Here is a 56,691-nt window from a genome sequence, read left to right on the forward strand (position 1 = left end):
CCCTTCAGGCTCCACCTTCGGGTGGAGCTTTTTTACCCCTCCTGGTTTGTTTTTAATCAACGCTTTCGTGTTTTTATTTATGACAATCTGTCATCTTCAGCTATTTTTTTCAGTGTCACATAAAGAAAATATTTCTGAAAACACACTGTCATCTTGGTGGTTAACACAATGATAAATAAAGAATGTTTCGTTGCTTTTTAAGTGAAACTTTCGTTGTCATAAAACTGTCATAATTCGTACATTTATCTGTCACCTGTTTGTCCTATTTTGCTCATCGTAGCCACTAAACAACGATTTACGAAAATCTTGCAGGAGACATTATGAAAGTTATGCGTACCACTGTCGCAACTGTTGTCGCCGCGACCTTATCTCTGAGTGCTTTCTCTGTATTCGCAGAAGCAAGCCTGACTGGCGCTGGTGCAACCTTCCCTGCGCCGGTGTATGCCAAATGGGCGGATACCTACCAGAAAGAAACCGGTAACAAGGTTAACTACCAGGGTATCGGCTCCTCCGGTGGCGTGAAACAAATTACCGCTAACACCGTTGATTTCGGTGCATCAGATGCTCCACTGACTGATGAAAAACTGGCTCAGGAAGGCCTGTTCCAGTTCCCAACCGTTATCGGTGGTGTGGTTCTGGCGGTCAACCTGCCAGGTGTGAAATCTGGTGAGCTGGTGCTGGACGGTAAAACCCTGGGTGACATCTACCTGGGTAAAATCAAAAAATGGGATGACGAAGCAATTGCTAAACTCAACCCAGGCCTGAAACTGCCTTCTCAGAACATCGCTGTGGTTCGCCGTGCGGATGGTTCTGGTACCTCTTTCGTGTTCACCAGCTATCTGGCAAAAGTGAACGAAGAGTGGAAATCTAAAGTCGGTTCTGGCTCTACCGTTAACTGGCCAACCGGTCTGGGCGGTAAAGGTAACGACGGTATCGCCGCGTTCGTACAACGTCTGCCTGGTTCTATCGGTTACGTAGAGTATGCGTACGCGAAACAGAACAACCTGTCTTACACCAAACTGCTGTCTGCAGATGGTAAGCCAGTGAGTCCAACTGAAGAGAACTTTGCTAACGCCGCCAAAGGCGCTGACTGGAGCAAATCCTTCGCACAGGATCTGACTAACCAGAAAGGCGAAGGTGCATGGCCAATCACCTCTACCACGTTCATTCTGGTTCACAAAGAGCAGAAGAAACCTGAGCAGGGTACTGAAGTGCTGAAATTCTTCGACTGGGCATACAAAAACGGCAATAAACAGGCTAACGACCTGGATTACGCTAGCCTGCCGGACAGCGTGGTTGAGCAGATTCGTGCTGCATGGAAAACCAACGTGAAAGACAGTAGCGGTAAAGCGCTGTACTAACAGGATATTTTTGACGAAGATGGCGGGTGGCGCTAACGCTAACCCGCCCTACGGTTCAAGCTGTAGGCCCGGTTAGCGTTAGCGCCACCGGGCATATTCGTAAGACGTTTTTAACAGAAGAGTGATTTATGGCTGCAACCAAGCCTGCATTTAACCCTCCGGGTAAAAAAGGTGACATGATTTTCAGCGCGCTGGTCAGACTGGCTGCGCTGATTGTGCTATTGCTGCTGGGCGGCATTATCGTGTCTCTGATTTTCTCCTCCTGGCCGAGCATCCAGAAATTCGGTTTCTCCTTCCTGTGGAGTAAAGAGTGGGATGCGCCGAACGATATCTACGGTGCGCTGGTCCCCATTTACGGCACGCTGGTGACCTCATTCATTGCCCTGCTGATTGCCGTTCCGGTGAGCTTCGGTATTGCCCTGTTCCTGACAGAGCTGGCACCTGGCTGGTTGCGACGTCCACTGGGTATCGCCATTGAACTGTTGGCTGCTATTCCCAGTATCGTTTACGGCATGTGGGGGCTGTTTATCTTTGCTCCGCTGTTCGCAACGTACTTCCAGGAGCCGGTAGGTAATATCCTCTCTGCAATTCCGTTTGTGGGCGCGCTGTTCTCAGGCCCGGCATTCGGCATCGGTATTCTGGCTGCAGGTGTGATCCTGGCCATCATGATTATTCCGTACATTGCGGCTGTTATGCGCGATGTCTTCGAACAAACCCCGGTGATGATGAAAGAGTCGGCCTACGGTATCGGCTGCACCACCTGGGAAGTTATCTGGCGCATCGTCCTGCCGTTCACCAAAAATGGGGTGATAGGCGGCGTGATGCTGGGTCTGGGTCGTGCTCTGGGTGAAACGATGGCAGTCACCTTTATTATCGGTAACACCTACCAGCTCGACAGCGCCTCGCTCTACATGCCAGGTAACAGTATTACGTCTGCACTGGCGAACGAATTTGCCGAAGCGGAATCCGGGCTGCACGTTGCTGCGCTGATGGAACTGGGCCTGATCCTGTTTGTTATCACCTTCATTGTCCTGGCGATTTCCAAGCTGATGATTATGCGCCTGGCTAAAAATGAGGGGGCACGCTAATGGCGACTCTCGAAATGCAAAGCACCGCTGAACTGGCGGAATCCCGCCGCAAGATGCAGGCCAAGCGCCGCATCAAGAACCGTATTGCACTGACGCTCTCTATGGCGACGATGGCATTCGGTCTGTTCTGGCTGGTCTGGATCCTCTTCTCTACCGTTGTTCGCGGTATTGATGGCATGTCGCTGGCAATGTTTACCGAAATGACCCCGCCGCCAAATACTGCAGGTGGTGGTCTGGCGAACGCCCTGGCGGGTAGCGGCCTGTTGATCCTGTGGGCAACGATCTTCGGTACCCCACTGGGCATCATGGCGGGTATCTACCTGGCAGAATATGGCCGTAAATCCTGGCTGGCGGAAGTTATTCGCTTCATCAACGACATTCTGCTTTCTGCCCCGTCTATCGTGGTCGGTCTGTTCGTCTACACCATCGTTGTGGCACAGATGGAGCACTTCTCCGGTTGGGCTGGTGTGATTGCACTGGCGCTGTTACAGGTACCGATTGTCATCCGCACCACCGAGAACATGCTGAAGCTGGTGCCAGACAGTCTGCGTGAAGCGGCTTACGCACTGGGAACACCGAAATGGAAAATGATCTCCGCCATTACGCTGAAAGCGTCAATCTCCGGGATCATGACCGGTGTTCTGCTGGCAGTTGCGCGTATCGCGGGTGAAACGGCACCTCTGCTGTTCACGTCGCTCTCCAACCAGTTCTGGAGCACGGATATGATGCAGCCAATCGCCAACCTGCCGGTGACAATCTTTAAATTTGCGATGAGCCCATTCGCGGAGTGGCAGCAACTGGCCTGGGCCGGGGTGCTGATCATTACCCTTTGTGTACTGTTGCTGAATATTCTGGCGCGCGTCATTTTCGCGAAGAAGAAACACGGTTAATTTTTTACGGCGCGGCACCTCGCGGCGTCGAATGAGGAAATGAGTCAATGAGTATGGTTGATACTGCCCCGGGTAAGATTCAGGTTCGTGATTTGAACTTCTACTACGGCAAATTCCATGCCCTGAAGAATATCAACCTGGATATCGCGAAGAACCAGGTCACGGCATTCATCGGTCCGTCTGGCTGTGGTAAATCCACCCTGCTGCGTACCTTTAACAAGATGTATTCGCTCTATCCGGAGCAGCGTGCCGAAGGCGAAATCATCCTGGACGGTGACAACATTCTGACCAATACCCAGGATATCGCCCTGCTGCGTGCGAAAGTGGGTATGGTGTTCCAGAAACCCACGCCGTTCCCGATGTCGATTTATGACAACATCGCGTTTGGTGTGCGTCTGTTTGAAAAGCTGTCTCGTACCGATATGGACGAGCGCGTGCAGTGGGCTTTGACCAAGGCCGCATTATGGAACGAAACCAAAGATAAGTTACACCAGAGCGGTTACTCTCTCTCCGGTGGTCAGCAACAGCGTCTGTGCATTGCGCGTGGTATCGCTATTCGCCCGGAAGTGTTGCTGCTTGATGAGCCGTGTTCAGCACTGGATCCGATCTCAACCGGGCGTATCGAAGAGCTGATCACCGAGCTGAAGCAGGATTACACCGTGGTGATTGTGACCCACAACATGCAGCAGGCGGCACGTTGTTCAGACCACACGGCGTTTATGTACCTGGGCGAGTTGATTGAGTTCAGTAACACGGACGATCTGTTCACCAAGCCCGCGAAAAAGCAAACAGAAGACTACATCACCGGTCGCTACGGTTGATTCAGGAGTGCGCTATGGACAATCTCAATCTTAACAAACACATTTCCGGCCAGTTTAACGCCGAGCTGGAAAGCATCCGCACTCAGGTGATGACCATGGGCGGCATGGTGGAGCAGCAGCTTTCTGATGCGATCACCGCGATGCACAATCAGGATAGCGAGCTGGCGAAGCGCGTTATCGAAGGCGACAAAAACGTCAACATGATGGAAGTGGCCATCGACGAGGCTTGCGTGCGCATTATTGCCAAGCGCCAGCCAACGGCGAGCGACCTGCGTCTGGTGATGGCGATCATCAAAACTATCGCCGAGCTGGAACGCATTGGTGACGTTGCGGATAAAATCTGCCGTACCGCACTGGAGAAATTCTCGCAGCAGCACCAGCCGCTGTTGGTTAGCCTGGAGTCGCTGGGTCGCCACACCGTGCAGATGCTGCACGACGTGCTGGATGCCTTTGCGCGTATGGATCTGGACGAAGCGGTGCGTATTTACCGTGAAGACAAGAAAGTTGACCAGGAGTATGAAGGCATCGTGCGTCAGCTGATGACCTACATGATGGAAGATTCACGTACGATCCCAAGCGTACTGACCGCCCTGTTCTGTGCGCGCTCAATTGAGCGTATCGGCGACCGCTGCCAGAACATTTGCGAATACATCTTCTACTTCGTGAAAGGTCAGGACTTCCGTCATGTGGGCGGCGACGAGCTGGATAAGCTGCTGGCAGATAAAGATCAGAAGGCGTGAGGTTTGTGGCGGGTGGCGCTAACGCTTACCCGCCCTACGTATGCCATGCAGGCCGGATGGGTGTTAGCACCATCCGGCTTTGTTTTTTCAGCGTGTGATATTCCACCCGCGTGCCTTCCACAGTTCTGGCAGCTGTGCCAGATCGGTAAACGTCGTCACTTTTGGATGATCGATCGGTTTGTTGTGCGGATCGGCACAGAAGTAAAACACCTCCATTCCCGCATCAATCCCCGACTGCGCACCCGCCATAGAGTCGTCCACCAGAATACAGTTTTCTACGTTGACGCTCATCGCCTTCGCCGCATGGAACATCAGTGCCGGGTCTGGCTTCCAGCGCTGAATATCGTAACCACTGAACAGTTTTTCCGGGAAGTGGTGCAACATATCCAGTTTACCCAGCGAGTGCTGCATTTTGCTGACCGGGCCATTAGAGACCACGCAGATTGGCACCGTCATCGCATCCAGTAACCTGTTTGCACCAGTAATGACGTCAAGTTCAGCGTCGAACAGACGTGCGACTTCGGCACGGTATACCGGCTCCAGATCCGCTTTCACCAAATCCACATCGTGTTCTTCGTTAATGATGTCGATGATCTCGTAGAGCTTCACGCCCTTAAAGCGCCTGAACACCTCTTTGAGCTCGAGCGTGATGCCAAATTCCTGGAACATGGTGACATACGCGCGGGAACAAATGACTTCACTGTCGACCAGCGTACCGTCGCAGTCGAAAAATACCGCTTCAATTCCGGACATGCCTTTCCCTTTTAACAAGTTTAACGTTTACGTACTGCAGTTTTACGAGACGCAATCGTTGCCGTATAAGCAAAACCAATGAAAAAAAGTATCCCGCAACTGCCCTTATTGTCGCATTTTGGTATAGGATAGCGACGAATTTTCCCTCCTTGTTCGGAAATTGATGATGAGTCAACAACACACTACCCAGACATCTGGTCAGGGGCTGCTTGAGCGCGTGTTTAAACTGCGCGAGCATGGCACAACGGCACGCACCGAAGTGATCGCCGGTTTCACCACCTTCCTGACGATGGTCTATATCGTTTTTGTTAACCCACAAATTCTGGGCGTTGCTGGCATGGATACCAGCGCCGTCTTCGTGACCACCTGTCTGATCGCTGCGCTGGGCAGCATTCTGATGGGGGTATTTGCCAACCTGCCTGTTGCTCTGGCTCCGGCGATGGGTCTGAATGCGTTCTTCGCGTTCGTGGTCGTTCAGGCTATGGGTCTGCCGTGGCAAGTGGGGATGGGGGCTATCTTCTGGGGTGCTATGGGTCTGCTGCTGCTGACCATTTTCCGCGTGCGTTACTGGATGATTGCCAATATTCCGGTGAGCCTGCGTGTAGGTATTACCAGCGGTATCGGCCTGTTCATCGGTATGATGGGGCTGAAAAATGCGGGTGTTATCGTGGCTAACCCGGATACGCTGGTCAGCATTGGTCACCTGACATCCCATAACGTGCTGCTGGGTGTGCTGGGCTTCTTTATCATCGCGATTCTGGCCTCCCGTAACATTCATGCGGCGGTACTGGTTTCCATCGTGATCACCACGCTGCTGGGCTGGATGCTGGGCGACGTTCACTACAACGGTATCGTCTCCGCTCCGCCGAGTGTTTCTACGGTTATTGGTCACGTTGACCTGGCCGGTTCTTTGAACCTGGGTCTGGCGGGCGTGATTTTCTCCTTCATGCTGGTGAACCTGTTTGACTCCTCCGGTACGCTGATTGGCGTGACTGACAAAGCGGGTCTGGCCGATGAAAAAGGCAAATTCCCGCGCATGAAGCAGGCGCTGTTTGTCGACAGTATCTCCTCCGTTGTTGGTTCCTTTATCGGTACCTCTTCCGTTACCGCGTATATTGAATCCTCTTCTGGTGTGTCTGTTGGCGGTCGTACCGGTCTGACGGCGGTTGTGGTCGGTATTCTGTTCCTGCTGGTGATTTTCCTTTCCCCGCTGGCCGGGATGGTTCCACCGTATGCGGCAGCCGGTGCGCTGATTTACGTGGGCGTACTGATGACCTCAAGCCTGGCTCGCGTGAAGTGGGAAGACTTGACCGAAGCGGTTCCTGCCTTTATTACCGCGGTGATGATGCCGTTCAGCTTCTCTATCACTGAAGGTATCGCGCTGGGCTTCATCTCTTATTGCGTGATGAAGATCGGTACCGGTCGTTTCCGCGACCTCAGCCCATGCGTGATCATTGTGGCGCTGCTGTTTGTGCTGAAGATTGTGTTCATCGACGCGAAATAAACAGCAAGCCCTTTTCTTCGAAAAGGGCTTTAGTGTTTGCACCCTCTCCCGTGGGAGAGGGCTGAGGTGAGGGCATCAGCCCGCACCTCTTTTACGCCTTCACCCGCTTAATATAATCCCCAAACGCGGTCAGTTGGCCAGAAAGATGGTCACGCGTGCTCTGATCCACCACATCACCCGTCTGCGGGTCGACCTTGTTTTGAATCACTCCACCCATAAATTCCGGCTTGTTCATTACCATTGCATCCAGGAATACCAGGATCTGGCGCAGGTGATACTGACAGCGAGCACCGCCAATGGCACCCATTGAACTGGTCTGGATCAACACCGGTTTACCCGAGAGCGGCTGCTCCGGCAAACGTGATAGCCAGTCGATGGCATTCTTCAGACCGCCTGGAACCGAGTAGTTATACTCCGGCGTCACAATAACCACGCCATCAGCCTGACGAATTTGCGCTGCCAGGGCTTCCACGCTCTGCGGGAAGCCTTCTTCCTGCTGTACATCCGCATCATAAAGCGGAATATCGCCAATGGACGGCAGGGCGTTAATCTCCATTCCTGCTGGTGCCAGCTGTGGCAACGTGCGGGCAACCATCCCGTTAAATGAACCTTTGCGCAGGCTTCCCAGTAACGTAACAACTTTCAACGTATCAGACATGATTACTCCTGTTTCATCATGATGACCCTGAATGGATCAGCTAAGGGTAAATGCTTTTTCTGCCGGTAAACTGGTTAATCTCATCAGGCGTGCAGCGGGCTCGTTGGCGCGTTCGGGCACATCCGGAAGGCTACGCCATCCGCGCGTGCTGTCAAATTCCCAAATTTTCAGCCGCTCAATAGCAGGGGTGACGGCAATAGACCAGATTAAGACATCCTCTGCGTCGCTGAGCGCTTCTACCAGTGCGGTTTTGGTGGCTCGCAGGCGTCCGGAGCCGGGAAGTAACTGCACCAGGCTGGCATCGTCTGATGCGCAGCCGCAGAGCTTACGAATGCTCTGGCGCAAGGTGATGAGCTGAGCCCTGGCCTCGATGGGATCGTTTTGGTTACGTACCCACAGCTGCTCATTGCTGGAAAGTGGGTAATCGTCGTGCGGGTTCGCGCTGTGAAAGCCTCGGGTGGCGCGCTGAAGTTCCATATCCAGCCCGCAGTCACCCTCGGTGGTGAGCGCTATACCAATAATGTTGCCCGTGTAAGCAATGGAAAAACGGGGCAGCTCCGGGTCGGCAAAGACCGGACGACCTTCCGGTTGGGTGATGATGTCTGGCAGTTCACTGGTGCCGTACAGCATAAACAGCAGTTCAGCGAGAAGTGCCCGGGAAGCTAAAAAACGCGTCCGGCGGTGCTCAGGAAGTGTGCGTGCCTCGCTGTGGCACGCTGAAGAAATTCTGGCTGATACGAGATGCCCTTCTGTCAGTATCCCTCTTGCAAAGTGCGTAGCCATTTTTCGCTCCTTGATAATGGTTGTAGTCAGGTTAAACGATTACATCATTATCGCTTAACTTAGCTTCTGTTTTAATCAGTAAATGGGAGTAAGAGAAGCCTGAGGACCGAACTTTACATTTTCTTAGGCAAAAATTGGATCGCTAGCGCAGTGGCGCACCATACAGCGCTTTGATTGTTTCCCGCAGCCAGAGGATTTTTGGATTATGGCTGTTCCGTTTATGCCAGATCAGCGTGAAGGGCACGGTAAGCTTTTCAGCCTGCGTTTCATCGATAGGTATGGGAAGGGTGATCAGCTTGCGCTGGTGGAGCTGATTATAGTGGTGGCAGTAGTGCGGCGCGGTGGCAATGTAGTTGTGGCCGGGTTGCGCTGCCATAAACATCGACTGCTCAAAGCCGGGTAAGCTCATGGCGATATTGCGTTCTCGCCCCATCTCTTTCAGCACCTCATCAAGCGCCCAGGTGTCGCTGCGTTCCCAGAAGATGCTGATATGCGGGTAGCGCAGGAACGTCTCCAGGTTCCACTCTTCCTGCAGTGCAGGGTGATCTTCGCGCAGATAAACACACGGACGGTCACTAAACAGGATCTCGTAGTCGATAAACCACGGTAACAGCTTCAGCAGCTCGCGAGATCGCGGGTGCGTTTCGCGGCCTGTGAAGCCAAGATCCACTTCCCCGCGGGTAATGGCATCCAGCGAGTCGTAATCCCAGTTGCGCATCTTCACCGTGGCCTGCGGATAGCGCTGATTTACCTGCTCCAGCAAGGCATTGAAGCGGATCAGCATCAGCGGGGTTTCCGCTGCCAGCACAAACTTCAGGCCGCCGGGGGAGTCATGGTGGAATTTGTCGAGGATCTGATTACCAATCTGCATCCAGTCGGCCAGATCCTGCTCCAGGCTCACCGTCAGCGGTGTCGGTAACAACCCCAGCGGCGTTTTCACAAACAGCGGGTCTTCAAACCAGTCGCGCAGCTTCGCCAGTGATTTACTCACCGCAGACGGTGTGACGTTCATCCGTTTCGCTGCTTTGGTGACGCTGCGCTCCTGCAGCAAAAGCTGCAGGCATAGCAATAAGTTAAGATCGAGACTGCTGATGGGTTTCTTCATAATGCGCCACAGGCTGGATGACGATAAGCAAGGTGATGCAGAGCATGCTACAGCCAATCAGTATCCCGATCAGCATATTCAGCGCATTAAGGCCGATAACCGCCGCCAGCCAAATCCACAGTGATGAACCACAGACCTGTGCGATACCCAGCACTGAGCTTGCCACGCCTGCTCGCAGCGAAAATGGACCCAGTGCCTGGCTCATCGCGACACCAAAACCGACGGAGAATCCGGCGCAAATCAGGGTGATACCCGCAAGCATAATCGCGTGCGAGCTGGTGGTCGCCAGAATCACACCTGCAGCCAGGAACAACGCCTGTGAGGTCAGCATCAGCGTGCGCTGGCTGAAGACATTCAGTGCAAACGGCGTGGAGAATGACACGGCCATACTGACCATTGCGGTTAACGCCATCACTGTTGAATATTCCCCGCGATCAAAACCCATCGTTTCCATCAGTAACACCGGGGAAACGTTTACATAGGTCAGGATCACCGCCACGCTTAGCGTGGTGACCAACAACCGGCTAATGAAAAAGCGGTTGAGGAGTTTCTCCGCCGGGTGAATCGTTGCGGTATGTCCCGTATTTTGCGCGCCAGGGTGCGTTTCTTTCAGCACCGCGATCGACAAAATAAAGACCAGTGCCCCCATTGCCGACATTGTCCAGAAAAGGCTCTGCCACGGGAATTTCAGCATGATGAGATATCCCACGACAGGTGCCAGTACCGGGATAATACAGGTGATGCCGTTTAGCATGGAGAGCACTTTGGCGCGGCGCTGAGCGCTTAAGGTGTCGCGCAAAATCGCGAAGGCCACAACGTAACAACCGCCAGCGCCAATTCCCTGGACAAAGCGCCCCGCCAGGAACAACGTGCTGTCCTGTGCCAGTGAGCAGAGTACGGAAGCCAGCGCAAAAATCACCGCGCCTGTGATGGCAACAGGTTGACGACCTGCCTTGTCCGCAATTTTTCCGGCAAACACCATCGACGACGCCATACCTGCGAGGTAGGCCGAAAACGCAATATGCAGCTGCGCTTCGCTGGCACCGAGGTCGCGGGCGATATGTGGTAACCCCACCAGATACATATCAATGCCTGATGGATAAAGCAGAACCAGTGCAAAACTACAAAACAGAAAACGAGCCATAAACCCCCCATAGAGACAGGCAAGCAGAATAGGGGGATAAAGGGGAAGATGCGAGTTGCCATTTGGACAATGGTGATTTCCTGAGAGGAAATCACCATGTGTTAGCGGAAATTACTTACCAATACAGAAGCTCGAGAAGATCCTTCCCAGCAAATCATCCGACGTAAACTCCCCGGTGATCTCACTCAGATTTTGCTGCGCCAGGCGCAGCTCTTCCGCCAGCAGTTCACCCGCCCATGCGCCAATCAACTGTGCTTTACCCTGAACAAGGTGGTTTGCTGCCTCTTCCAGCGCCTGCAGATGACGACGACGCGCCAGGAAGCCGCCTTCCATGCTGGTGTCAAAGCCCATGCTCTGCTTGAGGTGGTTACGCAGGTCATCCACACCTTCGCCAGTACGTGCCGACAGGCGGATCAGTGAGTGACCATTCACATCGCTGATGCCCAGCGTTTCGCCAGTGACGTCGGCTTTGTTACGCACCACGGTGATTGGCAGTTTGGCTGGCAGACGGGCGATAAAGTCTGGCCAGATGTCCGCCGGGTCAACCGCGCTGGTGGTTGTGCCATCCACCATAAACAACACGCGGTCGGCCTGCTCAATTTCCTGCCAGGCGCGCTCGATACCAATGCGCTCTACTTCATCGCTGGCATCGCGCAGGCCCGCAGTATCAATAATGTGCAGCGGCATCCCGTCGATGTGAATATGCTCGCGCAGTACGTCACGGGTGGTGCCGGCAATGTCAGTGACGATCGCCGCTTCACGGCCTGCCAGCGCGTTCAGGAGGCTCGATTTTCCGGCGTTAGGACGACCGGCAATCACCACCTTCATCCCTTCACGCAGCAGGCTGCCCTGACGCGCTTCGGCACGGACCGCATCGAGATCGGCCATCACGCTGTTGAGCTGGGCTTCAATTTTGCCGTCAGAGAGGAAGTCGATCTCCTCATCCGGGAAGTCGATGGCCGCTTCGACGTAGATCCGCAGGTGAGTAAGTGCTTCCACAAGATGATTCACGCGGGCAGAAAATGCCCCCTGCAGCGAGTTCAGCGCGGAGCGGGCCGCTTGTTCAGAGCTGGCGTCGATCAGGTCGGCAATTGCCTCGGCCTGTGCCAGGTCGAGTTTGTCGTTCAGGAAAGCACGCTCGGAGAACTCACCCGGCTTCGCAATGCGCAGCCCAGGCAGGGTCAGAATGCGTTTTAACAGCAGGTCGAGGATCACCGGGCCGCCGTGACCCTGCAGCTCCAGCACATCTTCGCCGGTAAAGGAGTTCGGGCCAGGGAACCACAGCGCAATGCCCTGATCCAGCGAGGTGCCGTCGGTATCTTTAAATGGCAGATAATCAGCGTAACGCGGCTTTGGCAGTTTACCCAGCACCGCTTCAGCCACCTCGCGCGCCTTCAGGCCGGAGATACGCAGAATGCCAACACCACCGCGTCCCGGTGGGGTTGCCTGGGCGACGATAGTGTCGTTATGGCTCATGGTTTGTCTCTACAGTGTTGCAATAAAAAAAGGCGGTCAATCGACCGCCCTTATTTTAGCGTTAACTTACCTGATCAGGATTTTTTCTTTTCGCGGCTATGCAGGCCACGTTTTTCCAGACCACGGTAAATCAGCTGCTGCTGGATGATGGTCACCAGGTTGCTGACGATATAGTACAGCACCAGACCTGACGGGAACCACAGGAAGAACACGGTGAAGATGACCGGCATAAAGGTCATGATCTTCTGCTGCATCGGGTCGGTCACGGTAGTCGGAGACATCTTCTGGATGAAGAACATCGTCACGCCCATCAGGATCGGCAGGATGTAGTACGGGTCCTGTGCAGACAGGTCATGGATCCACAGTGCGAACGGCGCGTGGCGCAGCTCAACGGAACCCATCAGCATGTAGTACAGCGCAAGGAAGATTGGCATCTGGATAATCAGAGGGAAGCAACCACCCAGTGGGTTCACTTTCTCTGCTTTATACAGGGCCATCATTTCCTGGCTCTGACGCTGTTTGTCATCGCCCAGACGCTCACGCATTGCCGCAATCTTCGGCTGCAGCATACGCATCTTCGCCATGGAGGTGTACTGCGCTTTAGTCAGCGGGTACATGATGCCACGAACGATGAAGGTGATAACGATGATGGAGAAGCCCCAGTTGCCCAGGAAGCTGTGGATGAACTTCAGCAGCTTAAACAGCGGCTGAGAGATGAACCACAACCAGCCGTAATCCACGGTCAGATCCAGATGCGGCGCAACGGCAGCCATTTTGTCCTGGATTTCCGGGCCAACCCACAGGGTGCTGGTCAGCTTACCGGTTTGACCCGGCTGAACCAGAACCGGCTGCGATTTGTAGCCGATGGCTGCAATACCGTTACCGAGATTCGCGGTGTAGAAGTTGTTGGTACCGTCGTTGTTTGGCACCCACGCTGTGGCGAAATACTGTTGCAGCATTGCCACCCAACCGTCTTTAGCGCTGACGTTCAGGTTTTCGTTATCGGCAATGGTGTCGAATTTGTATTTCTCGTACTTCGCGTCAGGCGTGGAGTACGCCGCGCCACGGAAGGTATGCAGCGCAAAGTTGCTGCTTCCGGTGTCACGGTGAGTCGGCAGATTGATGGATTGCTTCAGCTGGCCAAAGGTCGACAGTTCCAGCGGTTTTGCACCGGTGTTCTGTACGTTGTAGCCCACGCTCACCGCATACTCACCGCGTTTCAGGGTGAAGGTTTTGGTGAAGGTGTTGCCTGCCGCATCGGTGTAGGTCAGCGGGATAGCGATTTCGTTCTGACCATCAGCCAGCACGAACGCGTCTTTCTCGACGTTATACAGCGGACGCGCACCGTTAGCCGGGTTATCCGGGCCATCACGACCGGTCAGGCCGCTCTGAGCCTGGTAGATAAACTCAGGCGTGGTTTCCAGTAACTGGAACGGTTCGGTAGACTTCAGCTCTTTCGGGTAGGTCAACAGCAGCGCCTGCTCAACATCACCACCACGGGTGTTGATAGTCAGCTCAAGCACATCGGTCTTAACCGTAATCTGTTTCCCCTGGCCACTGGCCGGTACGCCCTGGTCGGCGGCGCTACCCGCTGCGGTGGTCGTGGTCTGCGTGGTCTGCTGCTGGGGTTGAGGATTTTTATCCTGCTCCCATGCCTGCCAGATCATGAAAGACACGAACAACAAAGCGATGATAAGAAGATTGCGTTGCGAATCCATCGTTAGTGTTCTCTGGTATCAAAGGGTCCTGGGGGGACGGGGTCGTCTCCACCTGGGTGTAAAGGGTGGCATTTTAATACGCGTTTCACTGTCAACCAACTGCCTTTTATCACTCCAAACCTGCGCAATGCCTCAATTCCGTAGCTTGAGCATGTTGGGGTGAAACGGCAGTGCGGCCCGAGTAGCGGACTAATCAGGCGTTGATAGACCCGAATGAGGGCTATCAGGACCCGCGAGCCAGGCGACAGTGACGGAGCCATAATTTCTCCAACGCTTCCGTGAGAGCACGGTTATCGAGGTCGGCAACCCCCTTTTTAGCCACCACCACGAAATCCATAGAAGGCAGTTCGTGCTGACGTAAACGGAAGCTTTCACGCGTCAGACGTTTAATCCGGTTGCGTTCATGCGCACGCTTAACGTTTTTCTTGGCGACAGTAAGACCGATGCGGGGATGCCCCAGCGAATTCAGGCGGCCGAGGATGGTGATTTGCGGCGTGCCAGCCCGTTGTGGCTGCTGGAAGACGAAAGTGAAATGAGTGGGAGTTAACAAACGTAACTCCCTGGGAAATGCTAGCTTAACCACTCAGGGGTTAGCTTTATTACTTGGAAACGGTCAGACGAGCGCGGCCTTTAGCACGACGACGTGCCAGAACCTGACGACCATTTTTAGTAGCCATACGAGCACGGAAGCCGTGAGAACGGTTGCGCTTCAGTACAGACGGTTGAAAAGTGCGTTTCATGGCGATTTCTACCTAAACTTGAATAAATTCACTGACTTTTGCGTATACCCGAACGAGTTTCGAACGACTAACGCCTCAGCGTGGGTGATTAAAGAGGCCGGATTGTAATAATTGTACACTCCGGAGTCAATTCTCTTTCCTTATTTCCCGCGTATTTCCGCACGTTTTCGCGTGGAAAATGAGCAACGGACGACGCAGGAAGATGAGCATCACGCGCCGGGTCGAGGATTATACGGCCTCCCCAACAAAGCGCAAGGATCGTCCTGGATCTTCGTTAGATCATTTAAGTAAAAAATTGTCTGTGCTCATTAATTTTTCCAATATGCGGGCTAAATCGTGGGGCACTCTCGTCAGGATCGATTACACTTACCCGGTTTCGGATCTTCCTGTGGATAAATCGGGAAGAATCTGTGAGAAACAGAAGATCTCTGACTCAGTTTAGGCTATGATCCGCGGTCCCGATCGGGATCCCAGGATCCGGGTCAGGATAAAATTGCAGATAGCAATTCGCACATCCCCCTTTTGCACAGGGTCATGTCGATGTGCGCCAACAATCATGAATATTCAATAGTTTTCTTTTATTGTTCGAGTGGAGTCCGCCGTGTCACTTTCGCTTTGGCAGCAGTGTCTTGCCCGATTGCAGGATGAGTTACCAGCCACAGAATTCAGTATGTGGATCCGCCCATTGCAGGCGGAACTGAGCGATAACACGCTGGCTTTGTATGCGCCAAACCGTTTTGTGCTCGATTGGGTAAGGGATAAATACCTAAATAATATCAACGGATTGTTAAATGATTTCTGCGGATCAGATGTTCCGCAACTGCGCTTTGAGGTGGGAACAAAGCCGGTTACGCAAACCGTTCGTGAAACGGTAAATGTGACCGCTCCTGCCCAGGCTGCACCCGCTCCGGCTCCTCGCGTTGCACCGGCTGCCCGTCCGGGCTGGGACAACGTTCCTGCACCCGCAGAGCCAACCTACCGCTCTAACGTTAACGTTAAACACACGTTCGATAACTTCGTTGAAGGTAAATCGAACCAGCTGGCGCGCGCGGCGGCTCGCCAGGTTGCAGATAACCCCGGTGGTGCTTACAACCCGCTGTTCCTTTATGGCGGCACGGGTCTGGGTAAAACGCACCTTCTGCATGCGGTGGGTAACGGCATTATGGCGCGTAAGCCTAATGCGAAAGTGGTGTATATGCACTCCGAGCGCTTCGTTCAGGACATGGTAAAAGCCCTGCAAAACAATGCGATCGAAGAGTTTAAACGCTATTATCGTTCTGTTGACGCACTGCTGATCGATGACATCCAGTTCTTTGCGAATAAAGAGCGTTCGCAGGAAGAGTTTTTCCACACCTTTAATGCGCTGCTGGAAGGCAATCAGCAGATCATTTTGACCTCGGATCGTTATCCAAAAGAGATCAACGGTGTTGAAGATCGCCTGAAATCCCGTTTTGGCTGGGGCCTGACCGTGGCGATCGAGCCACCGGAGCTGGAAACCCGCGTGGCGATCCTGATGAAAAAAGCCGATGAGAACGACATTCGCCTGCCGGGTGAAGTGGCGTTCTTCATTGCCAAGCGTCTGCGCTCCAACGTGCGTGAGCTGGAAGGGGCACTGAACCGCGTTATCGCCAATGCCAACTTCACCGGTCGTGCGATCACCATCGATTTTGTGCGTGAAGCGCTGCGTGATTTACTGGCATTGCAGGAAAAACTGGTCACCATCGACAATATTCAAAAGACGGTGGCCGAGTACTACAAAATCAAAGTGGCAGATTTGCTGTCTAAACGTCGTTCCCGCTCGGTGGCGCGCCCGCGTCAGATGGCGATGGCGCTGGCAAAGGAGTTAACCAACCACAGTTTGCCGGAGATCGGCGATGCGTTTGGTGGCCGTGACCATACGACCGTGCTGCACGCTTGTCGTAAGATTGAGCAGTTACGCGAAGAAAGCCACGACATAAAAGAAGATTTTTCCAATTTAATCAGAACATTATCATCGTGACGCTATGAAATTTACCGTTGAACGTGAACATTTATTAAAACCGCTGCAACAGGTGAGTGGCCCATTAGGTGGCCGCCCAACGCTGCCTATTCTCGGAAACCTGCTGCTTCAGGTCGCGGACGGTACGCTGTCGCTGACCGGCACAGACCTGGAAATGGAAATGATCGCGCGCGTTACGCTGTCTCAGCCGCATAATGCGGGCGCGACCACTGTTCCGGCACGTAAATTCTTTGATATCTGCCGTGGGTTGCCGGAAGGCGCTGAAATCGCCGTGCAGCTGGAGGGCGACCGCATGCTGGTGCGCTCTGGTCGCAGCCGTTTCTCCCTCTCCACGCTGCCTGCAGCAGACTTCCCGAACCTGGATGACTGGCAGAGTGAAGTTGAATTCACCCTGCCGCAGGCGACGATGAAGCGTCTGATTGAAGCCACGCAGTTCTCAATGGCGCACCAGGACGTTCGTTACTACTTAAACGGCATGCTGTTTGAAACTGAAGGTGAAGAGCTGCGTACCGTGGCAACAGACGGCCACCGTCTGGCGGTCTGTTCTATGCCAATTGGCGACTCACTGCCAAACCATTCGGTGATCGTACCGCGTAAAGGTGTGATTGAGCTGATGCGTATGCTCGACGGCGGAGACACTCCGCTGCGCGTGCAGATTGGCAGCAACAACATCCGCGCACACGTGGGTGATTTTGTCTTCACATCGAAGCTGGTTGACGGTCGCTTCCCGGATTATCGCCGCGTATTGCCGAAGAACCCGGACAAAACGCTGGAAGCGGGCTGCGATAGCCTCAAGCAGGCTTTTGCCCGTGCAGCGATCCTCTCCAATGAGAAATTCCGCGGCGTGCGTCTGTATGTGAGCGAAAACCAGATCAAAATCACCGCCAACAACCCGGAGCAGGAAGAGGCAGAAGAGATTCTGGACGTCACCTACGCCGGGGCTGAGATGGAAATTGGCTTTAACGTCAGCTACGTGCTGGACGTGCTGAATGCACTGAAATGCGAAAATGTGCGCATTCTGCTGACCGACTCCGTATCGAGCGTACAGATTGAAGATGCAGCCAGCCAAAGCGCGGCGTATGTTGTCATGCCAATGAGACTGTAGTGAAAAATATCGGGCTATCTTACTTGCCATTTTCAACCTGGGCTGTGCTCGCCCCTGTCACGTACTTCGTGTACGCTCCAGGGTCTGTGCGCAGTCCGCGTTGAAACTGGCTGCGCCGATTACGCCCTGGCCCGAAGAAACCCAGATATGTCACTGACGCGCCTTTTAATTAAAGATTTCCGCAACATTGAAAGCGCGGATCTCGCTTTATCCCCTGGCTTTAACTTCCTGGTTGGCGCGAACGGCAGCGGCAAAACCAGCGTACTGGAAGCCATCTATACGCTCGGCCACGGCCGGGCTTTTCGTAGTTTGCAGATTGGTCGCGTGATTCGCCACGAGCAGGAATCCTTTGTTCTGCACGGACGTTTGCAGGGAGAAGAGCGGGAAACCGCCATCGGCCTGACCAAAGACAAGCTGGGTGACAGCAAGGTGCGCATCGACGGTACCGACGGCCACAAAGTGGCGGAGCTGGCGCTGTTAATGCCCATGCAACTGATTACGCCGGAGGGGTTTACTTTACTCAACGGCGGCCCCAAATACAGAAGAGCGTTCCTTGACTGGGGATGCTTTCACAACGAAGCCGGTTTCTTTAACGCCTGGAGCAACCTGAAGCGTCTGCTTAAGCAGCGTAACGCCGCGTTGCGCCAGGTGACGCGTTACGCCCAGCTGCGTCCGTGGGATATGGAATTAATCCCGCTTGCGGAACAAATCAGCCGCTGGCGTGCCGAATACAGCGCAGGTATCGCCGAAGATATGGCCGACACCTGCAAACAGTTTTTACCTGAATTTTCTCTCACCTTCTCCTTCCAGCGCGGCTGGGAGAAAGAGACGGATTACGCAGAAGTGTTAGAGAGAAACTTCGAGCGCGACCGCATGTTGACCTACACCGCGCATGGCCCGCACAAGGCAGATTTTCGCATTCGTGCTGACGGCGCACCGGTCGAAGATACCTTGTCGCGCGGGCAGCTCAAGCTCCTGATGTGCGCGCTGCGCCTGGCGCAGGGGGAGTTTTTAACCCGCGAAAGCGGGCGACGCTGCCTGTATCTGATAGATGATTTTGCCTCGGAACTTGACGACGCGCGGCGTGGGCTGCTTGCCAGTCGCTTAAAAGCCACGCAGTCGCAGGTTTTCGTCAGCGCCATTAGCGCTGAACACGTTATAGACATGTCGGACGAAAATTCGAAGATGTTTACCGTGGAAAAGGGTAAAATAACGGATTAACCCAAGATTAAATGAGCGAGAAACGTTGATGTCGAATTCTTATGACTCCTCCAGTATCAAAGTCCTGAAAGGGCTGGATGCGGTGCGTAAGCGCCCGGGTATGTATATCGGCGATACGGATGACGGCACCGGTCTGCACCACATGGTATTCGAGGTGGTAGATAACGCTATCGACGAAGCGCTCGCGGGTCACTGTAAAGACATCGTGGTCACGATCCATGCGGACAACTCTGTCTCTGTCACCGATGATGGCCGTGGTATCCCAACCGGTATTCACCCGGAAGAGGGCGTGTCTGCGGCGGAAGTGATCATGACCGTTCTGCACGCAGGCGGTAAGTTCGACGATAACTCCTATAAAGTTTCTGGTGGTCTGCACGGCGTAGGCGTGTCCGTGGTTAACGCCCTGTCGCAGAAGCTGGAGCTGGTTATCCAGCGTGAAGGGAAAACTCACCGTCAGCTTTATACACACGGTGTGCCGCAGGCACCGCTGGCTGTGACTGGCGACACCGACAAAACCGGTACGATGGTGCGTTTCTGGCCGAGCCTCGAAACCTTCACCAACGTCACTGAATTTGAGTACGACATCCTGGCGAAACGCCTGCGTGAACTGTCGTTCCTGAACTCCGGCGTCTCCATTCGTCTGCGCGACAAACGCGACAACAAAGAAGACCACTTCCATTACGAAGGTGGTATCAAGGCGTTCGTTGAGTATCTGAACAAGAACAAAACGCCAATTCACCCGAATATTTTCTACTTCTCCACCGAAAAAGACGGTATCGGCGTGGAAGTGGCACTGCAGTGGAACGATGGTTTCCAGGAAAACATCTACTGCTTCACCAACAACATTCCACAGCGTGATGGCGGTACTCACCTGGCGGGCTTCCGCGCAGCGATGACCCGTACCCTGAACGCCTACATGGACAAAGAAGGCTACAGCAAGAAAGCGAAAGTCAGCGCCACCGGTGACGATGCCCGTGAAGGCCTGATTGCGGTTGTCTCTGTGAAGGTGCCGGATCCGAAGTTCTCCTCTCAGACCAAAGACAAGCTGGTTTCTTCTGAGGTGAAATCGGCGGTTGAACAGCAGATGAACGAACTGCTGAGCGAATACCTGCTGGAAAACCCGTCTGACGCGAAAATCGTTGTTGGCAAAATTATTGACGCGGCACGTGCCCGTGAAGCGGCGCGTAAAGCCCGTGAAATGACTCGCCGTAAAGGTGCGCTGGACTTAGCAGGTCTGCCAGGAAAACTGGCTGACTGCCAGGAACGCGACCCGGCGCTGTCTGAACTGTACCTTGTGGAAGGGGACTCCGCGGGCGGTTCTGCGAAGCAGGGCCGTAACCGTAAGAACCAGGCTATCCTGCCGCTGAAGGGTAAAATCCTCAACGTAGAGAAAGCCCGTTTCGACAAGATGCTCTCTTCTCAGGAAGTGGCGACGCTGATCACCGCGCTGGGCTGCGGCATTGGCCGTGACGAATACAACCCGGACAAACTGCGTTATCACAGCATCATCATCATGACCGATGCGGACGTCGACGGCTCGCACATCCGTACGTTGCTGTTGACCTTCTTCTACCGTCAGATGCCAGAAATCGTTGAACGTGGTCACGTCTACATTGCACAGCCGCCGCTGTACAAAGTGAAGAAAGGCAAACAGGAACAGTACATTAAAGATGACGACGCGATGGATCAGTACCAAATCGCGATCGCCCTTGATGGTGCAACCCTGCATGCGAACTCTCACGCGCCTGCACTGGCCGGGGAGCCGCTGGAACGTCTGGTTTCCGAGTTCAACGCCACGCAGAAAATGATTGGTCGTATGGAGCGTCGCTATCCGAAAGCGCTGCTCAAAGAGCTGGTCTATCAGCCAACCCTGACCGAAGCCGATCTGAGCAGTGAGCAGACCGTGTCCCGCTGGGTGAACACGCTGGTGAGCGAGCTTAACGAGAAAGAGCAGCACGGTAGCCAGTGGAAATGTGATATTCAGCAGAATGCCGATCAGCAGTTTGAGCCGGTTATCCGCGTGCGTACCCACGGCGTCGATACTGACTATCCGCTGGAGCACGAGTTTGTGACCGGCCCGGAATACCACCGCATCTGCACTCTCGGTGAGAAGCTGCGTGGTCTGATCGAAGATGATGCCTTCATCGAACGTGGTGAACGTCGTCAGCCGGTTGCCAGCTTCGAGCAGGCGCTGGAATGGCTGGTGAAAGAGTCTCGTCGCGGTCTGGCGATTCAGCGTTATAAAGGTCTGGGTGAAATGAACCCGGATCAGCTGTGGGAAACGACTATGGATCCGGAAAGCCGCCGCATGCTGCGTGTTACCGTGAAAGACGCTATTGCTGCGGATCAGCTGTTCACCACCCTGATGGGTGATGCCGTTGAACCACGCCGTGCCTTTATCGAAGAGAATGCGCTGAAAGCGGCGAATATCGACATTTAAGCCGTTTTTTCCCTCACCTTAACGACACTTTTCGCCCTCGCCCCTTTGGGGAGAGGGCAGGGTGAGGGGAAATAATTCAGTGCAAAAGAGGAATCCCCTCCTCAAATCCCATCCCCCTTTATCCCCGACTCTTTTACTGTTTTTTGAGCGGAATCGCGTTAGCATGAACCCAGACTTATTCAATCCGGGGATCTCATGGCCATCAAACTCATTGCAATCGATATGGACGGCACGCTGTTGCTACCGAACCACACCATCTCTCCTGCCGTTAAAAACGCAATTGCCGCTGCACGCGCAAAAGGTGTCAATGTGGTGCTGACAACTGGTCGTCCGTATGCGGGCGTGCACAGTTATCTGAAAGAGCTGCACATGAATAAGCCGGGTGATTACTGCATTACCTACAACGGTGCGCTGGTGCAGAAGGCGGCTGATGGCAGCACAGTGGCGCAAACCGCGCTGAGTTATGACGATTACCTGTTCCTGGAAAAACTGTCCCGCGAAGTGGGTTCTCACTTCCATGCGCTCGACCGCAATACCCTTTATACCGCTAACCGCGATATCAGCTACTACACCGTGCATGAGTCTTTTGTCGCGACCATTCCGCTGGTGTTCTGCGAAGCCGAAAAAATGGACCCGGATACGCAGTTCCTGAAGGTGATGATGATTGACGAGCCTGAGATCCTGGATAAAGCCATTGCCCGAATTCCGGCAGACGTGAAAGAGAAGTACACCGTGCTGAAAAGTGCGCCGTACTTCCTCGAAATCCTCGATAAACGCGTCAATAAAGGCACGGGTGTGAAATCGCTGGCCGATGCGTTGGGTATCAAACCCGATGAGATCATGGCGCTGGGCGATCAGGAAAACGATATTGCGATGATCGAATATGCAGGCATGGGCGTAGCGATGGATAACGCCATCTCGTCGGTGAAAGAAGCGGCCAATTTTGTCACCAAATCCAACCTGGAAGACGGCGTTGCTTACGCGATTGAGAAGTTTGTGCTGAACTAATACCTCGCTTGCTATACCCTGATGCGATAACCGCGTATCAGGGTATCCTCATGAAACAAATCACCTTCGCTTCCCGCCATCACCAGCTCACCAATACCAATACCTGGACACCTGACAGCCTCTGGCTTGCCTATGACGTCCGTCCATCCGGGGCGTCGTTCACCGGTGAAACGATTGAGCGAGTCAATGTCAGTACGGGCGAGGTTGAGGTGATCTACCGTGCTACTCACGGTGCGCATGTTGGCGTGGTGACCGTTCATCCCGAGGAAGACAAATGCGTCTTTATCCACGGCCCGGAAAACCCCGATGCTGAATGGCAGTACGATTTTCACCATCGTCAGGGGGTGATTGCACAACACGGCCAGGCCACGAATCTGGACGCAATGGATATCACCGCACCTTACACTGCGGGGGCGCTGCGCGGCGGCAGCCATGTTCACGTCTTTAGCCCGAACGGGCGGTTCGTTAGCTTCACGTATAACGACCATGTGCTGCATGAGCGCGATCCAAAACGTGATTTACGCAACGTTGGTGTGGCGGCTCCATACGGTCCGGTAACGCCGCAGGGGGGGCATCCTCGTGAATATGCAGGCACTTTCTGGAGCGTGCTGGTGAGCCGTACAACGCCGGTTCCACAGCCGGGCAGCGATGAAATCAACCGTGCTTACGAAGAGGGGTGGGTGGGTAACACCCGGCTGGCGTTTATTGGTGATACTTTGTCGACGCAGGGTGAAAAAGTGCCTGAGCTGTTTATTGTTGGGTTGCCGACAGATGAGCAGGGCTGGAAATGTGCAGGTGATGCGCCGTTACAGGGAACGCCGGAGACGATGCCTGCACCGCCAGCGGGCGTCATGCAACGTCGCTTAACCTTTACCCATCAGAACCGCTATCCGGGGCTGGTGAACGTACCGCGCCACTGGGTGCGCAGTAATCCACAAGGAACACAGCTGGCGTTTCTGATGCGCGATGATAACGGCATTGTGCAGTTGTGGCTCATCTCACCTGAAGGGGGTGAGCCGCGTCAGTTGACCCGTCACGATAGCGGTATTCAGTCGGCGTTTAACTGGCACCCATCCGGGAACATGCTGGGATTTGTGCTGGAAAACCGAATTGCCTGCTGTGATGCCGAAACCGGAGAGGTGACGTTTTTGACGTCCGATCACGGCAACCCACCGTCTGCCGACGCGGTGGTGTTTTCTCCGGATGGGCGCTTTATTGCCTGGATGGAAGAAACAGACGGTTTCCGCCAGCTGTGGCTAACGGAAACCGCGCAGAATTAGCGTGGAGGCATCTCAGCTGGTGGGATAACGGAGTTAGTGGCCAGATTATCTTTCTCGCTTTTCTCTACGCGCGAGCGCACGGAGTTATCCGTGCGGAACATGTCCCACGGCAGAAGCAGAGTATCTGCTACTGCTGTGAATGGCATATCCAGGATGACCAGAGATTTGGTTCCCCAGTTTGTATCGTCATCGGAAATCATTGCCGTACTGGCACGGGTCCCCGGATATGTTCCTTCTTTACCGCCGGTGTGAGACATCACGCTCGAACACCCGCAAAGTAAAACCACCCCGCTGAACATCGTCAGCTTTATCAGAACATTTTTCATCATCACTCAGTCATCGTTAATGGCACTGCATAGACCTGCAACTCAGGGTTATAGCGAGCCTTATCCAAAATGGATAGCGCGAAAACCCCGCACTGTGGCAGCCATCGCAATTTAACCCTTTGTGCTGTTGTCCCAGTCTATGCGACAACCGGCAAAGTGCAAAAAAATCTCGCACAGATACGCTTGAAATACCCGGATCCAGACCCATTTTAATAAGGTAACCCGATAACGAACACGCCTGATGGGTGTTCGGGGGCGCAATGGCCTGTCCATGATGGAAGGCTACAATTTCTCGCTGATTTCAGGAGTTTTAATTTATGCGTAATTTCGATCTTTCCCCGTTATACCGTTCTGCAATTGGTTTTGACCGCCTGTTTAACCATTTAGAAAATAACCAAAGCCAGAGCAACGGCTACCCTCCATACAATGTTGAGCTGGTTGACGAAAATCACTACCGCATCGCGATTGCTGTCGCCGGTTTTGCAGAAGGCGAACTGGAGATCACCGCGCAGGACAACCTGCTGGTGGTGAAAGGTTCCCATACGGCTGAGCAGAAAGAACGTACCTACCTTTACCAGGGCATTGCCGAGCGCAACTTTGAACGCAAGTTCCAGTTAGCTGAGAACATTCATGTTAAAGGCGCAAACCTGGTTAACGGCCTGCTGTTTATCGAGCTGGAACGCGTGATCCCGGAAGAGAAAAAACCGCGCCGTATCGAAATTAACTGATTACGCGGGTCGCCGTCGCGGCTCACCCAGAATTGCTTGCCGAACCGGGAGCATATGCGAATCCATGAGGATTTGCAGGAACAACTGCGCACAAAAATAACCTGCGCTTACTCGCTTCTTAGAAGGAGAATTACCATGCGTCATAATGACTTATCCCCTCTTCTGCGTCAGTGGATTGGCTTTGATAAGCTGGCTAACGCCCTGCAAAGCACCACCGAGCAACAGACATTTCCGCCGTACAACATTGAAAAAAGCGATGACAACCACTACCGCATCACGCTGGCGCTGGCCGGGTTCCGTCAGGAAGAGCTGGACATTCAGCTCGACGGTACGCGTCTGACCGTGAAAGGGATGCCGGAAAAACAAGAAACCGAGCCAAAATGGCTGCATCAGGGGCTGGTTATTCAGCCGTTTAGCCTGAGCTTTACCCTCGCAGATAATATGGAAGTCTCCGGCGCGACGTTTACCAACGGGCTGCTGCATATCGACCTGACCCGCAACGTACCGGACGCCATCGCTCCGCAGCGTATCGCCATTAGCGAGCGCCAGGCATTGAACAGCTAAACGTGTGCGGGCTGGTGCCCTCACCCCCGGCCCTCTCCCACTGTGAGAGGGTGTACACACTAAAAACGGTCACCTTCGGGTGACCGTTTTGCTTTTACCTTCGGTTTTTTTGTGCGCCATCGCCCATACAACCGCTTCCGGCTCTGAGAGAATCCTGAGTATAACTAAGGTTATGCACAGGAAGTGGATCATGAGTGATATCGCGTTAACTGTTAGCGTGTTGGCCCTGGTCGCGGTGGTCGGACTGTGGATTGGCAATATCAAAATCCGTGGCGTCGGGTTTGGGATTGGCGGGGTACTGTTCGGCGGAATTTTTGTCGGTCATTTCGCTGATCAGCTTGGGCTGGTGCTCAGTACCGAAATGCTGCACTTTGTCCAGGAGTTCGGCCTGATCCTCTTCGTGTATACCATCGGTATTCAGGTGGGGCCGGGTTTTTTCGCTTCTCTTCGGGTCTCCGGGTTACGGCTGAATCTGTTTGCCCTCGGCATTGTGGTGATGGGGGGGCTGGTCACCGCTATCCTGCATAAACTTTTCAATATTCCGCTTCCTGTGGTACTGGGGATCTTCTCCGGCGCGGTCACCAATACGCCAGCGCTTGGTGCGGGCCAGCAAATTCTGCGCGATTTGGGTATCTCTCCCGACGTCGTCGACCAGATGGGGATGAGCTATGCGATGGCCTACCCGTTCGGTATTTGCGGCATTCTGCTCTCAATGTGGCTGGTACGCGTGCTGTTTCGTATCAACGTTGAGAAAGAAGCGAAAGATCATGAAACCACACTGACCAACGGCCATGCGCTGATCAAAACCATTAATATTCGGGTGGATAACCCCAACCTGAACAATATGGCGATTCAGGACGTCCCGATCCTGAACAGTGCCAATATCATCTGCTCTCGCCTTAAACGTGACGAAATACTGATGGTGCCCGCACCTGGCACCATTATTCAGCTGGGTGATTTACTGCATCTGGTCGGGCAGCCGATGGATTTGCACAACGCGCAGCTGGTGATTGGCCAGGAGGTTGATACCTCACTCTCGACGCGCGGAACCGACATGCGCGTCGAGCGCGTTGTGGTCACCAATGAGCAGGTTCTTGGCAAAAAAATACGCGATCTGCAGGTAAAAGAGCGTTATGACGTCGTGATCTCCCGCCTTAACCGCGCGGGCGTCGAGCTGGTTGCCAGCCCGGAAGCCAGCCTGCAGTTTGGTGATATTCTCAATCTGGTTGGGCGGCCTTCCTCGATAGATGCTGTGGCGGATATGGTGGGCAACGCCCAGCAAAAACTCCAGCAGGTGCAGATGCTGCCAGTGTTTATCGGTATCGGGCTTGGTGTATTGCTCGGTTCGATTCCGCTGTATGTGCCGGGGTTCCCGGTGGCGCTCAAGCTGGGGCTGGCGGGCGGGCCGCTGATTATGGCGCTGATCCTCGGGCGTATCGGTTGTATCGGTAAGCTCTACTGGTTTATGCCACCCAGCGCGAACCTGGCACTGCGCGAGCTGGGCATTGTGCTGTTCCTTGCGGTCGTCGGGCTTAAGTCAGGTGGTGATTTTGTTAACACGTTGGTTCAGGGCGAAGGGATGAGCTGGGTTGGCTACGGGATATTTATTACCGCCATTCCACTGCTCACGGTAGGCATTCTGGCGCGGATGTTCGCCAAAATGAACTACCTGACGCTCTGCGGCATGCTGGCTGGCTCCATGACCGACCCGCCAGCGCTCGCTTTTGCCAATAACCTGCACGCCACCAGCGGCGCGGCGGCGCTGTCTTACGCCACGGTCTATCCGCTGGTGATGTTCCTGCGCATTATCACCCCACAGCTACTGGCGGTGCTGTTCTGGGGGATGAGTTAGCAAATCTTCCGGGTGGATACGCCGCAGATGGTAGTCCACCTGGTAATCACTGGTATTACGGAACATCACGGAATAATTGAGAAACTCGCCGCTGTCGCTGTAGGAAAGAGAGGTGATCCGCAGCAGCGGCGTTTGTTCCGGCAGGTTCAAATAACGAGCCAGTTGTTTATCCGCCAGCACTGGCGTCAGGCTCTCATAGTTGCCGCTGATGGTGATCCCGCACTCCTTCTCAATGTAATCAAACTTTGACCCTTCAAGATGTGCCAGCGAGAGGTTGCGAAACAGCTTCACGGGCATAAAACTGTCCTCCAGCATTAGCGGTTTTCCCTCCACGTAACGTACCCGCCGCGAAAAGTAGATCCGTTCATCCACCTGAATCCGCAGCTGGCTGGCAATAGCAGGTGGCGCGGGCATCACCTCGAACTGTAATACCTTGCTCTGCACCTCTTTCCCCTGCTGGCGCAGCACCTCCACCAGCCCGGTCAGATTGGTGGTTTCATGGTGGACGTCCTTGCGCGACACAAACGTTCCGCTGCCGTGTCGGCGCTCAACCAGCCCCCAGCTCACCAGCAGATCCAGTGCCTTGCGAATGGTCATCCGCGCCACGCCGAACTCCAGCGCCAGTGCTTTCTCTCCAGGCAGTGGACTGCCGATGTTATAGTCTGATGAATTCAGCCGGAGCCGCAACCGGTCGGCAATAGATTTGTAGATCACAAGTAGACCTCTGTGCGCTTATTGGGGCGTGGGTTGCGTCTTAACATGTCCACATTTACATCAAAAAGTAGACCTTACTGACCAAATTAAAACCATGAATGCGATCACGAATCGCAGCGGCACGTCATGTTTGCTCTGCAGTAAATTCTTATGCTCACGTCAGGCCAGCAAAAAACCATAAAGGCCTCTACCCCCTACAGGTTGTTACGTGAGGATTTAAAGATGCTCAGTCAAATACAACGTTTTGGCGGTGCCATGTTTACCCCGGTGTTGCTGTTTCCGTTTGCCGGGATCGTGGTGGGAATCGCCATCATGCTTCGCAACCCGCTTTTTGTGGGTGAAGCCTTAACTGCCCCTGATAATCTGTTCGCGCAAATCGTTCACATCATTGAAGAGGGCGGCTGGGCGGTGTTTCGCAATATGCCGCTGATTTTTGCCGTCGGCTTACCGATTGGCCTGGCGAAGCAGGCGCAGGGCCGCGCCTGTCTCGCCGTGCTGATTAGCTTTCTGACCTGGAACTACTTTATCAACGCGATGGGGATGACCTGGGGTCATTTCTTTGGCGTCGACTTCTCGGTGGAACCCACTGCCGGAAGCGGTCTGGCGATGATCGCCGGTATCAAAACGCTCGATACGAGCATTATCGGTGCCATTATTATTTCGGGCATCGTTACCGCTATCCACAACCGCTATTTCGACAAACCGCTGCCGGTATTCCTCGGCATTTTCCAGGGCACGTCGTTTGTCGTCATCCTCGCATTCTTTGTGATGCTCCCCTGTGCCTGGCTCACATTGCTGGGCTGGCCAAAAGTGCAGATGGGCATTGAGTCCCTGCAGGCCTTTTTACGTTCTGCCGGGGCGCTCGGCGTGTGGGTGTATACCTTCCTGGAACGTATTCTGATCCCTACCGGGCTGCACCACTTTGTCTACGGCCCGTTTATCTTCGGCCCGGCGGCAGTGGAAGGCGGTATCCAGGTTTACTGGGCGCAGCACCTGCAGGAATTTAGCCAGAGCACGCTGCCGCTGAAAACCCTGTTCCCGGAGGGTGGATTCGCGCTGCACGGCAACTCCAAAGTGTTTGGCTCCGTCGGGATTGCGCTGGCGCTGTGGTACACCGCATCGCCGGAAAATCGTGTCAAAGTGGCGGGTCTGCTGATCCCGGCGACGCTTACCGCCATGCTGGTGGGCATCACCGAGCCGCTTGAATTTACCTTCCTGTTTATTTCGCCGCTGCTGTTTGCCGTACACGCCGTGCTGGCGGCCACGATGGCAACGGTGATGTATGTCTTTGGTGTCGTGGGCAATATGGGGGGCGGGCTACTGGATCAGTTCCTGCCGCAAAACTGGATCCCGATGTTCCATAACCACGCCTCGATGATGTTCACCCAGATTGGCATTGGCGTCTGCTTCACCGGCATCTACTTCGTGGTCTTCAAAACGCTGATCGAACGGCTGAACCTCAAAACCCCAGGCCGTGAAGAGAGCGAAATCAAACTCTACAGCAAGGCGGATTATCAGGTTGCGCGTGGGCAAACCACTGCTCCGGCCGCCGCCAGCCAGCAGGTTGGGCAAGCCGCTGGCTTCTTACAGGCGCTCGGCGGGACTGCCAACATCGAAAGCATCAACAACTGCGCCACCCGGTTACGTATCGCACTGGTCGATATGGCGCAAACCCAAAGCGACGACGTCTTTAAAGCCCTGGGCGCACACGGCGTGGTGCGACGTGGCAACGGCATTCAGGTGATTGTCGGTCTGCACGTTCCCCAGGTGCGTGACCAGCTTGAATCGCTGATGAAAACCCCTTTAACGAACGAACAAACTACCCTGACAGAGGCTATATCATGAAAAAATTCTCAGTTGTCATTGCAGGCGGCGGTAGCACCTTTACGCCTGGTATCGTCCTGATGCTGTTAGCCAACCGTGACCGTTTCCCGCTGCGCGCGCTGAAGTTCTATGACAACGACGGCGCGCGTCAGGAAACAATCGCAGAGGCGTGCAAAATCATCCTCAGGGAACAGGCTCCGGAAATTGAATTTAGCTACACCACCGACCCAAAAGCGGCTTTTACTGATGTGGATTTCGTGATGGCGCATATCCGCGTGGGCAAATACCCGATGCGTGAAAAAGACGAGAAAATTCCGCTGCGCCACGGTGTGCTGGGCCAGGAAACCTGCGGCCCGGGTGGGATCTCTTACGGGATGCGCTCTATCGGTGGCGTGCTGGAACTGGTGGATTACATGGAGCAGTACTCGCCGAATGCGTGGATGCTGAACTACTCCAACCCGGCGGCCATTGTCGCGGAAGCAACCCGTCGTCTGCGTCCGAACGCTAAAATCCTCAACATCTGCGATATGCCAATCGGTATTGAAGGGCGTATGGCGCAGATTGTCGGCCTGAAAGACCGCAAAGAGATGCGCGTGCGCTACTACGGGCTGAATCACTTCGGCTGGTGGACATCTATCGAAGATCTGAACGGTAACGATCTGATGCCAAAACTGCGCGAATATGTGGCGAAAAATGGTTATGTTCCACCATCTGACAATGTTCACACCGAAGCAAGCTGGAACGATACTTTCGCTAAGGCGAAAGATGTGCAGGCGCTGGATCCGGACACCATGCCGAACACCTACCTGAAATATTACCTCTTCCCGGACTACGTGGTGGCGCACTCCAACCCGGAACGAACCCGCGCTAACGAAGTGATGGATCACCGCGAGAAGCATGTGTTCAGTTCCTGCCGGGCGATTATCGAAGCCGGGAAATCCTCTGCGGGTGAGCTGGAAATTGACGAACATGCATCGTACATCGTTGATCTGGCCACCGCGATTGCCTTCAACACCCAGGAACGCATGCTGCTGATTGTGCCAAACAACGGCGCTATCCATAACTTTGATGCCGACGCCATGGTGGAAATTCCGTGCCTGGTGGGACATAACGGCCCAGAACCGCTCAGCGTGGGCGATATTCCGCACTTCCAGAAAGGGCTGATGAGCCAGCAGGTGGCGGTCGAAAAACTGGTAGTGGATGCCTGGGAACAGCGCTCATACCAGAAACTGTGGCAGGCGATCACCCTGTCCAAAACCGTGCCGAGCGCCTCAGTCGCCAAAGCGATTCTTGACGATCTGATTGAAGCCAACAAAGCGTACTGGCCGGAACTGCATTAATCTGCCTGACCGGCATCATCTGATGCCGGTCTCCTTGTCTTTGTCGATTTACGCTATGCTGAAACCTGCTTGCTGACGACAAGGAACCTTCATGAAAATTTCTCGCCTCGGCGAAGCGCCGGACTACCGCTTTTCTCTGGCTAACGAACGTACATTTTTAGCATGGATCCGCACCGCGCTGGGTTTTCTGGCCGCGGGTGTGGCGCTTGATCAACTGGCTCCTGATTTTGCCACCCCCCTGATTCGCGAAGTGCTGGCTTTGCTGCTCTGTCTGTTTGCGGGCGTGCTGGCTATCTATGGTTATCTGCGCTGGTTACGCAATGAGAAAGCAATGCGTCTGAAGCAGGATCTGCCCTATACGCGCGGGTTGTTTATCATTAGCGTGATTTTGCTGGCGGTGGCTGTTGTCGTGATGGTGCTGGTATTCTATGGCTGATAGCCGTAAAGCGCGACGTGAAGCCGATCCCGGTCTGCAGCCGGAGCGTACATCACTTGCCTGGCTGCGTACCACGCTGGGATATGGCGCATTGATTGCGCTGGCGATTAAGCATAACTGGCATCGCACGGGCGTACCGTTCTGGATATCCATTGTGATACTGGCGCTGGTGGCCGTGATTTTATGGCGTTACACCCGTAGCCGTAACCTGATGGATGTGGCCAGGGACGATTTTGTGCAACCGAAAGCAATGTGGGACAAATTCCTGATCGCGCTTGCGGTGCTGTCGCTGTCACTGCTATTTGCGGTGACGCATATTCAGCAAATCCTGAATCTGTAATTGCACAAAATCGCCCGGTGGTGGCTTATCTTTTCCCTTTCGCTAAATATTTCGCCATCTCGTCTTCCGGCACCATGCCGCCGCCAGTCGCCCACACCAGATGGGTGGCGTTAGCACTCGCGCTCACGCGTACCGGCCCGGCCATTCCTGCCAGCGCTGATGGCTCCAGACGAATACCTTCCTCCTGAGCCAGCCAGCCAAGCATGTCGTACATACTCTGGTCGGAAAGCGTGTAGAACCCGTCAAGCAGGTGCTCCATTGCGCGGCCCACGAAACCGGATGCGCGCCCGACCGCCAGCCCGTCTGCCGCTGTCACGTTATCGATACCCAGATCCTGCACGGCAATCTTATCGTGCAGGCCGGTGTAGACGCCCAGCAGCATACAAGGAGAGTGCGTTGGCTCGGCGAAGAAGCAGTGGACGTTATCGCCAAAGGCCAGCTTCAGGCCAAACGCCACCCCACCAGGGCCGCCGCCGACGCCGCACGGCAGGTAGACATACAGTGGATGTTCCGCATCCACCACGCGCCCCTGCGCAGCAAACTGTGCCTTCAGACGCTCGCCCGCCACCGCATAGCCTAAAAACAGCGTGCGGGAGTTTTCATCGTCGATGAAGAAGCAGTTCGGGTCGCTTTCCGCGGCTTTTCGCCCTTGCTCTACCGCCACACCGTAATCCTGCTCATATTCCACGACGATCACACCGTGGCTACGCAGTTTGGCTTTCTTCCACTCGCGGGCATCGGCGGACATATGTACCGTCACCTTAAAGCCGATGCACGCACTCATAATGCCGATGGACATCCCCAGATTGCCCGTCGAGCCTACGGCAATGCTGTACTGGCTAAAGAAGTCTTTAAAGCGCGGCTCCAGCAGAATGCTGTAATCGTCTTCAACGCTGAGCAGCCCGGCTGCCAGCGCCAGTTTCTCGGCGTGGGTCAGCACCTCATAGATACCGCCGCGCGCCTTGATGGAGCCTGAGATCGGCAGGTGGCTGTCTTTTTTCAGCAGCAGCGTGCCGGGAATGGCCGTGGCAAATTCCTTCTCCAGCCGTTTTTGCATCGCCGGAATGGCGACCAGTTCAGACTCAATAATGCCGTGGGTGGCAGCCGTTTCCGGGAACGCTTTTGCCAGATACGGCGCAAAACGGTTCAGTCGCGCATGTGCATCGTCTACATCAGCTTTGGTCAGCCCGACATACGGTAACCCTTCCGCCAGCGTGGTGGTGCGTGGGTTAAACCATGTGGTTTCTTTCAGGGCGATCAGATCCTCAATCAGAGGAAACTGGGCGGTTAACGTGGTGATAGTTGCATTTTCCATAATACGTCTCTTCGCGTTCAGATAATGAAAGAAAGCAGGAATGTGCCGCCAAGTGCAAGCACCGAGGCGATAAACGTCGCTGTCGTATAGTATTTGAAGGTCTCATTCAGGGTGGCACCGCAGTATTGCTTCACCAGCCAGAAGAGCGAATCGGTCACGATCGTGCAGCCAATGGCACCGGAACCGATGGCAATGGTGATGATCTCCGGGCTCACGTTCGGGTAGAGCGGCAGCATAGGGGCCACAATGGCCGTGGCTCCCATCATGGCGACCGTCGCAGAACCGACAGCAGCGTGCAGAACCAGCGCCACCAGCCAGGCCAGCAGGATCGGGTGCATGTGCAGGTTAGAGAGAATATGTGCCAGCACATCCGCCAGGCCGCTGGTTTTGAGAATAGCGTTAAACGCTCCGCCAGCACCGATGATCAGCAAAATGTTCGCAATAGAGCCGAAACCGTGTTCGGTATGAGTCAGCATCGTCGCCATGCCCATATGCTGGCGAATTCCCAGCAGGTAATAGGCGACAAACACAGCGATAAACATCGCGGTGATCGGGTTGCCGATAAATTCCAGCAGCGTATACAGCGTGCCCGTTTTGTCGGTCATGTTCAGCTCGGCGACGGTTTTCACCAGCATCAGGGCGATCGGCAACAGTACCGTGAACAGCGTTGCGCCCAGTGACGGCAGGGTGTGCTCTTCACGCACTTTCAGGTCTGAAAACGCCGCCGGAACAGGTTTAAACGGCAGACGGTTACCGAGCAGTTTCAGGAACAGCGGGCCGCCGACCAGAGAGGCCGTCAGGCCAACCAGCAGGCCGTAGACAATAACGGTTCCCACGTCTGCACCCAGTTTGTTCGTGACAAACAGCGCTGCCGGGTGCGGAGGTACCACGCAGTGCACCGCCATCAGTGCGGTACAGAGTGGAATAGCCAGTTTCAGCAGTGAAGTATGCGTCTTTTTGGCAATGGAGAACGCCAGCGGGATCAGCAGTACCACGCCCACTTCCACAAACAGTGTAATACCGCAGATAAGCCCCACCAGCACCATAATCACATCGGCCGACAGCCAGCGGCAGCGCTGGAGCGTGATGCCGATGCGTTCCGCTGCACCGGAGACTTCCATCATCTTGCCGAGAATAGTGCCAAGACCAATCACCGCCGCCAGGAAGCCCAGCGTGCCGCCAATGCCGCTCTCAATGGCATTCACCATATCCAGCGGGCTCATTCCCATCATCGCGCCGACGAAGAAGCTCGCCAGCAGCAGTGCCAGGAACGGGTGAAACTTCAGTTTTACGATAGTTAATACAATCAACACGATGCTGATAAGCAGCGTCGCCACAACCCAGACCTGAGATCCCATATTTCACCTCACCCTTAAGTAATCTGCGGGTATTGGACGAAAAAACAGCGTGGGCTGACAAACGATATAAATTGCCGTTCAGATGAGCCAGATTGGATCAAGTGAGTGACTAAACTCTAAAAAGCGCACTAAATTCGTATTTGGTTCACATAAATTCATCTCTGAAAGGTATTCTGAGCGCAGAATAAACGAGTGGAAACCGTGATGAGTGATGTAAATGAAGCCAGAAACCGCCTGTTAAACGGCTGGCAGCTGTCAAAAATGTACACCTTTGAAGTGGCCGCCCGGCATGAGTCCTTTGCGCTGGCAGCTGAAGAGCTGTCGCTCAGCCCCAGCGCAATAAGCCACCGTATCAACCTCCTGGAAGAGGAGCTGGGTATTCAGCTGTTTGTGCGCTCCCACCGTAAAGTGGAGCTGACGCCGGAGGGAAAACGCGTCTGGTGGACGCTCAAGTCGTCGCTGGACACCCTGAACCAGGAGATCCTGGATATTAAAAATCAGGCGCTTTCCGGCACGCTGACGGTTTACTCCCGTCCGTCGATTGCCCAGTGCTGGCTGGTACCGATGCTGGGTGACTTTACCCGCCGCTACCCGTCAATTTCACTTACCATTCTGACGGGTAATGATTACGTCAATATGCAGCGAACGGGTGTCGATCTGGCGCTCTATTTCGACGATACACCGCCAAACCATCTGTCTCACCATTTTCTGATGGATGAAGCGATCCTGCCGGTCTGCTCGCCAGAATATGCCCACCAACATGCGCTGCTACAGAATCCCGACAACCTGCGTCACTGCACGCTGCTGCATGACCGTCAGGCCTGGAGCAATGATTCCGGTACGGATGAGTGGTGTAGCTGGGCGCAAAATTTTGCGGTAAGCATGCCGCCATCATCGGGTATTGGTTTCGATCGTTCCGATTTGGCGATTATTGCAGCAATAAACCATGTCGGGGTGGCGATGGGGCGTAAACGGCTGGTGCAAAAGCGGCTCGAACGCGGTGAGCTTATCGCGCCTTTCGGTGAAAAGACCCTGAAATGCCATCAGCATTACTACATCTCAACGCTTTCCGACCGGCAGTGGCCGAAAATTGACGCCTTTATCGGCTGGCTGCAAGAACTGGCGAGATGAAGAATTATTACGCTTTGGCTCTACACCAAATGTGAAAAAGCGTGCTAAATACAGGTTATTGCTTTTGATTTCTTGCAAGGTACACCGTGTTAAAGCCTTTCATTGCTACAGCGTTACTGATCGCGTCCGGCTGGGCCTGTGCCGCAGAGCCGCCTCTGACGGCTGCCCGCTATGCACAACAGCTGGGTGTTGGCATGGATGTAGACTGGGCGCGCACTGAGCGCGGTATCCGGGAGTTCGACCCGCTGGAGGTGCGTGATTTTCGCGCTAAAGGGATAAGCCATGTGCGTATCCGCGTGGCCGATGAACCGACGGAAGCCCGGCTGATCCATCTGCGTAAACTGGTGGAAGCCTGCGAGCAATATGGTGTTATCCCAATCATCTCTTATCAGGCCGATGTCTATAAAAACGACCCGAAAGCCGATAACGAGAAAGAGGTGATCAACTGGTGGATTGCCGTGGCACACTATTTTGGCCAAAGCTCGCCGTTACTGGGCTTTGACCTGATCTACGAGCCCGCGGACAAACTTAACCACAATATCGCTTCGCTTAACCGGGTGTATGAAAAAACCATCAAGATTATCCACAGCATCGATGCTGACCGCATGATCTTCATCGCCCCCCGCCTGCGTGCTGCACCGGAAGATCTCTTCAGCCTGAAACTGCCTGCGCACAGCCAAAACTACGTGCTGGCGGAGTGGCATATTTTTCCGTGGGGACCGCTGAAAAGTAACGGTAAATACCCGTGGACATCCGGCACGGCGGCGGAGAAAGCAGCCATCAACAACCATATTAATACGGCGCTGCACTGGCAACAGAAAACCGGACACGTCAGCTGGGTCGGGGGCTGGGGAGTGGGTGAGTCAAACAGGTTCACACCCACGGCGTCGCAAATGGCATTTGCTTCGTTTATGGCCTGCGAGCTGCAAAAGGCGAAAATCCCCTACGCGATTAACGCCGATTTTCAGTTTTACGACGGGGAAGAGGGAGCCTGGCGTCCTGCACCGGAGCCACTGCTGCAGACCATGATTGCGCCCGTTTGTGAAACGCCCGGCGATAAGCCGGGCCATCATGCGGTTAAACCGGTTGCTCGTGACGCGGAACACGCGACGCCAGCGGCAGCCAGCACAGTAAAATCAGCAGACCCATCAGCGTCATCAGCAAACCCAAACTAGCCTGACCGGTTTGCGGCAGCATGGCGGAGAGCCAGGCCAGCGCGCCAGAACCGATATTCTGCAAACCGCCTACCAGTGCGCCTGCCGTACCTGCGAGGAACGGGAACGGCTCCATCGCGCCGCTGGTGGCGAGCGGGAACAGCATGCCCGCGCCGAAGAAGAACAGCGCCGCCGGGATCAGTAGCGTCCAGACGGTCATCACGCCAAACAGCCCCGGGATCCACATCATCAGGCCCGCCAGCAGACAGCTAATGACCGATTGCCACATCAGCGTGGAGAAACGCTTGTTCGGGCGTCCGGCGAACCATGCGCCGAAAAACGCCGCCGGGATCGGCAGAATAAACAGGATACTCACGACCATGCTGCTCAGACCAAGCCCAGCGCCTAACAGCACGCCGGAGCAGGCTTCAAACACGGCAATACCCGCCAGGCCACCAACCAGCATCAGCAGGTAGCAGTTAAACGCACCGCTGCCGAACAGCGTTTTGTAGCTGGTGACCAGTCTGGTGCGCGGTGCGCCCGTCGGACGCGTCTCCGGCATCCAGCGCGCCATGCTGAAGGTCACAATCACGCACAGCACCAGCAGGAAGGCGTAGCAGGCACGCCAGGACCACATTGTGTCCAGCAGACCACCAATCAGCGGGGCCAGCAGCGGGCTCACCAGAATGCCCATATTGAGCAAACTGTTGGCGTGGCGAAGCTGGGTACCTTCATACAGATCGCGCGGTAACGTTCGTGCCATGACACCGCCAACGCCAGTTCCGACACCCTGCAGGGCGCTGGCGGCAATCAATACGGTCAGGTTATGGGTCGTGATGGCAATGACCGTCGCAACCATGAAAATGCACATACCCACTAAAATCACCGGGCGACGCCCGATGCGATCGGACAGCGGCCCGTAGAACAGTTGCGAAACGCCATAGGTCAGCAGGTAAGCGGCCATCACGCTCTGTACCGCGCCCTCACGGACGTTCAATTCCTTTGCCATGTCGGCAATCGCCGGAATGTAGATGGTTTGTGCCATCTGACCGACGGCCACCAGTAACACCAGCATCAACAATAAGTTAACGTTCCTTTGTTTTTTCATGTCGCTGAATACTTTTGCCAAAAGAGAAAAATAAAGAATAAGTGACTGCGCATTCCCATAAATGCGCGAGGAATCTACCACAGGAAGATGGCAAATTAAGCATTGTTGTGATGAATGGAAAAACCGGGAAAGGCAGGATTTGTAAACAACATCGGCAACTTATGTTGCCATTGATTTACGCCAGGTGTTGCAGGCTCAACATTTTATTAAAGAGGGGCGGTTGCCCGCCCCTCTCAGGTGCGACCTGAACCTGAATTACCGAAGGTATTTCAGGACGGCATCAAGCAGTTGCAGTGCTGCAACAATGAGTTTGAGGATCAGTACAACCATATCCACGACGCTCATACGCGTCTCCTTTTGGTTAAAAGGAGCACGATGCTGGCGTACCTTTCCGCCGCCTGTTGCCAGCACCTGGATTGACATAACACAGTGTGCTCACTTCAGGGGTTCAGGCACTGACGGCACCACCCGTTTCAGCCAGGACTTCGTTGCGCCGGTAAACTGCGGCCCCCTCGCACACTGCGAACACCCTCAGTATAGATAAATACTGTATGTATGAACAGTATTTTATGGACAAAATTCGCCACGTGATCCATACTCAAAAACGTCAAAATCCGTGCCTGAAATTGCGCGTTCGTCCCCGATCGCGTATACTTCTTGCGTTGACGTAACACAGTGTGTTCTGCGGTTACCAGCCGCAAACCCTGAAAAAAAACCTCGCTTTGGCGAGGTTTTTTTGTTTGCACCACGTAACAAACGAAACGTGATCGTTGACGCATTTTTATGCAGATGAAAATATTTCCATTGTCACGCTGAAAAACCTGTGGTTGTATAAATTCTATCAATGATTCCAAACACAGGTTCCTAATGACTCCATCTATGTTCACCTCGACCCTACTAAAAACTGCGCAACCAGCCGCAGTGGTCGTCGTGCGTGTGGTGGTGGTCGTCGGCAATGCGCCGTAGGGACTGGAACAACACACGATTCCAAAACCCCGCCGGCGCAAACCGGGCGGGGTTTTTCGTTTAAGAACCTCCCCGGAAGGTCGGCCCAGAAGAAAGGACTGGAGCATGGCAAGTTCGGGCACAACATCCATCAGGACGCGTTTTACGGGCGCGCAGTTAATCGTTCATTTACTGGAACGACAGGGCATCACCACGGTTGCGGGTATCCCTGGCGGGACAGTGCTGCCGCTGTATGATGCGTTAAGCCAAAGCACGCAGATCCGTCACGTACTGGCTCGCCACGAGCAGGGCGCAGGTTTTATTGCGCAGGGTATGGCGCGTACCCAGGGCAAACCGGCGGTGTGCATGGCCTGTAGTGGCCCGGGCGCGACCAACCTGGTGACCGCTATCGCCGACGCGCGCCTCGACTCAATTCCGCTCATCTGCATTACCGGCCAGGTACCGTCCTCAATGATTGGCACCGATGCGTTCCAGGAAGTGGACACCTACGGCATTTCTATCCCCATCACCAAACATAACTATTTAGTTCGCGATATCAGCGAGTTGCCACAGGTTATCAGCGATGCCTTCCGCATTGCGCAGTCCGGCCGTCCAGGCCCGGTGTGGATAGACATTCCTAAGGATGTCCAGACCGCAGAGATCGACATCGACGTCCTGCCTGAACCGGGCGAGCGTGCCCCCGCTCCGGAATTCAGTGCCGAGAGCGTACGCGATGCCGCCGCGATGATTAATGCCGCCAAACGCCCGGTGCTCTACCTGGGTGGCGGGGCGATTAATGCCTCTGAACACATTCGCCAGTTTGCGGAAAAAGCCAGCCTGCCGACCACCATGACGTTGATGGCGCTGGGCATGTTGCCAAAAGCGCATCCGCTGTCACTGGGCATGCTGGGGATGCACGGCGCGCGCAGCACCAACTACATCCTGCAAGAGGCGGATTTGCTGATTGTAATGGGCGCACGTTTTGATGACCGGGCGATTGGCAAAACGGAGCAGTTTTGCCCGAACGCGAAAATTATTCACGTAGATATCGACCGCGCCGAGCTGGGCAAAATCAAGCAGCCGCACGTGGCGATTCAGGGTGACGTTGCCGAGGTGCTGGCGCAGTTGATCCCGCAAACGGACACCACCAGGCGTGAAGAGTGGCGTCAGCTGGTTGCCGGGCTGCAACAGGAATTTCCGGGGGCGATCCCAACCGAGGGCGATCCACTGAGCCACTACGGGCTGATTAACGCCGTGGCTGCCTGCGTGGATGACAACGCGATCATCACCACTGACGTGGGCCAGCATCAGATGTGGACGGCCCAGGCCTACCCGCTGAACCGTCCGCGTCAGTGGCTGACCTCTGGCGGGCTGGGGACGATGGGCTTTGGCCTGCCTGCGGCGGTGGGGGCTGCGCTCGCCAACCCTGATCGCAAGGTTATCTGCTTCTCCGGCGACGGTAGCCTGATGATGAATATTCAGGAAATGGCGACGGCGGCCGAAAACCAGTTAGACGTAAAAATCATTCTGATGAACAACGAAGCACTGGGGCTGGTACACCAGCAGCAGAGCCTGTTCTACAAGCAGGGCGTGTTTGCGGCGACCTACCCGGGTATGATCAACTTTATGCAGATTGCCGCCGGTTTTGGCCTGCATACCTGCGATCTGAATGCCGAGGAAGATGCGCACGCGGCGCTGCAGGCGGCGATTTCTCGTCCAGGTCCGGCGCTGATCCACGTACGTATCGACCCGGAACAAAAAGTGTATCCGATGGTGCCGCCGGGTGCGGCAAATACTGAGATGGTGGGGGAATAAGCCATGCAGAAACAACATGATAATGTCATTCTGGAACTCACCGTCCGCAACCACCCAGGTGTCATGACACACGTCTGTGGGCTATTTGCCCGCCGTGCGTTTAACGTGGAAGGTATTCTCTGCTTGCCGATTCAGGGCAGCGAGCACAGCCGCATCTGGTTACTGGTCAACGACGACCAGCGTCTGGAGCAGATGATCGCGCAAATCGATAAACTGGAAGATGTTACCAATGTGGCACGTAACCAGTCCGATCCCGCCATGTTTAACAAAATTGCAGTGTTCTTCGAATAAATCGCTCATAGCTTGAACACCCACGCGCTTATCGTTAAGGTAAGCGCGTTTTTTTATCCGCCAGGAACGCGCTATGACCACCATCGCCCTTATCGACGATCACCTGATTGTCCGCTCCGGATTTGCTCAGCTTCTCAGCCTTGAACCTGATTTTCAGGTGGTGGCGGAGTTTGGCTCTGGCCGCGAGGCGCTTTCTGGTCTGCCCGGGCGCGGGGTGCAGGTCTGTATCTGCGATATCTCGATGCCGGATCTCTCCGGCCTGGAACTACTAAGCCAGCTGCCGAAAGGGATGGCGACGATTATGCTCTCGGTTCACGACAGCCCGGCGCTGGTGGAGCAGGCGCTCAATGCGGGCGCGCGCGGGTTCCTCTCCAAGCGCTGTAGCCCGGACGAGCTGATTGCCGCCGTGCGCACCGTCTCGACCGGTGGCTGCTACCTGACGCCGGATATTGCCATCAAGCTGGCGGCAGGACGTCAGGATCCGCTGACGAAACGCGAGCGGCAGGTGGCAGAAAAACTCGCGCAGGGAATGTCGGTAAAAGAGATTGCTGCTGAGCTGGCGCTGTCGCCAAAAACCGTACATGTTCACCGCGCCAACCTGATGGAAAAACTCAACGTCAGCAACGATGTCGAGCTGGCACGCCGTATGTTTGATAGCTGGCAATGAACTCTGTGTTTTCACGGCTGATCGCCGTCGTTGCCAGCTTTTTTATCTTCTCTGCCGCATGGTTTTGCCTGTGGAGCATCAGCCTGCATCTGGTCGAACGCCCGGAGCTGGCGGTGCTGCTGTTCCCGTTTGGTCTGCGTCTGGGGCTGATGTTGCAATGCCCGCGCGGCTACTGGCCGGTACTGCTGGGTGCGGAGTGGCTGATGCTGGTCTGGCTGGCACAGGAAGTGGCGCTGGCGCATCTGCCATTATTGATGACCGGAAGCGTGCTGACGCTGCTTCCCGTGGCGCTTACCTCCCGCTATAGATACCAGCGGGACTGGCGAACCCTGCTGCGTCAGGGAGCGGCGCTGATGGCCGCCGCGCTGCTGCAATCCCTGCCGTGGATTGGTGAGAAGCAGATGCTCAATGCGCTTCTGCTCACCCTCACGGGTGGCCTGACGCTCGCGCCGACCTGCCTGGTTATCTGGCACTATCTCACCAGCACCGTCTGGCAGCCGCTGGGACCGGCGCTGGTTTCGCAACCGGTGAACTGGCGAGCCCGGCATCTCATCTGGTATCTGCTGCTGTTTGTGGTGAGTCTGTGGCTTCAGCTTGGCCTGCCCGCTGAACTTTCACGCTTTACGCCGTTTTGCCTGGCGCTGCCAATCATCGCCCTTGCCTGGCACTACGGCTGGCAGGGGGCACTCATCGCCACGCTGATGAACGCCATCGCGCTGATTGCCAGCCAGACCTGGCACGATCACCCCGTTGATTTACTGCTCTCGCTGCTGGCGCAGAGCCTGACCGGGCTGCTGCTCGGAGCGGGTATTCAACGTCTGCGTGAGCTGAACCAGTCCCTGCAAACCGAGCTGGCGCGTAATCGTCGTCTGGCGGAGCGCCTGCTGGAAACCGAGGAGATTGTCCGGCAGGAGGTGGCGCGCGAGCTGCATGACGATATCGGCCAGACCATCACCGCCATTCGTACTCAGGCGGGTATTGTTCAGCGTCTGGCGGCGGAAAATACGGGCGTGAAGCAGGGTGGCGCACATATCGAACAGCTTTCGCTTGGGGTGTATGACTCGGTGCGTCGTTTGCTCGGAAGACTGCGCCCGCGCCAGCTGGATGACCTGTCGCTTGAGCAGGCGGTGCGTTCCCTGATGCGTGAGATGGAGCTGGAAAGCCGCGGTATCGTCAGCCATCTCGACTGGCATATTGATGAACGGGCGCTGAGCGAAGGCCAGCGCGTGACGCTGTTCCGCGTCTGCCAGGAGGGGCTGAACAATATCGTTAAACACGCCAGTGCCAGCGCGGTGACGCTGCAGGGCTGGCAACAGGACGAACGCCTGATGCTGGTGATTGAAGACGATGGCTGCGGCTTACCGCCGGGTTCCGGCCAGCAGGGGTTTGGCCTGGCGGGGATGCGCGAGCGCGTCACGGCGCTGGGCGGTACGCTGATGATTTCCTGCACTCACGGCACGCGCGTCAGCGTCAGTTTGCCGCTGCGTTATGCATAAGGACTGAGCATGTTTAAAATGCCTGCCAATGCGGCTCCGATAAGTGATAAAGCCGAAATTGATGCCCGCTATCGCTACTGGCGACGCCATATTCTGGCAACCATCTGGCTCGGCTATGCGCTGTTTTACTTCACCCGCAAAAGCTTTAACGCCGCCGCGCCGGAAATCCTCGCCAGCGGCGTGATGGCTCGTACCGATATCGGCCTGCTGGCGACGCTGTTTTACATCACCTACGGCTTGTCGAAGTTTTTCTCCGGTATCGTCAGCGACCGCTCCAACGCCCGCTATTTTATGGGCGTTGGGCTGATTGCCACCGGCGTAGTAAATATCCTGTTCGGCTTTTCCACCTCGCTGTGGGCGTTTGCGCTGCTGTGGGCGCTAAACGCCTTTTTCCAGGGCTGGGGCGCGCCGGTCTGCGCGCGTTTACTTACCGCCTGGTACTCGCGCAACGAGCGCGGCGGCTGGTGGGCAATATGGAACACGGCGCATAACGTTGGTGGGGCGCTGATCCCGATGGTGGTGGGCGCGGCGGCGTTGCACTATGGCTGGCGCGTGGGGATGATGATTGCCGGTGGTCTGGCAATTATCGCCGGGTTGTTCCTCTGCTGGCGCTTGCGCGACAGGCCGCAAACTGTGGGGTTGCCTGCGGTGGGGGACTGGCGGCACGACGAGCTGGAAGTCGCCCAGCAACAAGAAGGTGCGGGGCTGACCCGTAAAGAGATCCTCACCAAATATGTGCTGTTGAATCCATACATCTGGCTGCTGTCGCTGTGTTACGTACTGGTTTACGTGGTACGTGCGGCGATCAACGACTGGGGCAACCTGTACATGTCCGAGACGCTCGGCGTGGATCTGGTGACCGCCAACTCGGCGGTGACAATGTTCGAGCTGGGTGGGTTTATCGGTGCGCTGGTGGCGGGCTGGGGCTCAGACAAGCTGTTTAACGGTAACCGTGGCCCGATGAACCTGATCTTCGCCGCCGGGATTTTGCTCTCCGTTGGCTCGCTGTGGCTGATGCCGTTTGCCAGCTACGTGATGCAGGCGGCATGCTTCTTCACCACCGGTTTCTTTGTGTTTGGCCCGCAGATGCTGATCGGCATGGCGGCGGCGGAGTGCTCGCACAAAGAGGCAGCGGGTGCGGCAACGGGTTTTGTTGGGCTGTTTGCCTACCTCGGTGCATCGCTCTCCGGCTGGCCGCTGGCGCGGGTGATCGACACCTGGCACTGGAGCGGATTTTTCGCCGTGATTGCCATCGCCGCCGGGATTTCGGCGCTGTTGCTGCTACCGTTTTTGAATGCCCAGTCGCCACGCGGAGCCAGTGAAGCGTGATGTGCCTCACCTTTTCGTCCCGAATGGCGCAAAACTAAGATATTTTCCCGGTTTCACCTGGACGGTGTCTCAGGCATCGCTCCCGGCTGATTTTTACAATGCCTGCCATTCGCAGGTATAAAAATCAGCTCAGGAGATACCCATGCTGGCCTTTCTGAACCAGGTGCGTAAGCCGACCCTGGATCTGCCGCTCGATGTGCGGCGCAAAATGTGGTTCAAACCGTTCATGCAGTCCTATCTGGTGGTCTTTATCGGCTACCTGACCATGTACCTGATCCGCAAAAACTTTAACATCGCGCAGAATGACATGATCTCCACCTACGGGCTGAGCATGACGCAGCTGGGGATGATTGGTCTGGGCTTCTCCATCACCTACGGCGTGGGTAAAACGCTGGTTTCCTACTACGCAGACGGTAAAAACACCAAGCAGTTCCTGCCGTTTATGCTGATCCTCTCCGCCATCTGTATGCTCGGCTTTAGCGCCAGCATGGGCGCGGGCTCTGTCAGCCTGTTCCTGATGATCGCCTTCTATGCCCTGAGCGGTTTTTTCCAGAGCACCGGCGGCTCGTGCAGTTACTCCACCATCACCAAATGGACGCCGCGTCGTAAACGTGGCTCTTACCTCGGGATGTGGAACATCTCCCACAACCTCGGCGGTGCGGGTGCGGCAGGCGTGGCGCTGTTTGGGGCGAACGTCCTGTTCGACGGCCACGTGATCGGCATGTTTATCTTCCCGTCGATTATCGCCCTGATCGTTGGTTTTATCGGTCTGCGCTTCGGCAGTGATTCCCCGGAATCTTACGGCCTCGGCAAAGCCGAAGAGCTGTTCGGCGAGGAGGTCAGCGAAGAGGACAAAGAGACCGAAGAAAACGAGATGACCAAATGGCAGATCTTTGTTGAATACGTGCTGAAAAACAAAGTGATCTGGCTGCTGTGCTTCTCCAACATCTTCCTGTACGTGGTGCGTATCGGTATCGACCAGTGGTCGACCGTGTATGCCTTCCAGGAGCTGAAGCTCTCCAAAGAAGTCGCGATCCAGGGCTTTACCCTGTTTGAAGTGGGCGCGCTGGTCGGCACGCTGCTGTGGGGCTGGCTCTCAGACCTTGCCAACGGACGTCGTGCGCTGGTGGCCTGCGTCGCGCTGGCATTGATTATTGCCACTCTGGGCGTTTATCAACACGCCAGTAACCAGTACGTCTACCTGGCGTCCCTGTTCGCGCTTGGCTTCCTGGTGTTTGGCCCGCAGTTGCTGATCGGCGTAGCGGCCGTTGGCTTCGTACCGAAAAAAGCGATCGGCGCTGCCGATGGGATTAAGGGCACCTTCGCTTACCTGATCGGCGACAGCTTTGCCAAGCTCGGTCTGGGGATGATCGCCGACGGCACGCCAATCTTCGGCCTCACCGGCTGGGCGGGCACCTTCGCGGCGCTGGATGCTGCAGCCATCGGCTGTATCGTTCTGATGGCAATGGTTGCCGTGCTCGAAGAACGTAAGATCCGCCGTGAAAATCGTGCGCAGAAGCAGAAATTGAAAGCGGCCTGAGTGTGCAGGTGACTTCTTTGCCCGGTGTGTGATGCCGGGCTTTTTTATTCGCGTATTCACGTCCTAACCCAGAACATAAACATCCCCTGTCGACGGGGAGACGGCTTCCGGTAACCACAAATTGCCCCATTTACCCGTACAATGGCAGCCCATTATGTTGTCTGGTTTTAGGTTGTGCAGAAACTGCCTGACTGCCCAGAGCTTATGTGGCGACGCACAGCGTAGATGGAAACCACCGAAAAGCGCATGAACGTGATTTATGCCGGTTATTCTCTGGCAGTGACGCACAATATCAATCAGCCCCCGATGCCCACAACCGATAAAAATGACCAGACCACGGTCGGATTTATAGATCAAAACCCCTTCATCGTTTACATAATCCACTTTCGTATTCTTGCTACCGATAACACCGTATGCGTGCGGTTTGGCGACAGGGATCTCTCCTGACCACATAAAGCGTTCCCCAATATGGAGTGGGGTACTGCTGTATTCCATGCCATAACGTGAATAATCATTATTCAGCGACAATTTTTTTATTCTGGCGGTATAGCCTGAAAACCTTACTGCCGCGTAGCGCTCACTGGCTACCTGGGGATGGCATATGATCCGGCATTTTTCAGGTAACCACGGAACACCACCACAATGGTCATAGTGGCCGTGCGAGAGCACAGTTGCGGTTAGACTGGTCAAATCGATGCCCATCAGGCCTGCATTGTGCAGAAAGCTATCATCAGGTCCGGTATCAAACAGAATTGAATCTCTTTCATCCTGTATCAACAGACTGAGCCCTGCTTTAACCCGCAGTAAATTTTTAGCGTTGGGGTTCGGTCGGTTTTCCAGCAGAACGCTGATTGTTATGGACATGTTCGCTCTTCCCTGGCGTCAATATTCGTTATCGGCGGGTATGATTTTTATCGACAATACACCATTGATACACTGCTTTACTCCATGCGCCTCAAACTTCTGAAACATGAATAATCCCGGGCATTTCCATGTGGTACTGGTGGAGGGGGTTACGCTCTCTGACTGGTCACCAGCAACACCCGCCTCAGCCACACCTGCGCCGGGTTTCGGTGTGTGCGACCATGCCAGGCCATGCTCTTGGTAAACCCCTGCACCGCAACGGGCGTATCACACACAAATATCCCCGTCCGGTTTTCCGCCATTCGCTCCGGCACCACGGCGATCATGTCGCTGATGGCCAGCACATCCGGCAGCACCAAAAAGCTGCTCACCGATAACCCGACGTGGCGTTTTCGGCCCATCTTCGCCAGCGCGTCATCGGTCACACCGTGAAAGCCCTCACCTTCATAAGAGACCAGCACATGCTCCAACGCACAAAAACGGTCTGGCGTCAGTGGTTTTCCGGCATCAGGGTGATCGGCACGCATCATACAAACGTACCGTTCATCATAAAGCGCGCGGCTGTGGAGTTCGTCCGGCGTCGTGTGCGGTGTGAGCAGGGCGAGGTCGATTTTTCCCTGCTCAAGTTGAGCAACCAGGCGGTCTGGCTCAACCGGGACGACGCGCACGCGGATAGAAGGGGCCTGTACTTTAAGGGCGGCGATGAATGGCACGACTACCGCGCGCAGGGCGTAGTCGGTCGCGGCAAGGGTGAAAGTCAGGTTGGCGGTGATCGGGTCAAAAGAGACGGGCTGCAACAACACGTCGATGTCCGCCAGGATACGTTTTACGGGAGCAGCAAGCTCTTCCGCACGTGTAGTCGGCACAATGCCGTGCGGGGCGCGGACAAACAGCGGGTCGTCGAAGTAATCCCGCAAACGGTTGAGCATGCCGCTTACTGCGGGTTGAGTAAGCGCAAGACGTGCCGCCGTGCGCGTGACGCTGCGTTCGTCCAGCAGGGCATCCAGCGTTTTCAGCAGGTTAAGATCCAGCGTGCGCAGATCCGCTTTCATGGCGACTTTCCACCTCTTTTCAGTTCACTATTATGGCGCTGCCTGCTGTCGACGCGCTGCGTTTCTCGCTATGATGAGCGGCTATTCTAAGGAGAACGCATGGTCTGGATAATGCTGGCAACGCTTGCCGTGGTGTTTGTGGTCGGATTTCGGATCCTGACCTCTGATTCACGCCGCGCAATCAAACGCTTAAGCGAGCGTCTGGGGATCACGCCGGTTCCACTCGAATCGATGATCGACCAGTTTGGTAAAACGCCTGGCAACGAGTTTATCCGCTACCTTGAGCGTCCGGATGAGGCCCATCTGCAAAATGCTGCGCAGGTGCTGCTGATCTGGCAGGTCTGCATTGTCGACGGCAGTGAAGAGAACTTGCATACCTGGCATCGACTGCTGCGTAAAGCCCGTCTGGCTTCGCCCATTACTGATGCGCAAATCCGTCTCACGCTCGGCTTTATGCGTGAAATGGAGCCAGATCCGCAGGAGCTAAACGCTTTCCAGCTACGCTATAACGCGCTGTTCCTGCCGGAAGCTGGCGTTTTTTACCTGCACTGATATCACAAATTGTGATGAAGAGTATAAAGTATCGTCATTAGGTTTATACCACTCACGGGCGCACCATCACCTCATCAACGACACGATGAGGTGAACCATGAAACAATCCGCGATTATCTGGCCGAACGACTACCTGCCAGGCACTACCGATAACTTTGCATCCAACGAAATCATCGCCGCCGGGCTGAGTGCGAAAGAAATTTGGGCGCAGCTCAACGACACGACCCTGTGGCCGGGCTACTACAACAACGCCGACGATATTCATTTCCACGACGGTAGCGGCCCGGAACTGAGTGCTAACGCCCGCTTTCGTTTCACCACCTTCGGCTTCCCGGTTGAAGCGCTGGTGACGGAATATGTGCCTCCTGTCGAGGGTGAAGCAGCACGTATTGCCTGGCACGGTTGGGTGGAAGGCGATGCGAACGCTCGTCTCGATGTGATCCACGCCTGGCTGTTTGAAGACTTGCCCGGCAACCGCGTGCGCATTCTGACTCAGGAGTCTCAGAAAGGTGTTCCGGCGCAGGAATTAGCGCGCACCGTACCTAACCCGATGATTAACGGGCATCAGGAGTGGATCGTCGGGCTGGCGAATGCCGCGATGCAAGAAAAGTTGTCAAAACGTTAAATTCGTCACATTTTTGATGATAAACTGCGCGACTTTCCCGCACGTTTTACTCTTCAGGTGATGCCATGACAGAACATATCCAGCCCACGACCCGACCGCAGACCAAAGAGGTATCACGCCCCAACTGGTCGGCGGTTTTCTCTGTGGCGTTCTGCGTTGCCTGTCTGATTACCGTTGAGTTTTTACCGGTCAGCCTGCTGACGCCAATGGCGCAGGATCTGGGCATTTCCGAAGGTGTGGCGGGGCAGTCCGTTACCGTGACCGCCTTTGTGGCGATGTTCTCCAGCCTGTTTATCACCCAGGTGATTGGCACTATTGATCGTCGCAAAGTGGTCATCCTCTTCAGCGTGTTGCTGACGGCTTCCTGTCTGCTGGTTTCGTTTGCCAATAACTTCACCCTGCTGCTGCTTGGCCGCGCCTGTCTGGGGCTGGGGTTGGGTGGCTTCTGGGCAATGTCCGCCTCGCTCACCATGCGTCTGGTACCTGCGCGTACGGTACCTAAAGCGCTGTCCGTGATTTTCGGCGCAGTTTCCATTGCGCTGGTGATTGCTGCGCCGCTGGGCAGTTTTCTCGGCGGGATCATCGGCTGGCGTAACGTGTTTAACGCGGCTGCGGTGATGGGTGTCTTCTGCATTCTGTGGGTGTGGAAAGCGCTGCCATCCCTGCCGGGTGAGGCGGCGCATCACAAGCAGAACATGTTCAGCCTGCTCAGGCGTCCGGGGGTGCTGGCGGGGATGAGCGCCATCTTTATGTCTTTTGCCGGGCAGTTTGCCTTTTTCACCTACATCCGTCCCGTTTATATGACGATGGCCGGTTTTGACGTCGACGGTCTGACGCTGGTGCTGCTGAGCTTCGGTATCGCCAGTTTTGTCGGCACCTCGCTGTCGTCCCAGTTCCTGAAGCGCTCGCTGAAAGTGGCGCTGGCGGGTGCGCCGCTGGTGCTGGCCATCAGTGCGACTGTGCTGGTGCTGTGGGGCAGTGATAAGTGGGTCGCGTCGGCGATTGCGATTATCTGGGGCTTTGCGTTTGCGCTGATACCGGTCGGCTGGTCGACGTGGATCACCCGCTCACTGGCCGATCAGGCGGAAAAAGCCGGGTCGATTCAGGTGGCGGTGATCCAGCTGGCTAACACCTGCGGCGCGGCCGTGGGTGGCATCGCGCTGGACCATTTGGGGCTGACGTCACCGCTGGTGCTTTCTGGCACGCTGATGCTGCTGACTGCGCTGCTGGTGGCGGGGAAGGTTAAGGCGAAGTAATGGGGTAGGGTACGTGTATATTGGTTGATAAATAGCCATCTTCTCAATATACTTGTACCGTAAGTTGTACAGGAGGAAGTATGCAGGTTGTGACTTTTACCGAGGCACGTAGCCGACTCAAAGATGTGCTGGATGACGTGAATGAGAATGTCGAAACGACCATCATTAGCCGCCGCAACGGTGGAGATGCGGTTGTCATGTCTCTCCAGCATTACAACTCGATGATGGAGACTATCCATCTGATGAATTCCCCAGCCAACGCCAGCCGACTGATGGAATCAATCGCTCAGGCAAACAGTGGAAAAACAGCACAGAGGGATCTGATAGATGACCAGGCTACTGATTTGGACTGATAACGGCTGGGATGATTACCTGTGGTGGCAGGAACAAGACAAGAAGACGCTTCGTAGAATCAATAAGCTGATTGAGGATGCGAAGCGTCAACCGTTTGACGGACTGGGTAAGCCTGAACCGCTCAAAGGCAACCTTTCAGGATACTGGTCACGGCGGATCAACGATACTGACCGTCTGGTTTATGGTGTGACGGATAGCGCACTCACCATTTTAATGTGTCGCTATCACTATTATTCGTAATCACACCGATGTCTGAACCCGCCTTCTCGAATCCATCGAAATCAGCACAACTGACGACACGATCAGCAGCGTCCCCAGCCAGTCTGGCAGGGTGAACGCCACGCCAAGCAGCACAACCGACAACAACGCACTGCTCAGCGGCTCAGCGCAGCTCAGAATGCTCGCCTTCGGCCCGCCAATCATCTGCGCGCCTTTCAGATACAGGCTGAATGTCAGCGCCGTGCCGATCACCACCAGATAGAAGAATGCCAGCAGCAGGCTGCCGTCGATCACAAACGTGGTGCCGCGCCCGGCGTAGAACGGCGTCAGCATTAACCCGGCAATCAACATGCTCCAGCCGACAATCGGCAGCGTGCCGTAGCGGGCGATCAGCGTCGAGGGGTAAGTTGTATAGAACGCGGCGGCAAACGCCGAGGCGATACCGAAGAACAGCGCGGCAGGCGAGATCGAGAGCGACGTCGGATCGCCGTGGGTAACCAGCAGGAAAGTGCCGATAAGCGAGGTCATGATCGCCGACAAGACAAACACGCCCGGGCGCTTTTTCCGCGCCAGTGCAAACCACGCCACAATAATGGTCGGCGACAGGAACTGCAGTACGGTGGCCGTGGCGGCGTTGGATTTTTCAATCGTCAGCAGGAAGGTGAGCTGCACGGTGAGCGCGCCAACCAGCGAGAAAATCAGCAGGCTGATGGCGTCTTTGCGGTTTTTTATGACCTGGAAAATCTTGTCACCGTGAACGAAGGAGAGCGTTAACAGGATCACGCCGGTGAACAGCAGGCGGATCATGGTCAGATACGGGGAGGAAATCTGGCTTTTCTCCATGATGTACTGCGCGCAAACGCCTGAACTTCCCCATAAAACAGCAGCGATCAGGACGTTCAGCATCCCTTTACGTGTGGAACCCATGCTCTCCCCTGTGATGATGATTTTTTTCTAGCATAACATGGGAGCTTTGTACGACGGTGTGTATCGTGAACGTTCTGAAAAAACAGCGTGAAGCCAGGGCTTCACGCTTAATAATCTTCCATACAATCCACCTGACCCACTGCCGCCCAGTAGTTGTCCAGGTTGTCACGTTTTACGGCGGTGATGGCATTTTTGATCAGCAGCCGGTTGGCCTCAGACGACAAAATCATGTCCTGCCATTCTTTATCACTTTGCTTTTTCTGTGGCGTGCAGGTTTTCTTAATATCCTTAAGGACTTGTTGTTCTATTTGTTTATCTTTCGCCGGGTCGTCCTTCTCCTGAGCGTGGACAAACGCGGCAAACAGCAGGCAGACGAGCAGGCAAACAAGGTGTGCAGATTTCATTGAAACCTCCGGTAATAGTCACATGCTTCTTCTGAAATATATAGTTACATTCACGCGGGCGATTCAAGTCGAAAGTATGAATTTGCGTGTTCCTGCGTATGAGCACCCACCCAATACCAGGGAGATATTTATTGCGTCAGGACTATGTAATATTAGGAATGCACAGAAAATAAGGAGAACAATATGCACCTGAGCATTACCGATAATGTGACACAGCAGGATAAAAACGAACTGTTAACGGGGCTGAGAGCCTACAACGGGCAGTTTTTGGATCTGACGACCTTTAGCGGGGATATTGGCGTTTACGTGCGAGACGAAAAAGGTGTGATGCTTGGTGGGTTAATCGGCGTGCGTAAAGGTGAGTGGTTAAATATCGACTTCCTCTGGGTCAGCGAAGGCGCGCGTGGCTCCGGGGTGGGTAGCCAGCTGATCAAATCTGCCGAGGTTGAGGCTAAGCGCAAAGGTTGTCGACATGCGCTGGTGGATACGGCCAGTTTCCAGGCGCGTCCGTTTTATGAAAAACAGGGTTATCAGCTGCAGATGTCTTTGCCGGATTATCCGTACCCGGGTATGCAGAGACACTATCTGACCAAACCTCTTTAGCCAGCACCCTGTAATGGCGGTGTGACCCGGCATATAACTTATCCTTCTTATTGATTCTTTTTCATTTTTTAGCGTACCGCGTCGTTGTCGATATAGTCATTGAAACGTTCATCAAAAGGATATGCCTCGTGAAATTTCAATTGAGTGCTCTGGTGCTTGCTGGCCTGCTGCTGGCGGGCTGCGATCAAGGTGGCAGCAATGCTAAACACATCAAAGTTGGCGTGATTAACGGCGCGGAACAGGATGTGGCGGAAGTTGCCAAAAAGGTGGCAAAAGAGAAATATGGCCTGGACGTGGAGCTGGTGGGCTTTAGCGGCTCACTGTTGCCCAACGATGCCACCAACCAGGGCGAGCTGGATGCCAACGTCTTCCAGCACCGTCCGTTCCTGGCGGAAGATAACAAGGCGCATAATTACAAGCTGGTGGCCGTGGCGAATACCTTCGTCTTCCCGATGGCCGGTTATTCCCGCAAGATTACATCCGTGTCTGAGCTGAAAAACGGCGCGACCATTGCCATCCCCAATGACCCGACAAACCTTGGCCGCGCGCTGTTGCTGCTGCAAAAAGAGAAGCTGATTACCCTCAAGCCGGACGTGGGCCTGCTGCCAACGGCGCTGGATATCACGGCAAATCCGAAGGATCTGAAAATCATGGAGCTGGAAGGTGCGCAGCTGCCGCGCGTGCTGGATGACCCGAAAGTCGATGTCGCCATCATCAGCACCACCTACATCCAGCAAACCGGGCTTTCTCCGGTACATAACAGCGTCTTTATCGAAGACAAAAACTCGCCCTACGTGAACATCGTGGTGACGCGTGAAGACAACAAAGACGCGGAAAACGTGAAGGAATTTATTCAGTCGTATCAGTCACCTGAAGTGGCGAAAGCGGCGGAGACGCTCTTTAACGGCGGCGCGGTACCGGGCTGGTAAGGCGTCTGGCGGGGAAACCCGCCTTTTCACGTTGACCCGATTCCATCGATCATCGCCCTTTAGCCCACATCGCAATGCGCGGTATCTGGCTATTCTCCTTATCACACCCACCGGAGGATAGCCCATGAACATCACTCAAATTCGCAATGCCACACAACTGATCACCTACGCCGGCAAACGCTTTTTAATTGACCCGATGCTGGCTCCGAAAGGCGCTTATCCCGGTTTTCCCGGTACGGCGCGCGCGGATATTCGCAACCCGATGGTGGAATTACCTGTGGACGTCAACACACTGCTGGATGCTGATGCAGTGGTGGTCACCCACACCCACAACGATCACTGGGATCAAACCGCGATTGAGCTGATCGCCAAAGACAAACCTATCTATGTGCAAAACGATCAGGATGCCGCGCTGTTACGCAGCCAGGGGTTTACCAGCCTGACGGTGATGGGTGAAGAGACCGCGTTTGGCGATATCCTGATTGCGAAAACCCACGGCGGCCAGCACGGTACCGACCGCGCTTACGCGGTACCGGAACTGGCAGAACGTCTGGGTGAAGCCTGTGGCGTGGTCTTCCGTCATCCTGATGAGAAGACGCTCTACATCGCAGGGGATACTATCTGGCGTGAGGAAGTGGCAGCCGATCTGCAACAACACCAGCCGGATGTGGTGGTCGTTAACGCCGGTTACGCGCATGTGATTGGCTTCGGGCCGATCATTATGGGGGAGCAGGATGTGCTTAACGTGCATTTCCTGCTGCCGCAGGCGCAGATTGTGGCGGCTCATATGGAAGCCATCAACCACTGTCTGCTGACCCGAAGCGCACTGCGCGAGTACGCAGAAGCTAACCAGTTTAGTGATGCGCTGAGCATTCCACAGGACGGTGAAACCGTTATATTCTGAGCCTCACTAAGGGAAAGGAGAGACAGATGCCGCTTATCAACGTCGCGATTGTCGCGGTGGACGGGTTTAGCCCGTTCCACTACTCCGTTCCCTGTATTTTATTTGGTGATACCGTATCCGGTGAAAAGCGCTTTACTGTCACGATCTGCGCTGAAAAACCGGGTTTTCTGACCTCGAAAGACGGTTTCGCGCTCAATGCGACGCAGGATTTTTCAGCCATCGGGCGAGCCGATATCGTCGTGGTGCCTTACTGGCAACATGTGCTGGAACGCCCGCCACAGACGCTGCTCGATAACCTGGTTCAGGCAAGAGACCGCGGCGCGGAAATCGTCGGGTTGTGTCTCGGGTCGTTTGTGCTGGGTTATGCAGGCATTCTTGACGGCAAACGTGCCGCCACCCACTGGGAGTTCGAACGCCAGTTCCAGTCGCTTTTCCCGAACGTACAGCTGGATATCAATGCGCTTTACGTTGATGACGACAACATCATCACCTCTGCGGGTACCGCAGCCGCGCTTGATTGCTGCCTGTATATCATCCGTCAACGTTTTGGCAGCGTGGTGGCCAACCAGATTGCCCGCCGGATGATTGTGCCGCCGCACCGCGAAGGCGGGCAGGCGCAGTTTATTGCGCAGCCTGTACCAAAAGATACCCGCGACGCGCGGATTAACGGCCTGATTGACTACCTCCAGCAGCATATTACCGAACCCCACAACCTGGATTCGCTCGCCGATGTTGTTTCAATGAGCCGCCGCACGCTGACCCGCCATTTTATTAAGGCCACGGGCATGAGCGTGGCCGACTGGCTCACCGCCGAGCGCCTGCGGCGCAGCCAGACCTTACTGGAAGCCGGAAATATGCCGGTTGAAAGCGTGGCCGAGCTGGTAGGGTTTAACTCTGCGGTGACCTGGCGTCAGCAGTTTAAGGCACGCTTTGGGGTCAGCCCGGCGGAGTGGCGCAAGACGTTCCGGACTCGTCTGTAGACCAGGTAAGCGTAGCGCCACCTGGCAATTATCCCAGCTTATCCATCCTTGTCTCCCCTTCCACCATCGACAGCTGATACAGCGAAAACGAACGGTGTTTTTCAATCAAATTCGCCAGCTCCGGCGAGTGGCTGGTGAGCCAGATCTGCGAGTAGCGGCTGGCTTCGGCAATTAAGCTCGCCAGCGCAGGCAGCATCTGCGGATGCAGGCTGTTTTCCGGTTCATTGAGGGCGATAAACGCAGGCGGGCGTGGGCTTAACAACGCCACCGTCAGGCACAGAAAACGCAGCGTGCCGTCGGAGAACTCTGCCGGTTCCAGCGGCCTGCTTAACCCTTCGCGCTGCATCATCATCCGGAAGCGTCCACCTGAGTTGTCGCTGTAAAACACGCAGCCGGGGAAGGCCTGGTCGAGGATGCGCATCAGCAGCAGCTCGTCGCCAATCTCGACAATGGTCTGAAACGCTGCCGCCAGGTTCGCGCCGTCTCCGGCCAGCACCGGGGAGCGGAAACCGACCTGCGGCGCACGGATAGCCGAACCGGATGAGACGGAAAACTCGTGATAAAAACGCCAGTTACGCAGGGACTCGCGCATCTGCGACACTTCCGGGTAGAGGTGCGGTTCGCCGAGTTGCCCGAACACCGATTCGTTCTCATACAGCGTGCCGCTGTGGGTCACTTTTTCGTGATGCACATTATTCAGGAACACGGCCTGATTCTTACGTTTCATCAACTGTGATGACGGTCGGCGATGCTGGCCGCTCAGCCAGATGGACTCTTCTTTGATCACCGGGTCGAGCTGAAACTGCGAGGCATACGGCAGCCTCTCAACAAAGCCCACCTGCAATTCGTATTCGTAGGTTTCTGTTTCCACTGCCAGATTCATGCGCCGAAGCTGGTCGCTGCGGGTTTTGCCTG

58 protein-coding genes and 1 other annotated feature (1 of these 59 running past the window's edge) are annotated in these 56,691 nt (G+C 55.1%); of the genes, 37 read left to right on the plus strand and 21 right to left on the minus strand.

Annotation, left to right across the window (positions count from 1 at the left end):
* The first annotated feature begins 320 nt into the window (after nt 1–320).
* The 5 genes from pstS (at nt 321) to phoU (ending at nt 4,900) form a co-directional block, all read left to right on the plus strand.
* Nucleotides 321–1,361 (plus strand): phosphate ABC transporter substrate-binding protein PstS, encoded by a 1,041-nt coding sequence (pstS, locus tag ACJ9N4_RS17095; RefSeq protein WP_182273201.1) that lies wholly within the window; start codon nt 321–323, stop codon nt 1,359–1,361.
* A 128-nt stretch (nt 1,362–1,489) separates the two neighbouring features.
* Complete coding sequence (gene pstC, locus ACJ9N4_RS17100; RefSeq protein WP_182273200.1) at nt 1,490–2,449, plus strand: phosphate ABC transporter permease PstC; 960 nt, start codon at nt 1,490–1,492, stop codon at nt 2,447–2,449.
* Nucleotides 2,449–3,339: a phosphate ABC transporter permease PstA gene (pstA, locus tag ACJ9N4_RS17105; protein WP_182273199.1), complete on the plus strand. Its 891-nt coding sequence runs from the start codon at nt 2,449–2,451 to the stop codon at nt 3,337–3,339. Before pstC ends, pstA begins: the two co-directional genes overlap by 1 nt.
* 47 nt (nt 3,340–3,386) lie before the next feature.
* On the plus strand, nt 3,387–4,160 hold the full coding sequence (gene pstB, locus ACJ9N4_RS17110) for a phosphate ABC transporter ATP-binding protein PstB (RefSeq protein WP_182273198.1): 774 nt from the start codon (nt 3,387–3,389) through the stop codon (nt 4,158–4,160).
* A 14-nt stretch (nt 4,161–4,174) separates the two neighbouring features.
* Nucleotides 4,175–4,900 (plus strand): phosphate signaling complex protein PhoU, encoded by a 726-nt coding sequence (phoU, locus tag ACJ9N4_RS17115; RefSeq protein WP_182273197.1) that lies wholly within the window; start codon nt 4,175–4,177, stop codon nt 4,898–4,900.
* A gap of 87 nt (nt 4,901–4,987) precedes the next feature.
* On the opposite strand, the gene yieH is transcribed toward phoU, so the two are convergent.
* Entirely contained in the window at nt 4,988–5,653 is a 666-nt protein-coding gene (gene yieH, locus ACJ9N4_RS17120; RefSeq protein ID WP_182273196.1) for a 6-phosphogluconate phosphatase, read from the minus strand.
* 166 nt (nt 5,654–5,819) lie between these two features.
* Here yieH and adeP point away from each other — a divergent pair, with 166 nt between their 5' ends.
* Nucleotides 5,820–7,157, plus strand: coding sequence for an adenine permease AdeP (gene adeP, locus ACJ9N4_RS17125; protein WP_182274600.1), 1,338 nt, complete (start codon nt 5,820–5,822; stop codon nt 7,155–7,157).
* Nucleotides 7,158–7,248: 91 nt separating this feature from the next.
* Here the strand turns inward: adeP and ACJ9N4_RS17130 are convergent, their stop codons facing one another.
* From ACJ9N4_RS17130 to rpmH, 9 genes are all read right to left on the minus strand, one after another.
* Entirely contained in the window at nt 7,249–7,815 is a 567-nt protein-coding gene (locus ACJ9N4_RS17130) for an NADPH-dependent FMN reductase (protein WP_182273195.1), read from the minus strand.
* A gap of 36 nt (nt 7,816–7,851) precedes the next feature.
* Nucleotides 7,852–8,598 (minus strand): 4'-phosphopantetheinyl transferase family protein, encoded by a 747-nt coding sequence (locus ACJ9N4_RS17135; protein ID WP_182273194.1) that lies wholly within the window; start codon nt 8,596–8,598, stop codon nt 7,852–7,854.
* A gap of 142 nt (nt 8,599–8,740) precedes the next feature.
* On the minus strand, nt 8,741–9,703 hold the full coding sequence (yidZ, locus tag ACJ9N4_RS17140) for an HTH-type transcriptional regulator YidZ (RefSeq protein WP_182273193.1): 963 nt from the start codon (nt 9,701–9,703) through the stop codon (nt 8,741–8,743).
* Nucleotides 9,672–10,847, minus strand: a complete 1,176-nt coding sequence (locus ACJ9N4_RS17145; protein WP_196390643.1) for an MFS transporter — start codon at nt 10,845–10,847, stop codon at nt 9,672–9,674. Before ACJ9N4_RS17145 ends, yidZ begins: the two co-directional genes overlap by 32 nt.
* A 111-nt stretch (nt 10,848–10,958) precedes the next feature.
* The gene (gene mnmE, locus ACJ9N4_RS17150) at nt 10,959–12,323 is read right to left on the minus strand and encodes a tRNA uridine-5-carboxymethylaminomethyl(34) synthesis GTPase MnmE (RefSeq protein ID WP_182273191.1); all 1,365 of its coding nucleotides are present in this window, start codon (nt 12,321–12,323) and stop codon (nt 10,959–10,961) included.
* 74 nt (nt 12,324–12,397) lie between these two features.
* Entirely contained in the window at nt 12,398–14,041 is a 1,644-nt protein-coding gene (gene yidC / locus ACJ9N4_RS17155) for a membrane protein insertase YidC (RefSeq protein ID WP_411500663.1), read from the minus strand.
* A gap of 2 nt (nt 14,042–14,043) precedes the next feature.
* A complete protein-coding gene (yidD, locus tag ACJ9N4_RS17160; RefSeq protein WP_182273189.1) occupies nt 14,044–14,301 on the minus strand; it encodes a membrane protein insertion efficiency factor YidD in 258 nt (85 codons plus the stop codon).
* Nucleotides 14,265–14,624 (minus strand): ribonuclease P protein component, encoded by a 360-nt coding sequence (gene rnpA / locus ACJ9N4_RS17165; RefSeq protein ID WP_182273188.1) that lies wholly within the window; start codon nt 14,622–14,624, stop codon nt 14,265–14,267. The genes yidD and rnpA overlap by 37 nt, the downstream gene beginning before the upstream one ends.
* Nucleotides 14,625–14,640: 16 nt before the next feature.
* A complete protein-coding gene (gene rpmH, locus ACJ9N4_RS17170) occupies nt 14,641–14,781 on the minus strand; it encodes a 50S ribosomal protein L34 (protein ID WP_000831330.1) in 141 nt (46 codons plus the stop codon).
* A gap of 601 nt (nt 14,782–15,382) precedes the next feature.
* Here rpmH and dnaA point away from each other — a divergent pair.
* The 6 genes from dnaA (at nt 15,383) to ACJ9N4_RS17200 (ending at nt 23,834) form a co-directional block, all read left to right on the plus strand.
* A complete protein-coding gene (gene dnaA / locus ACJ9N4_RS17175) occupies nt 15,383–16,780 on the plus strand; it encodes a chromosomal replication initiator protein DnaA (RefSeq protein ID WP_182273187.1) in 1,398 nt (465 codons plus the stop codon).
* A gap of 4 nt (nt 16,781–16,784) precedes the next feature.
* The gene (gene dnaN / locus ACJ9N4_RS17180) at nt 16,785–17,885 is read left to right on the plus strand and encodes a DNA polymerase III subunit beta (protein ID WP_182273186.1); all 1,101 of its coding nucleotides are present in this window, start codon (nt 16,785–16,787) and stop codon (nt 17,883–17,885) included.
* A gap of 147 nt (nt 17,886–18,032) precedes the next feature.
* Nucleotides 18,033–19,106, plus strand: a complete 1,074-nt coding sequence (gene recF / locus ACJ9N4_RS17185; protein WP_182919160.1) for a DNA replication/repair protein RecF — start codon at nt 18,033–18,035, stop codon at nt 19,104–19,106.
* 28 nt (nt 19,107–19,134) lie between these two features.
* Entirely contained in the window at nt 19,135–21,546 is a 2,412-nt protein-coding gene (gene gyrB / locus ACJ9N4_RS17190) for a DNA topoisomerase (ATP-hydrolyzing) subunit B (RefSeq protein ID WP_411500664.1), read from the plus strand.
* Between the two features lie 195 nt (nt 21,547–21,741).
* Nucleotides 21,742–22,554 (plus strand): sugar-phosphatase, encoded by an 813-nt coding sequence (yidA, locus tag ACJ9N4_RS17195; RefSeq protein WP_182273183.1) that lies wholly within the window; start codon nt 21,742–21,744, stop codon nt 22,552–22,554.
* Between the two features lie 50 nt (nt 22,555–22,604).
* A complete protein-coding gene (locus tag ACJ9N4_RS17200) occupies nt 22,605–23,834 on the plus strand; it encodes a DUF3748 domain-containing protein (protein WP_411500665.1) in 1,230 nt (409 codons plus the stop codon).
* Here ACJ9N4_RS17200 and ACJ9N4_RS17205 read toward each other — a convergent pair.
* Nucleotides 23,831–24,163: a YceK/YidQ family lipoprotein gene (locus ACJ9N4_RS17205; RefSeq protein WP_182919162.1), complete on the minus strand. Its 333-nt coding sequence runs from the start codon at nt 24,161–24,163 to the stop codon at nt 23,831–23,833. The two genes, ACJ9N4_RS17200 and ACJ9N4_RS17205, sit on opposite strands and share 4 nt — an antisense overlap.
* Nucleotides 24,164–24,411: 248 nt before the next feature.
* Nucleotides 24,412–24,484: a sequence feature (ROSE (Repression Of Heat Shock gene Expression) occurs in the 5'-region of heat shock genes and acts as an RNA thermometer to modulate expression.), on the plus strand.
* On the opposite strand from ACJ9N4_RS17205, the gene ibpA reads away from it, so the two are divergent.
* From ibpA to ACJ9N4_RS17220, 3 genes are all read left to right on the plus strand, one after another.
* On the plus strand, nt 24,478–24,888 hold the full coding sequence (gene ibpA / locus ACJ9N4_RS17210) for a small heat shock chaperone IbpA (RefSeq protein WP_182273180.1): 411 nt from the start codon (nt 24,478–24,480) through the stop codon (nt 24,886–24,888). Its footprint overlaps the feature before it by 7 nt.
* A gap of 135 nt (nt 24,889–25,023) precedes the next feature.
* Nucleotides 25,024–25,452, plus strand: coding sequence for a small heat shock chaperone IbpB (gene ibpB / locus ACJ9N4_RS17215; protein WP_411500666.1), 429 nt, complete (start codon nt 25,024–25,026; stop codon nt 25,450–25,452).
* 190 nt (nt 25,453–25,642) lie between these two features.
* Complete coding sequence (locus ACJ9N4_RS17220) at nt 25,643–27,304, plus strand: putative transporter (RefSeq protein ID WP_182273178.1); 1,662 nt, start codon at nt 25,643–25,645, stop codon at nt 27,302–27,304.
* Here the strand turns inward: ACJ9N4_RS17220 and ACJ9N4_RS17225 are convergent.
* A complete protein-coding gene (locus ACJ9N4_RS17225; protein ID WP_411500667.1) occupies nt 27,272–28,018 on the minus strand; it encodes a GntR family transcriptional regulator in 747 nt (248 codons plus the stop codon). The two genes, ACJ9N4_RS17220 and ACJ9N4_RS17225, sit on opposite strands and share 33 nt — an antisense overlap.
* A gap of 222 nt (nt 28,019–28,240) precedes the next feature.
* Between ACJ9N4_RS17225 and ACJ9N4_RS17230 the strand changes: the two genes are divergently transcribed.
* The 4 genes from ACJ9N4_RS17230 (at nt 28,241) to ACJ9N4_RS17245 (ending at nt 31,958) form a co-directional block, all read left to right on the plus strand.
* Nucleotides 28,241–29,863 (plus strand): alpha-glucoside-specific PTS transporter subunit IIBC, encoded by a 1,623-nt coding sequence (locus tag ACJ9N4_RS17230; protein WP_411500668.1) that lies wholly within the window; start codon nt 28,241–28,243, stop codon nt 29,861–29,863.
* Nucleotides 29,860–31,182 (plus strand): 6-phospho-alpha-glucosidase, encoded by a 1,323-nt coding sequence (locus ACJ9N4_RS17235; protein ID WP_196390647.1) that lies wholly within the window; start codon nt 29,860–29,862, stop codon nt 31,180–31,182. Before ACJ9N4_RS17230 ends, ACJ9N4_RS17235 begins: the two co-directional genes overlap by 4 nt.
* Nucleotides 31,183–31,273: 91 nt before the next feature.
* A complete protein-coding gene (locus tag ACJ9N4_RS17240) occupies nt 31,274–31,618 on the plus strand; it encodes a YidH family protein (RefSeq protein WP_182273174.1) in 345 nt (114 codons plus the stop codon).
* Nucleotides 31,611–31,958, plus strand: coding sequence for a DUF202 domain-containing protein (locus tag ACJ9N4_RS17245; protein WP_182273173.1), 348 nt, complete (start codon nt 31,611–31,613; stop codon nt 31,956–31,958). The genes ACJ9N4_RS17240 and ACJ9N4_RS17245 overlap by 8 nt, the downstream gene beginning before the upstream one ends.
* A gap of 25 nt (nt 31,959–31,983) precedes the next feature.
* On the opposite strand, the gene dsdA is transcribed toward ACJ9N4_RS17245, so the two are convergent.
* Both dsdA and dsdX read right to left on the minus strand, forming a co-directional pair.
* Nucleotides 31,984–33,273: a D-serine ammonia-lyase gene (gene dsdA / locus ACJ9N4_RS17250; RefSeq protein ID WP_411500669.1), complete on the minus strand. Its 1,290-nt coding sequence runs from the start codon at nt 33,271–33,273 to the stop codon at nt 31,984–31,986.
* Between the two features lie 17 nt (nt 33,274–33,290).
* Nucleotides 33,291–34,631 carry a D-serine transporter DsdX gene (dsdX, locus tag ACJ9N4_RS17255; protein ID WP_411500670.1) on the minus strand — a complete coding sequence of 447 codons (1,341 nt, stop codon included), beginning with the start codon at nt 34,629–34,631 and terminating at the stop codon, nt 33,291–33,293.
* 204 nt (nt 34,632–34,835) lie between these two features.
* Here dsdX and dsdC point away from each other — a divergent pair, with 204 nt between their 5' ends.
* Nucleotides 34,836–35,762 (plus strand): DNA-binding transcriptional regulator DsdC, encoded by a 927-nt coding sequence (dsdC, locus tag ACJ9N4_RS17260; protein WP_182273170.1) that lies wholly within the window; start codon nt 34,836–34,838, stop codon nt 35,760–35,762.
* A gap of 86 nt (nt 35,763–35,848) precedes the next feature.
* Nucleotides 35,849–36,937, plus strand: coding sequence for a cellulase family glycosylhydrolase (locus ACJ9N4_RS17265; protein WP_182919165.1), 1,089 nt, complete (start codon nt 35,849–35,851; stop codon nt 36,935–36,937).
* On the opposite strand, the gene emrD is transcribed toward ACJ9N4_RS17265, so the two are convergent.
* A complete protein-coding gene (emrD, locus tag ACJ9N4_RS17270; RefSeq protein WP_182919166.1) occupies nt 36,840–38,024 on the minus strand; it encodes a multidrug efflux MFS transporter EmrD in 1,185 nt (394 codons plus the stop codon). The genes ACJ9N4_RS17265 and emrD overlap by 98 nt on opposite strands.
* A gap of 255 nt (nt 38,025–38,279) precedes the next feature.
* A complete protein-coding gene (tisB, locus tag ACJ9N4_RS17275; protein WP_182273167.1) occupies nt 38,280–38,369 on the minus strand; it encodes a type I toxin-antitoxin system toxin TisB in 90 nt (29 codons plus the stop codon).
* A gap of 522 nt (nt 38,370–38,891) precedes the next feature.
* Here tisB and ivbL point away from each other — a divergent pair.
* From ivbL to uhpT, 7 genes are all read left to right on the plus strand, one after another.
* Complete coding sequence (gene ivbL / locus ACJ9N4_RS17280) at nt 38,892–38,990, plus strand: ilvB operon leader peptide IvbL (RefSeq protein ID WP_182273166.1); 99 nt, start codon at nt 38,892–38,894, stop codon at nt 38,988–38,990.
* 105 nt (nt 38,991–39,095) lie between these two features.
* Entirely contained in the window at nt 39,096–40,784 is a 1,689-nt protein-coding gene (gene ilvB / locus ACJ9N4_RS17285) for an acetolactate synthase large subunit (RefSeq protein ID WP_182919167.1), read from the plus strand.
* 3 nt (nt 40,785–40,787) lie between these two features.
* The gene (gene ilvN / locus ACJ9N4_RS17290; protein ID WP_182273164.1) at nt 40,788–41,075 is read left to right on the plus strand and encodes an acetolactate synthase small subunit; all 288 of its coding nucleotides are present in this window, start codon (nt 40,788–40,790) and stop codon (nt 41,073–41,075) included.
* 73 nt (nt 41,076–41,148) lie between these two features.
* Complete coding sequence (gene uhpA, locus ACJ9N4_RS17295; RefSeq protein WP_182273163.1) at nt 41,149–41,742, plus strand: transcriptional regulator UhpA; 594 nt, start codon at nt 41,149–41,151, stop codon at nt 41,740–41,742.
* A complete protein-coding gene (uhpB, locus tag ACJ9N4_RS17300; protein WP_182273162.1) occupies nt 41,739–43,238 on the plus strand; it encodes a signal transduction histidine-protein kinase/phosphatase UhpB in 1,500 nt (499 codons plus the stop codon). Before uhpA ends, uhpB begins: the two co-directional genes overlap by 4 nt.
* A gap of 9 nt (nt 43,239–43,247) precedes the next feature.
* The gene (locus ACJ9N4_RS17305) at nt 43,248–44,567 is read left to right on the plus strand and encodes an MFS transporter (protein ID WP_182273161.1); all 1,320 of its coding nucleotides are present in this window, start codon (nt 43,248–43,250) and stop codon (nt 44,565–44,567) included.
* Between the two features lie 142 nt (nt 44,568–44,709).
* On the plus strand, nt 44,710–46,107 hold the full coding sequence (uhpT, locus tag ACJ9N4_RS17310; RefSeq protein ID WP_182273160.1) for a hexose-6-phosphate:phosphate antiporter: 1,398 nt from the start codon (nt 44,710–44,712) through the stop codon (nt 46,105–46,107).
* 63 nt (nt 46,108–46,170) lie between these two features.
* On the opposite strand, the gene ACJ9N4_RS17315 is transcribed toward uhpT, so the two are convergent.
* Together ACJ9N4_RS17315 and ACJ9N4_RS17320 are read right to left on the minus strand one after the other, a co-directional pair.
* Nucleotides 46,171–46,971, minus strand: a complete 801-nt coding sequence (locus ACJ9N4_RS17315) for an MBL fold metallo-hydrolase (protein WP_182919169.1) — start codon at nt 46,969–46,971, stop codon at nt 46,171–46,173.
* A gap of 149 nt (nt 46,972–47,120) precedes the next feature.
* Nucleotides 47,121–48,023, minus strand: coding sequence for a LysR family transcriptional regulator (locus tag ACJ9N4_RS17320; RefSeq protein WP_182919170.1), 903 nt, complete (start codon nt 48,021–48,023; stop codon nt 47,121–47,123).
* A gap of 99 nt (nt 48,024–48,122) precedes the next feature.
* Here ACJ9N4_RS17320 and ACJ9N4_RS17325 point away from each other — a divergent pair, with 99 nt between their 5' ends.
* The 5 genes from ACJ9N4_RS17325 to ACJ9N4_RS17345 all read left to right on the plus strand — a co-directional run bounded on the left by ACJ9N4_RS17325 (nt 48,123) and on the right by ACJ9N4_RS17345 (nt 51,050).
* A complete protein-coding gene (locus tag ACJ9N4_RS17325) occupies nt 48,123–48,575 on the plus strand; it encodes a DUF1198 domain-containing protein (RefSeq protein WP_182919171.1) in 453 nt (150 codons plus the stop codon).
* Between the two features lie 97 nt (nt 48,576–48,672).
* The gene (locus ACJ9N4_RS17330; protein WP_411500671.1) at nt 48,673–49,200 is read left to right on the plus strand and encodes an SRPBCC domain-containing protein; all 528 of its coding nucleotides are present in this window, start codon (nt 48,673–48,675) and stop codon (nt 49,198–49,200) included.
* A gap of 65 nt (nt 49,201–49,265) precedes the next feature.
* Entirely contained in the window at nt 49,266–50,456 is a 1,191-nt protein-coding gene (nepI, locus tag ACJ9N4_RS17335; RefSeq protein WP_411500672.1) for a purine ribonucleoside efflux pump NepI, read from the plus strand.
* An 80-nt stretch (nt 50,457–50,536) separates the two neighbouring features.
* Nucleotides 50,537–50,809, plus strand: a complete 273-nt coding sequence (locus tag ACJ9N4_RS17340; RefSeq protein WP_182919174.1) for a type II toxin-antitoxin system Phd/YefM family antitoxin — start codon at nt 50,537–50,539, stop codon at nt 50,807–50,809.
* Entirely contained in the window at nt 50,784–51,050 is a 267-nt protein-coding gene (locus ACJ9N4_RS17345; RefSeq protein WP_020686436.1) for a Txe/YoeB family addiction module toxin, read from the plus strand. The genes ACJ9N4_RS17340 and ACJ9N4_RS17345 overlap by 26 nt, the downstream gene beginning before the upstream one ends.
* Here ACJ9N4_RS17345 and ACJ9N4_RS17350 read toward each other — a convergent pair whose 3' ends face one another.
* On the minus strand, nt 51,051–51,956 hold the full coding sequence (locus tag ACJ9N4_RS17350) for a DMT family transporter (protein WP_182273153.1): 906 nt from the start codon (nt 51,954–51,956) through the stop codon (nt 51,051–51,053). It lies immediately after the preceding gene.
* Nucleotides 51,957–52,063: 107 nt separating this feature from the next.
* Nucleotides 52,064–52,360, minus strand: a complete 297-nt coding sequence (locus ACJ9N4_RS17355) for a YicS family protein (RefSeq protein ID WP_182273152.1) — start codon at nt 52,358–52,360, stop codon at nt 52,064–52,066.
* Nucleotides 52,361–52,543: 183 nt separating this feature from the next.
* Between ACJ9N4_RS17355 and ACJ9N4_RS17360 the strand changes: the two genes are divergently transcribed.
* The 4 genes from ACJ9N4_RS17360 to ACJ9N4_RS17375 all read left to right on the plus strand — a co-directional run bounded on the left by ACJ9N4_RS17360 (nt 52,544) and on the right by ACJ9N4_RS17375 (nt 55,776).
* Nucleotides 52,544–52,963, plus strand: a complete 420-nt coding sequence (locus ACJ9N4_RS17360; RefSeq protein WP_411500673.1) for a GNAT family N-acetyltransferase — start codon at nt 52,544–52,546, stop codon at nt 52,961–52,963.
* A 110-nt stretch (nt 52,964–53,073) separates the two neighbouring features.
* Nucleotides 53,074–53,892, plus strand: a complete 819-nt coding sequence (gene nlpA / locus ACJ9N4_RS17365) for a lipoprotein NlpA (RefSeq protein ID WP_182274599.1) — start codon at nt 53,074–53,076, stop codon at nt 53,890–53,892.
* A 124-nt stretch (nt 53,893–54,016) separates the two neighbouring features.
* Entirely contained in the window at nt 54,017–54,796 is a 780-nt protein-coding gene (locus ACJ9N4_RS17370) for an MBL fold metallo-hydrolase (protein WP_411500674.1), read from the plus strand.
* A gap of 26 nt (nt 54,797–54,822) precedes the next feature.
* Nucleotides 54,823–55,776, plus strand: a complete 954-nt coding sequence (locus ACJ9N4_RS17375) for a GlxA family transcriptional regulator (protein WP_411500675.1) — start codon at nt 54,823–54,825, stop codon at nt 55,774–55,776.
* A 28-nt stretch (nt 55,777–55,804) separates the two neighbouring features.
* Here ACJ9N4_RS17375 and ACJ9N4_RS17380 read toward each other — a convergent pair whose 3' ends face one another.
* Nucleotides 55,805–56,691, minus strand: the 3' portion of a protein-coding gene (locus ACJ9N4_RS17380) for an AAA family ATPase (RefSeq protein WP_411500676.1). The gene runs 202 nt beyond the window's last position; the window shows 887 of its 1,089 coding nt (coding positions 203–1,089); the start codon falls outside the window, past its right edge; its stop codon occupies nt 55,805–55,807.

It is taken from the genome of Enterobacter sp. LM3 (assembly GCF_046622475.1).
GTDB lineage: Bacteria > Pseudomonadota > Gammaproteobacteria > Enterobacterales > Enterobacteriaceae > Enterobacter > Enterobacter cloacae_P.

Coding starts and splice junctions, on each gene's coding strand:
- pstS (WP_182273201.1), top strand. CDS start 321: ATGAAAGTTATGCGTACCACTGTCGCAACTGTTGTCGCCGCGACCTTA.
- pstC (WP_182273200.1), top strand. CDS start 1,490: ATGGCTGCAACCAAGCCTGCATTTAACCCTCCGGGTAAAAAAGGTGAC.
- pstA (WP_182273199.1), top strand. CDS start 2,449: ATGGCGACTCTCGAAATGCAAAGCACCGCTGAACTGGCGGAATCCCGC.
- pstB (WP_182273198.1), top strand. CDS start 3,387: ATGAGTATGGTTGATACTGCCCCGGGTAAGATTCAGGTTCGTGATTTG.
- phoU (WP_182273197.1), top strand. CDS start 4,175: ATGGACAATCTCAATCTTAACAAACACATTTCCGGCCAGTTTAACGCC.
- yieH (WP_182273196.1), bottom strand. CDS start 5,653: ATGTCCGGAATTGAAGCGGTATTTTTCGACTGCGACGGTACGCTGGTC.
- adeP (WP_182274600.1), top strand. CDS start 5,820: ATGAGTCAACAACACACTACCCAGACATCTGGTCAGGGGCTGCTTGAG.
- ACJ9N4_RS17130 (WP_182273195.1), bottom strand. CDS start 7,815: ATGTCTGATACGTTGAAAGTTGTTACGTTACTGGGAAGCCTGCGCAAA.
- ACJ9N4_RS17135 (WP_182273194.1), bottom strand. CDS start 8,598: ATGGCTACGCACTTTGCAAGAGGGATACTGACAGAAGGGCATCTCGTA.
- yidZ (WP_182273193.1), bottom strand. CDS start 9,703: ATGAAGAAACCCATCAGCAGTCTCGATCTTAACTTATTGCTATGCCTG.
- ACJ9N4_RS17145 (WP_196390643.1), bottom strand. CDS start 10,847: ATGGCTCGTTTTCTGTTTTGTAGTTTTGCACTGGTTCTGCTTTATCCA.
- mnmE (WP_182273191.1), bottom strand. CDS start 12,323: ATGAGCCATAACGACACTATCGTCGCCCAGGCAACCCCACCGGGACGC.
- yidC (WP_411500663.1), bottom strand. CDS start 14,041: ATGGATTCGCAACGCAATCTTCTTATCATCGCTTTGTTGTTCGTGTCT.
- yidD (WP_182273189.1), bottom strand. CDS start 14,301: ATGGCTCCGTCACTGTCGCCTGGCTCGCGGGTCCTGATAGCCCTCATT.
- rpmH (WP_000831330.1), bottom strand. CDS start 14,781: ATGAAACGCACTTTTCAACCGTCTGTACTGAAGCGCAACCGTTCTCAC.
- dnaN (WP_182273186.1), top strand. CDS start 16,785: ATGAAATTTACCGTTGAACGTGAACATTTATTAAAACCGCTGCAACAG.
- recF (WP_182919160.1), top strand. CDS start 18,033: ATGTCACTGACGCGCCTTTTAATTAAAGATTTCCGCAACATTGAAAGC.
- gyrB (WP_411500664.1), top strand. CDS start 19,135: ATGTCGAATTCTTATGACTCCTCCAGTATCAAAGTCCTGAAAGGGCTG.
- yidA (WP_182273183.1), top strand. CDS start 21,742: ATGGCCATCAAACTCATTGCAATCGATATGGACGGCACGCTGTTGCTA.
- ACJ9N4_RS17200 (WP_411500665.1), top strand. CDS start 22,605: ATGAAACAAATCACCTTCGCTTCCCGCCATCACCAGCTCACCAATACC.
- ACJ9N4_RS17205 (WP_182919162.1), bottom strand. CDS start 24,163: ATGATGAAAAATGTTCTGATAAAGCTGACGATGTTCAGCGGGGTGGTT.
- ibpA (WP_182273180.1), top strand. CDS start 24,478: ATGCGTAATTTCGATCTTTCCCCGTTATACCGTTCTGCAATTGGTTTT.
- ibpB (WP_411500666.1), top strand. CDS start 25,024: ATGCGTCATAATGACTTATCCCCTCTTCTGCGTCAGTGGATTGGCTTT.
- ACJ9N4_RS17220 (WP_182273178.1), top strand. CDS start 25,643: ATGAGTGATATCGCGTTAACTGTTAGCGTGTTGGCCCTGGTCGCGGTG.
- ACJ9N4_RS17230 (WP_411500668.1), top strand. CDS start 28,241: ATGCTCAGTCAAATACAACGTTTTGGCGGTGCCATGTTTACCCCGGTG.
- ACJ9N4_RS17235 (WP_196390647.1), top strand. CDS start 29,860: ATGAAAAAATTCTCAGTTGTCATTGCAGGCGGCGGTAGCACCTTTACG.
- ACJ9N4_RS17240 (WP_182273174.1), top strand. CDS start 31,274: ATGAAAATTTCTCGCCTCGGCGAAGCGCCGGACTACCGCTTTTCTCTG.
- ACJ9N4_RS17245 (WP_182273173.1), top strand. CDS start 31,611: ATGGCTGATAGCCGTAAAGCGCGACGTGAAGCCGATCCCGGTCTGCAG.
- dsdA (WP_411500669.1), bottom strand. CDS start 33,273: ATGGAAAATGCAACTATCACCACGTTAACCGCCCAGTTTCCTCTGATT.
- dsdX (WP_411500670.1), bottom strand. CDS start 34,631: ATGGGATCTCAGGTCTGGGTTGTGGCGACGCTGCTTATCAGCATCGTG.
- dsdC (WP_182273170.1), top strand. CDS start 34,836: ATGAGTGATGTAAATGAAGCCAGAAACCGCCTGTTAAACGGCTGGCAG.
- emrD (WP_182919166.1), bottom strand. CDS start 38,024: ATGAAAAAACAAAGGAACGTTAACTTATTGTTGATGCTGGTGTTACTG.
- tisB (WP_182273167.1), bottom strand. CDS start 38,369: ATGAGCGTCGTGGATATGGTTGTACTGATCCTCAAACTCATTGTTGCA.
- ivbL (WP_182273166.1), top strand. CDS start 38,892: ATGACTCCATCTATGTTCACCTCGACCCTACTAAAAACTGCGCAACCA.
- ilvB (WP_182919167.1), top strand. CDS start 39,096: ATGGCAAGTTCGGGCACAACATCCATCAGGACGCGTTTTACGGGCGCG.
- ilvN (WP_182273164.1), top strand. CDS start 40,788: ATGCAGAAACAACATGATAATGTCATTCTGGAACTCACCGTCCGCAAC.
- uhpA (WP_182273163.1), top strand. CDS start 41,149: ATGACCACCATCGCCCTTATCGACGATCACCTGATTGTCCGCTCCGGA.
- uhpB (WP_182273162.1), top strand. CDS start 41,739: ATGAACTCTGTGTTTTCACGGCTGATCGCCGTCGTTGCCAGCTTTTTT.
- ACJ9N4_RS17305 (WP_182273161.1), top strand. CDS start 43,248: ATGTTTAAAATGCCTGCCAATGCGGCTCCGATAAGTGATAAAGCCGAA.
- uhpT (WP_182273160.1), top strand. CDS start 44,710: ATGCTGGCCTTTCTGAACCAGGTGCGTAAGCCGACCCTGGATCTGCCG.
- ACJ9N4_RS17315 (WP_182919169.1), bottom strand. CDS start 46,971: ATGTCCATAACAATCAGCGTTCTGCTGGAAAACCGACCGAACCCCAAC.
- ACJ9N4_RS17320 (WP_182919170.1), bottom strand. CDS start 48,023: ATGAAAGCGGATCTGCGCACGCTGGATCTTAACCTGCTGAAAACGCTG.
- ACJ9N4_RS17325 (WP_182919171.1), top strand. CDS start 48,123: ATGGTCTGGATAATGCTGGCAACGCTTGCCGTGGTGTTTGTGGTCGGA.
- ACJ9N4_RS17330 (WP_411500671.1), top strand. CDS start 48,673: ATGAAACAATCCGCGATTATCTGGCCGAACGACTACCTGCCAGGCACT.
- nepI (WP_411500672.1), top strand. CDS start 49,266: ATGACAGAACATATCCAGCCCACGACCCGACCGCAGACCAAAGAGGTA.
- ACJ9N4_RS17340 (WP_182919174.1), top strand. CDS start 50,537: ATGCAGGTTGTGACTTTTACCGAGGCACGTAGCCGACTCAAAGATGTG.
- ACJ9N4_RS17345 (WP_020686436.1), top strand. CDS start 50,784: ATGACCAGGCTACTGATTTGGACTGATAACGGCTGGGATGATTACCTG.
- ACJ9N4_RS17350 (WP_182273153.1), bottom strand. CDS start 51,956: ATGGGTTCCACACGTAAAGGGATGCTGAACGTCCTGATCGCTGCTGTT.
- ACJ9N4_RS17355 (WP_182273152.1), bottom strand. CDS start 52,360: ATGAAATCTGCACACCTTGTTTGCCTGCTCGTCTGCCTGCTGTTTGCC.
- ACJ9N4_RS17360 (WP_411500673.1), top strand. CDS start 52,544: ATGCACCTGAGCATTACCGATAATGTGACACAGCAGGATAAAAACGAA.
- ACJ9N4_RS17370 (WP_411500674.1), top strand. CDS start 54,017: ATGAACATCACTCAAATTCGCAATGCCACACAACTGATCACCTACGCC.
- ACJ9N4_RS17375 (WP_411500675.1), top strand. CDS start 54,823: ATGCCGCTTATCAACGTCGCGATTGTCGCGGTGGACGGGTTTAGCCCG.